Here is a 56,495-nt window from a genome sequence, read left to right as displayed (position 1 = left end):
TCGTGCCCAGCCCGAGCGGGGTGACGCACCACCTGTTCTGGCGAAGGTGACGCGAGGACCCACCCGGGTCAAGGCCGCGACGGCGAGGGGGGCGTCCGCCCGGCGGACGCCCTTCACCTCCGCCGCCTCGGCCCCGGCGGCTGGGGCGCCACCCGTACCGGGAATCAGGCGGCGATGAGTTCCTTCTCGTGGTCCGGCGTCGTGACCTTGGGCTTCTTGTTCGGCAGCGAGAGCCGGAAGACCTTGTGCCACGCGGAGAACACCTGCTTGGGCAGCGGCCCGGTGACGTACTCCAGCTCATACTTCTCGAACAGCGCGCGTACCTTCACCGCGACCTCGGCGTACCGGTTGCTCGGCAGGTCCGGGAACAGGTGGTGCTCGATCTGGTGCGACAGGTTGCCGGTCATGAAGTGCATGGCCTTGCTGCCGCTGATGTTCGCCGAACCCATCATCTGGCGCAGGTACCACTGGCCGCGCGTCTCGCCCTTGATCGACCGGCGCTCGAAGACCTGCACACCCTCGGGGAAGTGCCCGCACATGATCACCGAGTGGGACCAGAGGTTGCGGACCAGGTTCGCGGTGAACGTGGCGGCGAGGGTGGTGAGGAACGACGGGCCCGACAGCAGCGGGTGGATCACGTAGTCCTTGAGCACCTGCTTGCGGATCTTGCGGCCCACGGCCCTGGCCCGCGCGCGGAACTCCGGGTTCTTGCGGCGGCGCTTGTGCAGGTTCTTGCCGAGTTCCAGGTCGTACGCGGCGATGCCGTACTCGAAGAAGCAGGCGTTGATGAAGTTCCACAGCGGCTGGCCGAGGTGGAACGGGTGCCACTTCTGGTCCTCGTCGACGCGCATGATGCCGTAGCCGAGGTCGTTGTCCTTGCCGATCACGTTGGTGTACGTGTGGTGCAGCTCGTTGTGCGAGTGCTTCCACTGGTCGGCCGGTGAGACGTGATCCCATTCCCAGGTGGTGGAGTGGATCTTCGGGTCCCGCATCCAGTCCCACTGGCCGTGCAGGATGTTGTGGCCGATCTCCATGTTGTCCATGATCTTCGCCACGGACAGGCCGGCGGTGCCGATGATCCACGCGGGCGGGAAGAACGAGAACAGCAGCACACCCCGGCTGACCAGCTCCAGCTTGCGCTGCGCCGAGATGACCTTGCGGATGTAGGCGGCGTCCTTCTCTCCGCGGCTGGCGATCACCTCGTCGCGGATCGCGTCCAGCTCGCGGCCGAGCTCCTCGATCTGCTCCGCGGTCAGGTGGGCGGTGGGGTCGATGGCGGTCAAGGTGCTCCTACCGTTCGATGTCGCAGGGGCCCGCCGCGGCGGACACGCAGGTCTGGATGAGGACGCCCGGCTCGGCCTCGGTGATCTCGCCGGTGCGCAGGTCGCGGACGGCGCCCGCCTTGAGCGGCGTGACGCAGCCGAAGCAGATGCCCATGCGGCACCCGGACGGCATGAGCACGCCGGCCTCCTCGCCGATGTCCAGCAACGGTGTGGCGCCGTCCGCGTCGACCGTCTTGCCGGTGGCGCTGAACGTGACCTCGCCGCCTTCGCCGGCGACGACGATGCCGGAGCGGAAGCGTTCGGTGTGCAGGCGTTCTCGCACGCCGTGCCCGGTCCAGTGCCTTTCGGCGGCGTCGAGCAGGCCTGCGGGTCCGCAGGCCCAGGTCTCGCGCTCGGCCCAGTCCGGCACGAGTTCGTCGAGACGGGCGATGTCGAGCATGCCGTCGGTGTCGGTGTGCAGCTCGGTGAGACGCAGCCTGCCGTTCGCGACGAGGTCGTGCAGCTCGTCACGGAAGATCACGTCGTGGGGCCGTGGCGCGGAGTGGACCATCACGACGTCGTCGAGCTCCGTGTCGCGCAGCATGCCCATCACGGGCGTGATGCCGCTGCCCGCCGTCAGGTAGAGCACCTTGGCGGGCTTGGCACGCGGCAGCACGAAGTCACCGGTCGCCTGGTCGAGCTGGATCAGCGTGCCCGGTTCCGCCCGCCGGACCAGGTGGTTGCTGACCTTGCCGTCCTCGATCGCCTTCACGGTGATCGTGATGCGCCCGTCCTGGCGGCTCGTCGGCGAGGTGAGCGAGTAGGCACGCCACAGGCGCACTCCGTCGACGTCGACCCCGATCCGCACGTACTGACCGGCCGTGTGGCCGCGCCAGCCCCGTCCCGGCCTGATCACGATGGTCGCGGCGTCACCCGTCTCGGGGTGCACGGCCTCGATGCGCCCACGCAGGTCGGCGCCCGCACGCAGCGGGCTGACCAGGTCGAGGTAGTCCGACGGCAGCAGCGGCGTCGTGACCATCTCCAGCAGTTTCCACGCCCTGCTGCGGAGGGCTGTACTCGTCATGACTCCAGCTTGCTGCGCCTCAGGGCGTAAAGTCCTGACCGCAGGATGTGAATCTGGTCGGATGAATTGTTCGCAGGGAACAAAACGTGAGCCATGCAATCCAGAGGGCCAGCGAACTGGCCCTGGACGAGACGACGGTCACCGCGCTTCGGGCCGCGCTGAGGACCACCGCCGACGAGGTCGTCCAGGCGATCATCGACGAGGTCCCTCCCTACGCCAACGCCCTCTCGGGCAGCATGGGCGGCACCATCCGCCGAGCCGTCCGCACCGCCCTGGGGCACTACCTGGACCTCGCGAGCGGGAAGGCCACGGGCGGCGACGCCGGGGACGCGGCCTACGAGCTGGGCCGCGGCGAGGTCCGCGACGGCCGTTCGATGGACGCTCTGCTCAGCGCCTACCGCGTCGGCGCCCGCGTCGCCTGGCGATGCCTGGCAGCGGGTGCCGTACCCGCAGGGCTGCCCGCCGCCGAGGTCGCCAAGTTCGCCGAGCTGACCTTCGCCTACATCGACGAGCTCTCCGCCGCGAGCGCCGCGGGCCACGCCGACGAACTGGCCGCCCGGGGCCGTGCCCAGGAGCGCCACCTGGAACACCTGGCCCGCGACCTCCTCGCCGACGCGAGCCCGGACGTGCTGATGGCCTCCGTCCAACGGGCCGGGTGGCAGCCCCCGGTCTCGCTGACCGCGGTCCTGCTGCCCGCCGCCCAGGCCCGGCCTGCCTACCGCGTGCTCGACCCGAGCACCCTCGTCCTCGACGATCTGCCGGACGCCACCGGTGTGCTGCTCGTTCCCGATGCCGACCGACCACGTCTGCTGAGGCAGCTGAACGGCCGCACCGCCGTGGTCGGCCCGGCCCGGCCATGGACTCGTGCGTCCGCCTCGTACGCACGGGCCGTACGCGCGCGCACCCTCTCCTCCGACATTCGCGACACCGAGGACCACCTGCCCGAGCTGGTGCTGAGCGCCGACATGGACGCGCTCGCCGACCTGCGGGCCCGAGCCCTCGCACCGTTGCGGACCCTGCCTGAGGCGACCGCGCGGCGGCTGGAGGAGACGTTGCGGGCATGGCTGCTGCACCAGGGCAGGCGCGACGAGGTGGCGGCGGCGTTGTTCGTCCACCCCCAGACGGTCCGGTACCGGATGTCGCAACTGCGGGAGCTGTTCCCGGATCTCGCATCACCACACGGGGTCCTCGAACTGACGCTGGCGGTCGGTCTTCGGGCCGGCTGACGAGTACGTCGACCGTCCACGACCGCGTCCGCGAGCGGTCCGGACACCGTGCCTCGTTGTGCGCAACCGCTTGCTCCGGACCCCTTGGCCGGATCGCTGCTATCGTGGCGTGCACCTGCCAGCAATGTGCTGGCGTTTCGCCATTTCGGCGCCCATATCGCAACGTTTCAACGGGGGTTGAACACGTGAAGTCCCGACACATCCGTGCCGTCGCCGTCTTCGGTATCGCCGTCATCGCCCTCACCGGAGCCCGCGGCTCCGGCGGCGGAGGGTGCTCGGGCGGCTCGTCCTCGTCCAGCTCCTCCAGCTCCAGCGGCGGCTCCAGCAGCTCCGGCGGCTCCGACAGCGGCTCCTCGACCACCTCGGGCGGCAGCAGCACCGTGGGGACCGGCGGCTCGTCGAGCTCCAAGCGCGGCGCCGCGAGGGACCTGAAGATCGAGACCTGCACCTACGACAACGGCCTCGTCTCCCGCGTCCGCGCCACCAACAGCAGCTCCACCAGCACCTACTCCTACGAGTTCGACCTGGAGTTCACGGACGCGAGCGGCACTGTGCTGTACACCGCCGAGGACAACAGCATCCCCTCGGTGCCGCCGGGCGAGTCCGCCACCGTCGACGTGAAGGCGCCCGCCGGCACGGCCGACGGCGGCGCGAGCGGCGGCAGCTGCAAGCTGACCGATCTGGAGCGCTCCTCCTTCTGAGGGGTCCTCGGTGAAGGACCCCCGAGCCCCGCGCCGGGGCTCACCGCACCCGGAACCCGCCCGGCCGGCGTCCCGCGAACAGCTCGGACTGCCGGTCGGCCGGGAGGTTGCCCAGCGAGATCAGGTGCGGCGCGTGCGCCAGGGCGTGCGTCCGCGCCGCCTCCCGCGCCGCCCAGCAGGCCCGCACCGTGCCCTGCACGGCCTCCGTCGGATACCCCGCGACGACCTCCGCGCACCGTACGGCCGCCGCCACCGCCTCTCCCGGTTCCGTCACCTCCGACACCAGCCCCACCTCGTACGCCCGCCGGGCCGACATCCGCTCGGCGGTGCCCATCAGCGCCATACGGGCCGCCTCCCCGTAGGGCATCCGCTGGGCCATGAGGATCGACTCGAAGGCGCTCACCATGCCGTACGTGGTGTGCGGGTCGAAGAAGGTCGCCGTCGAGTCCGCGACCACGAACTCCGCCTCGCCCAGCAGATAGAACGCGCCGCCGCAGGCCATGCCGCCCACGGCCGCGATCACCGGTTTCCAGAGGTCGTTGGCCTTCGGGCCGATCGCGATCAGCGGATCGTCGACCGAGTAGGGGGAGCCGGGCTGGGGCACGCGGGCCGCCATGTCGCGGTCGACTCCTGTGCAGAACGCCCGCCCGCCCGCACCGGTGACCACCACGGCCCGCACGGTGTCGTCGAACCGCAACTCCCGCCAAACACGGCCCAGTCGCTCGGCCATGTCCGCGTCGATCGCGTTGAGCTTCTCCGGGCGGTCCAGGGTCAACAGCGCGACGCCCGTGCCCTGGTCGGTGGTGAGACGCAGGGTCACGAGCGCTCCAGTACCCACTGGGGCAGGCCCTCCGGGGTGAACACGACCTGGACGCGCGCCCCGATCCGGATGCGGTCGGCGGGCACGGAGTCGAGGCGGGCCCCCGCCCCGCTCACCAGGTTGCCGACGAGCCGGACGCGCGGGGCGTCGGCCAGCTCGACGAGGATCACGTGGTACGGGGCCTGCTCCGCGTAGTCCGGCAGCAGCGGCGGGTGCGGGACCACGTACGACCAGATGCGGCCCCGGCCGCTCAGGGGCCGCCACTCGCTGTCGAAGGACCGGCAGTGCGGGCAGCAGGGCCGGGGCGGGAAGCGCGGCTCGCCGCAGTCGGCGCAGGCCTGGACCCGCAGTTCGCCCCGGGCCGCGTACTCCCAGAAGGGGGCGCCGTCGACGTCCACGACCGGTGTCAGCATGCCTTCGACTCCCTCACTCGTCCTGCGTCCTTCACCCGTCCTGCGTCCTTCACCCGTCCTGCGTCCCTCACTCGTCCTGCGTCCCTCACCCGTCCTGCGTCCGCGCGCTCAGTTGCGCAGCAGCAGGGCCGAGGTCGGTACGCCCTCGCCCGCCGTCACCAGGCAGGTCGCCGCGCCGGGCACCTGCGCGGTGCTCGTGCCGCGCAGCTGCCGTACGCCCTCGGTGATCAGGTTGAACCCGTGCACATAGGCCTCGCTGAGGCCACCCCCCGAGGTGTTCAGGGGCAGCCGGCCGCCGATCTCCAGGGCGCCGCCCTCCGTGAAGGCGCCGCCCTCGCCGCGGGCGCAGAAGCCGTAGCCCTCCAGGGAGAGGGGGATGAGGGCGGTGAAGGCGTCGTAGATCTGGGCGACGTCGATGTCGTCCGGGGTGAGGTCCGCGTGCTTCCACAGATGCCGGGCGGCGGTCCAGGCGGGGCCGGTCAGCGGGTCGTCGTTCCAGTAGTTGACCATGCCGTGGTGCTGGGCGGGCAGGCCCTGGGCGGCGGAGTGGACGTAGACCGGGGTCCGGCGGCAGTCCCGGGCGCGCTCGGCCGAGACGACGACACACGCCAACGCGCCGTCCGTCTCCAGGCAGTTGTCGAACAGGCACAGAGGCTCGCTGATCCACCGGGAGGTCATGTACATCTCGCGGGTGAGCGGGCGGTCGTACATGATCGCGGCGGGGTTCTGGTTGGCCCGGTTCCGGCAGGCCAGGGCGACGTTGAAGAGATGGTCGCGGGTGGTGCCGTACTCGTGCATGTGGCGGCGGGCCAGCATGGCTATCTCGTCGGCGGGCCGCAGCAGCCCGAAGGGTCTCGTCCACTGGGCGGGGGTGGGCAGTTGGACCGTGGTGTTCTTCCACGGGCGGGGACCCGAGCCGCGTTTGCGGGACCGCCAGGCGACGCCGACCGTGGCCTGGCCGGTGGCGATCGCGGCGGCCAGATGCGCGACCGTGGCGCACGAACCGCCGCCGCCGTAGCCGACCTTGCTGAAGAAGGTGAGGTCCCCCAGACCCAGGGCCTTGGCCACCTCCACCTCGTCCGTCTCCTCCATCGTGTACGAGGCGAGCGCGTCGACCTCGTCCGGAGCGATGCCAGCGTCGTCGAGCGCAGCGAGGATCGCCCGGCACGCCAACGCCCGCTCGCTCTCCGGCAGCTGCTTGGCGAAGGGGGTCTGGCCGATGCCGACGATCGCTGTCGCGTCCTTGAGCACGGCCATGGGAGCCATGGGGCACACCTCCGCACCGGGGGTCGCTGGCTGCTGACAGTGCGTCAGCGTACAGCTAATCTGACGGGTAGTCAGCTAGTGCGACTCGGGTACGGAGGCCGGCTGTGTGCGGTGACTCGGCAGAACACGGTGACGCGGAGGTACGCGGTGACCTGGAGTGGGGGACCATCCCGGGGCTGGTCCGCGCCGCGGCCGACCGGTACGGCGAGACCGAGGCGGTCGTCGAGGGGCGTACCCGGGTGTCGTACGCCGAACTCGGCGCACGCGTCGAGCGGGCGGCGGCCGCGTGCGTCGCGGCCGGGGTAAGGGCCGGCGACCGCGTCGCCATCTGGGCGCCCAACTCCCTCGACTGGATCACCGCCGCACTCGGTGCCGTCTCCGCCGGGGCGGTCCTCGTCCCGCTCAACACCCGCTTCAAGGGCACCGAGGCCGCGGACGTGCTGGCCCGCAGCCGGGCGAAACTCCTCTTCGTCACCGGCACGTTCCTCGGCACTTCGTACGTGGCGTCGCTGCGGCGGGCGGCCGGTCAGGGGCTGCTGCGGCGGGCGGCGGGCCCGGCCGTGGTGGGCGGCGGGCCACTGCCCGGCCTCCCGCACCTGGAACAGGTCGTCGTCCTCGCCGACGACGCCCCCGCCGACTTCCGCACCTGGAAGGACTTCCTCGCGGGCGGCGACGGGGTCGCGGCCGCGACGGTACGGGCGCGGGCGGCGGCACTGAACGGCGACTCACCGTCCGACATCATCTTCACCTCCGGTACCACCGGCCGCCCCAAGGGCGCCGTCATCACACACGCCCAGACCCTGCGCGCGTACGAGGTGTGGTGCCGGCTGGCCGGCCTCCGCCGGGGCGACCGCTACCTCATCGTCAACCCGTTCTTCCACACCTTCGGCTACAAGGCCGGAGTGATCGCCTGCCTGATGCGGGGCGCCACGATGATCCCGCAGCCGGTGTTCAACGTGCAGACGGCCATGGCCAACGTGGCCGCCGAGCGCGTCTCGGTCCTCCCCGGCCCGCCGACCCTGCACCAGTCCCTCCTGGACCACCCCGACCGCGACGACTACGACCTCTCCGCCCTGCGCCTGGTCGTCACCGGCGCGGCGGTGGTCCCGCTCCGACTGGTCGAACGCCTGCGGACGGAGCTGCGCGTCGACACCGTCCTCACCGCGTACGGGCTGTCCGAGGCCGGCGGCATCGTCACGATGTGCCGGCGCGGCGACGATCCCTCGGTGATCGCCTCGACCTCCGGGCGGGCGATCCCCGGCACCGAGATCCGGGTCGTGGACGCCTCGGGCGCCCCGCTGCCGCCCGGTTCCCCCGGAGAGGTCCTGGTCCGCGGCTTCAACGTCATGCGCGGCTACTTCGAGGACCCCGACGAGACCGCCCGCACCGTCACGGACGACGGCTGGCTGCGCACCGGCGACGTCGGCGTCCTCGACGACGCGGGCAACCTCCGTATCACCGACCGCATCAAGGACATGTTCATCGTCGGCGGGTTCAACGCCTACCCTGCCGAGATAGAGCAGCTCCTCGGCCTCCACCCGGACGTCGCCGACGTCGCGGTCATCGGCGTCCCCGACCCCCGCCTCGGCGAGGTCGGCAAGGCCTTCGTCGTCCGCCGCCCCGGCTCCCTCGTCACCGCCGACGACCTCATCGCCTGGGCCCGCCGCGAGATGGCCAACTACAAGGTCCCGCGGACGGTCGACTTCGTCGGCGAACTGCCGCGGAACGCCGGCGGCAAGGTGGTGAAGGGGGAACTGCGGGGCCGGGCCGGGGCCATCTGAACGGCCCGCCCGCCCGACCGCCACTGACCCCGCCCGCCCGCCCGACCGCCACTGACCCCGCCCGCCCGCCCGACCGCCACTGACCCCGCCCGCCCGCCCGGCCGGCCGGCCGGCCGGGCGGGGTCAGTGGCGGGGGCGGCGCGTGGGCCCTTGGCCGCCCCCCTGGGCCTGCCGGGCCGAGGCGTCGGCGAGGGCGGCGCGGATCTCCCGGATCATCCACGTCGGACGGTGGAAGACGTCCTGCGCGGTGACCCGGAGGACGTTGCGGACGCCCGGGCACCTGAGGACCTCGTTGAAGCGGGCGACGTCCCGCCGGTGGGCGTCGCGGGAACCGTGGTACGCGTACCCCTCGACCTCGACCGCCAGCCCCTCCCGCCGGAAGAGGAAGTCGAGCCGGACCCGGCGGCCGCTGCCCGTCACGAGCTCGACCTGGCTCTCGGGCCGGAGCCCGGCGTCATGCATCCGCAGCCGGGCCACGGTCTCGGCCGGCGACCCGGCGCCCGGGTCGCACAGGCGCAGCCAGGCACGCGCCCGGGAGCCGCCCCGCGCGGGCGCGTCCAGAGCGGCGGCGATCGCGTCGCGGCGGACGAGCGGAGCCCTGCGCAGGCCCGCGACCCGGCGGTACGCGAGGGCCGAGTCCACGGCCACCACCGCGTCGTCCCTCGGCCCGGCCCGGAGCAGGTCGGCGAGGGTGCGCGCCGGGGACGTCACCCGAAGACCCCGCCGCTCCCTCACCTCGGCCTCGCCGAGGGGCATGCGGTGCACCCGTACGCCTTCCCCGGGCTCCCTCCGGAGGGTGAGCCCGGGGTCGATGAACTCCATGGGGCGGTCGGCGGTGTCGCCGAGCATCTCGATCAGCCAGAGGGCTGCCGCCGAGCCGTGGCTCACCACGAGCCGGGGCTTCAGTATCTGCACGGCCCGGTGCCGGGTGAGGTTCCCGGGTTCCTGCCCCGGTTCGCCCCAGGCCCCCGCCCTGAGGCGAACCCAGCCCCCGTCCCGCAGGGCCCGCCCCAGACTCCGCCGAGGCCAGCCCGAGTCAAGGGCCCGCGAGGTGAGCAACACCCCGCCCTCCACCAACTCCCCCAACGCCTTCCGCTCCACCCCCCCAAGATCCCACCCCCACCCCCAACCCCCCCGCCCCCTGTGGATAACCCCCCACTGCAAACAGCGATCGGCGGAAACGGGCCAGAAAGGCGCCCTTTTTGCGGTGATATACCCGATTTCACCTGGCCCGGGCTTGCCAATCATCCCTTCCCCGAGGGGCCGCGGTGGCTTCCCCTCCGTGTCAGCGCGGGTGTGCCTCGGGGGAGGTGGGGGGTGGGGGGTGGGGGGTGGGTTACTTGCCGCCGAGGTTCAGGGACGGTGGGGCGGGGGTGTGCTGGTCGAGGGTGGTGATCTCCGGGTCGGCCGGCGGGGCCGGGGTGTGCTGGTCCAGCTTCTTGGGCTTCGGGTCGATGCTCGGCGGGACCGGGGTGTGCTGGTCCAGCGTGACGATCTCCGGGTCCTGCTTCTTCTCTTCGCTCATGGCTCGAACTCCCCACACGTGAAAGCTGCTTTGGGTGGAACACCCGTCCGGCGGCTCCCCCGATATCGGTCGCCGAACGAGCGTTCCAGGCGGCCTCAGGGTAGCCATGCGGCAGCCATGAGGCCGGAGAGACCCGTCTGCCCCCCGACACGACGGATCGACAAGGTTCAGACTGGCAGGGGGCCATAAACGTTCGATGAACGGCCGCAGCCCGGCGGCGGGCCGAGGGCCCGGGGTCCGGTCCTGTTCGGGGGTCAGGCCGCTGCCAGGGGGTGGAGGAGGCCGCGTACCTCGGCGGCCTCGGGGGAGCCGGACTGTTCGTAGAGGCCGAGGGCGTCGTACCAGCAGGCGCGGGCGCGGTCCGTCTGGCCGAGGGCCAGGAGGGCCTTGCCCAGGAGGGTGAGGGCGTTGGCCCGCATCCAGTCGCCGCCGATACAGCCGGTGGCGAGGGCCTGTTCGGCGTGCTGGGCGGCCTGCGCGGGACGGCATGCGGCGAGGTGCGCCTGGGCGATACGGAAGTGGGTCGTGCCCTCCCAGAGGCGCTGACGGCTCTCGGTGAAGAGCCTGAGGGCCTCGTCGAGCTGCTCCAGGGCCTCGTGGAGGCGGCCGGCCTGGGTGAGTACGGTCCCCGAGGCGTAGCGGGCGTTCGCGAGGCGTACGGAGAGGCCGAGCTCGTCGTAGATCTCCACGCCCCGCTGGGCCAGTTCGACGGCCTGGTCGGTGCGGCCCATCGAGGCGAGGGACCGGGAGAGGTTGCAGACCGCGCTGGCCTCGCCGGGCTTGTTGCTGTCGGCCCGGAACGCTTCGATGGCCCTGAGCAGGAAGGCTTCGGCGTCCGGGAAGCGGGCGGTGCAGTTGGCGATGATGCCCAGCTGGTTGGGGGCGGTGCCGCTCGTCCAGGGGTCGCCGGCGGTCTCGTTGACGACGTCGGCGCGCCGGGCCTCGCGTTCCGCCTCGTCGAAGCGGCCTGCCTGGCTGAGGACCTGGGCCAGGGTGATGCGGGCCCTGGTCTCGGCGTGCGCGTCGCCGAGCCGTGCGGCGGCGTCGCGGGCGGCGAGGGTCGTCAGCTCGTAGCGGCGGGAGCCGGCCCCGGACTCCGCCAGGTCGATGGTGGCCAGCAGCAGGTCGACGGCGCGGCGGAGGGTGGCCGGGCCGAGGGACTGCTGGACGCAGGCGAGGAGGGGTTCCGCCTCCGCGTGCAGCCAGTCCAACGCGTCCGACGCGGAGGTGAACTCCCGGCCCGCGTAGCGGCTCTTCTCCAGGTGGGCGACCGTGCGGTCCCCCGGCCGTTCGATGGCGTACACCTCCGCCGCCGTGGCCAGGTAGAAGTCCAGCAGCCGGGACATGGCGGCGTCCCGCTCGCTCGGCGGTTGCTCGTCCCGTTCGGCGCACGCGCGCGCGTAGAGGCGGACGAGGTCGTGGAAGCGGTAGCGGCCGGGGGCGGCGGACTCCAGGAGGGAGGTGTCGACGAGGATCTCCAGGAGGTCCTCGGTGTCCTCCGGCGGGAGGTCCAGTACGGCGGCCGCGGCGGCGAGGGAGATGTCCGGGCCGTCGGCGAGGCCGAGGAGGCGGAAGGCGCGGGCCTGGGCCGGTTCGAGCTGGCCGTAGCCCAGCTCGAAGGTGGCCTTCACGGCCAGGTCGCCGGCCTGGAGCTCGTCCAGCCGCCGGCGTTCGTCGGCGAGTTTGGCCGCGAGGACGGACACGGTCCAGGTTCTGCGCGCGGCGAGGCGGGACGCGGCGATACGGATGGCGAGGGGCAGGAAGCCGCAGGCGGCGACGACGTCGAGGGCGGCGTCCCGCTCGGCGGCGACCCGTTCCTCGCCGACGATCCGGGTGAAGAGCTGGAGTGCCTCGTCCGGGGACATGACGTCGAGGTCGACGAGGTGCGCCCCGGCCAGGTCGACCATGCGCACCCGGGCGGTCACGAGGGCCGCGCAGCCGGCGGTGCCGGGCAGCAGGGGCCGGACCTGGGCGGCGTCGCGGGCGTTGTCGAGGAGGACCAGGACCCGGCGGCCGTCCAGGACGGAGCGGTAGAGCGCGGCCCTTTCCTCCAGGGAGTCGGGGATCGCCGAGTCGGCGGTGCCGAGGGCGCGCAGGAACGAGCCGAGGACGGTCTCCGGGTCGGCGGGCCGGGCGCCGGCGCCCTGGAGGTCGACGTACAGCTGTCCGTCGGGGAAGGCGGGCCGGGCCTGGTGGGCGACGTGCACGGCGAGGGTGGTCTTGCCGACGCCGCCGATGCCGGCGAGTGCAGAGACGGCCATGACCTGGCCCTCGGCGGCGGACGCGGCCGACAGCACCTCGCTCAGCTCGGAGACGAAGGCGGACCGGCCGGTGAAGTCCGGGACGGTGGCGGGGAGCTGGGCGGGGCGTACGGCGGTGGCGGCGGGCTCGGCGGCGAGCGGGGCGGAGGGTTCGGCGAGGGTCGGGTCGGCCCGCAGGATGCGCTGCTGGAGCTCGCGCAGGCCGGGTCTCGGGTCCACGCCGAGCTCGTCGGCGAGGAGGCGGCGGGTGTCGGCGTAGACGGCGAGGGCCTCGGCCTGCCGGCCGCTGCGGTACAGGGCGAGCATGAGGAGTTCGCGCAGCCGCTCCCGCAGGGGGTGTGCGGCGGTGAGGGCGGTCAGCTCGGACACGGCCTCGGCGTGGCAGCCCTGCTCCAGGTCCATGTCGAGGCGGGACTCGACGAGTTGGAGCCGCCATTCGTCGAGGCGGGCCCGCTGGGTCTCCGCGTACGGGCCGGGGACGCTCGCCAGGACCTCGCCGTCCCACAGGCCGAGCGCCTTGTTCAGCAGCAGGCGGGCCTGGCACAGGTCGCCGGAGCTCTTCGCCTTCTCGGCGTCCGCGGCGAGGTCCTGGGCGACGGCGAGGTCCAGCGCGCCGCCCGACAGGGAGCGGATCGCGTAGCCGCCGGACTCGCTGACGAGGACGTCGGGGGAGAGGGCCTTGCGCAGCCGGGAGGCGTAGGTGCGGACGGCGGCCAGTGCCTGGGAGGGCGGGTCGTCGCCCCAGAGCGCGTCGATGAGTTCGCTCGCGGTGGCGGTACGGCCCTCGCGGAGCAGCAGTGCGGCCAGTAGGGCGCGTTGCTGGGGCGAGCCGGTGGTGAGGGGCTCGGTGCCGCGCCAGGCGCGTACGGGTCCGAGCACGCTGAACCGGAGCCGGGCGGCGGTCCGGGCCTCCGGCTCCGGGGTCGCGGGGTCTTCCGGATCCGGGTCCGTCGGTCCGGGCGCCGGCATCGGAATCCGTCCTTCCACGGAACCCCGCTGTTCCGGCACCCGCGGCTCTCCAGCCTCCGGCACTCGCGACTCACCGCCCATCGATGCCCCCCAAGGCCTCTGTTATCCCGGCCAGTTTGCCTTGTTCATGGCAGATACGTCAGCCGTGCGAGACCCCGATCACAGGGTGCCGTGCGGGATGTCACCAGGTCCACACAACCTCTCCTCGACTTGCCGGGGCCCTGACGCGGCGTGGTCCGCCGGCCGTCCGGCGGGTGGGCCGGGGGTGCGGCAATGACCGACACGAGAGCTGACGATCCGTCAGATCGGCGCTACCGTGGCGCACATGGAGACAATGGAGAGCGACACGGCATTCCCGAAGATCATCTCCGTCGACGACCACACGGTGGAGCCGCCGGACGTCTGGCAGGACCGGCTCCCGAAGAAGTACCGGGACATCGGCCCCCGGATAGTCCGCGCGCCGCTGAAGGAGATGACCTTCCTCGGCGGCCGTTTCAGGCCCGTCATGGGCGCCCCCGGTGACGACGGCCCGATCGGCGACTGGTGGGTGTACGAGGATCTGCACCGCCCCCTGACCCGCCTCGACACCGCCGTCGGCTACTCCAGGGACGAGATCAAGCTGGAGATCATCACCTACGAGCAGATGCGCCCCGGCTCGTACGACGTGGAGCAGCGCCTCGCCGACATGGACGTCAACCACGTCCAGTCCGCCGTCTGCTTCCCGACCTTCCCCCGCTTCTGCGGCCAGACCTTCACCGAGGCCGCGGACCACGAGCTGGGTCTGCTGGGGGTGCGGGCGTACAACGACTGGATGGTGGAGGAGTGGTGCGGGCCGAAGGCGCGGGGCCGGCTCATCCCGCTCACCCTCATCCCCCTCTGGGACGCCGAACTGGCCGCCGCCGAGGTCCGCCGCAACGCGGCGCGCGGGGTGCGGGCCGTCGCGTTCTCCGAGATCCCGCCGTACCTGGGCCTGCCCTCCGTGCACACCGACGACTGGGACCCCTTCTTCGCCGCCTGCGACGAGACGGGCACGGTCATCGCGATGCACATCGGCTCCAGCAGCCGTATGCCGTCCACGTCCGCCGACGCGCCGCCCGCCGTCGGCTCCACGATCACCTTCGCCAACTGCTGCTTCTCGATGGTCGACTGGCTGATGAGCGGCAAGTTCGAGCAGTTCCCGAACCTCAAAGTCATGTACGCCGAGGGCCAGATCGGGTGGATCCCGTACATCCTGGAGCGGGCGGACGTGGTGTGGGAGGAGAACCGCGGCTGGGGCGGTGTCGCGGACAAGGTCCACCGGCCGCCGTCCGAGCTGTTCGCCGAGCATGTCTTCGGCTGCTTCTTCGACGACGCGTTCGGGCTCCGCAACCTCGACGCCATCGGGGTGGGCAACGTCCTGTACGAGACGGACTACCCGCACTCCGACTCCACCTGGCCCAAGTCGAGGGAGGTCGGCGAGTCCCAGATGGGGCACCTCGCCCCCGATGTCGTCGACCGGATCGTGCGGCGCAACGCCATCGACCTGCTGGGGCTGACGGACGACGGGCTGTGGCCGGGGCCGGGGAGCGCCCGTTGACCGGGGCCGGGCCGGCGAGCGGGGCGGAGCGGTGAGCGGGGGCGGAGCGGTGCTCCGCTACGGGATGCAGCTTCCCGTGCAGTCGCAGAGCACCCTCTACGCCGAGCCGTGGGAGGCGGAAGCCGGGCCCGAGGATCTCGTCGAGATCGCGCGGGCAGCCGACCGGGCCGGGTTCGCGTATGTCGCGGTCTGCGACCACGTGGCCATACCGCGCCGCCTCGCGCCCGCGATGAGCACGGTCTGGTACGACCCGGTCGCCACGCTCGCCTTCCTCGCCGGGGTCACCCAGCGGGTCCGGCTGCTCAGCCATGTCGCCGTCGTCGGCCTGCGCCACCCCCTCCTTACGGCCAAGCAGTACGCCACCCTCGACCACCTCTCCGGGGGCCGGCTGATCCTCGGGGTGGGCGCCGGTCACGTACCGGAGGAGTTCGAGTCGCTCGGCGTCGACTTCGAGCGCAGGGGGGCCGTCCTGGACGAATGCGTGGACGCGCTGAGGGCCGCGCTCGGCCCCGACGAGTTCCCTTCCCATCACGGCAAGCTGTACGACTTCGAGGACCTGGGCCAGCGGCCCCGCCCGGCGCAGGCACGGGTGCCGCTGTGGGTCGGCGGATCGTCCCCGGCGGCCGTCCGCCGGGCCGCCGTCCGCGGTGACGGCTGGCTGCCTCAGGGCGACCCGCGCGACCGGCTGCCGGGGCAGATCGCCCGGCTGCGGAGGCTGCGGGAGGAGGCGGGGGCCACCGGGCCCTTCACGGTCGGCGCGATCGCCGAGCCGCTGTACGTCGGGGAGCCGGCGTGGGAGGTCGGCCGCCGGACGCTCAGCGGCCCTCCGGAGGCGCTCGCGGAGTCGCTCCGGGCGTACGCGGCGATGGGTGTGGACCAGGTGCAGGTGCGGTTCCGCAGTCGCAGTCGGTCCGAACTCACGGAGCAGATCGAGGAGTTCGGGGAGCGGGTGGCTCCGCTGCTGTAGTCGGGCGGTGGGATGGGGGCCTGTCCGGCAGGCAGACGATCGCTTATTGAAACTTCGAACAACTGACGTCCGAGTCACGTATGTACGTACGTCATGGCCTCGGCGGAAGGACACGCGAAGTGCGAGCCCCCCGGCACGTCCTTACTACCCGGCAGGTCGGCACCACCGCTTCCGCGGCCCGGAGGCGGGGGCCGACCGTCGCGATCGCCTGTGCCGAGGGCGAGTGGCCGCACGGCGACTGGCCGGCCCCGGACGACCCGTACGTGAGCGGTGCGCTGCTCGTCCCGCCGCCCTACCACGCGCTGCGGGAGACCGAGGTGGACGTCGTGGTCCTGCGCTGCGAGGACCCGTCGGTCTCCTTCGCGGGATTGCTGAGGGCCATGGGCTCCGTGAGCGCGCCGGTGATCGTCGTCAGCCCCCGGCGGGACCCGGAAGTGGTCGTGGAGGTGTTCCGGGGCGGCGCGGGCTATCTGGTCGAGGGCGACTACTGCACCTGCATGCTTTCCTCGGCGGTCATGGCCGCCACAGTCGGCCACACCTACCTCTCGCCCATCGCCTGTGTCGGCCTGCGCGACACGGCCCGGCGGATGCCCGGTGAGAAGACGGCACGGGAACGGCTGGGCTCCCGGCTCTCCCCTCGCGAACGGCAGATCATGGAGCTTCTCTCCACCGGCCTCGGAGCCCACGAGATCGGACTGCGGCTGCGGCTCAGCGAGAAGACCGTCCGGAACAACCTCAGCAACATCTACGCCAAGCTCGACGTCCGGGGAGGCACGGAAGCGGTTCTGCGGTGGCTGGGGGCGACGACTCCGGGAGTTCGCGTTTGAGAACGAGTCTGTGAACGGTTTCGGGATCCGCTTCGAGAGCTGCTCCGAGAGCGGTCGCGAGACGGGAAATGGGCCAGTCGCGAAGAAACTCTGATCAGTCATGGAAGAACCCCCGCGCATCAGCGCGGGGGCACTCTTGTCTTCCCCTGCGTCTACTCCACCGAGATGTCCGTGAGCGCGACCTCCGCGTCCGTCACGTTCGTTCCGCCCTCACCGAATCCGGGTTCCGCGCGCACGCTTCCCTCGCTGTTGATGATTCCGTTGGCCTGAGGAGTGCCGCACTTCACGTTCCGGAGCCAGAGACGGCCGTCGGGCGTTCCGTTGGAGAGAAGCTGCGGATAGAAGGCGTGGATGGTGGTGGCGTTCTCGCTGGGGGAGAAGAACACCTTCTGGCCGTCCTGGGCCTCCTTGTACGTGGCGCGCAGGAAGCCGCTGACGTCGGTGCGCTTGTGGGACCACATGAAGAAGGCGATGTGGTCGGGCTTCACCACGTCGCTCCGCTTGAAGGTGAACGACGACGACGATTCGTCGGTCTTGACGTTGAAGTCCGTGACGTTGAACGTGACGCCGACCTCGAAGAACGAGTTCCCGAGCTTCGTGTCGCCGCTGACGCTGGAACCGTCCTCCAGCTGGATGACCCGGGCCACCGTCGCGGTGCCGCTGAACTCCTTCTTCGCCTCGGTGTCGATGCCGCAGTTGTCGGTGACGCTGGTGACCCGTTCGTTGGGACCGAAGCTGTTGCGCTTGTTCTGGACGGGCACGAACTGGCAGTTCTCCAGCTTGTCCGAGTCCGTACGGCAGTCGGTGGCCACCTCGTCGGGTGTGGCGGCGCCGGCGCTGTACATCAGCGGGACGGCCAGCCCGAGGGCCACGACCGGTGCCAGGGCGAGGGTGATGCGCTTCTTCTTGCTCCGGTGGTTGCCGCTGCGGCCGGTGCGTGACATGCGTGTCTCCAGTGCGGGGAAGTCGGGGGAAGCCTTTGACGGATGTGGTGGGCGATGCGGGGAAACGGGGAGGTGGGGGACGGGCGGAGGCGTGGAGCGGGATCGCGCCGGCTTCAGCAGTCGGTCAGGACCGCCTTGGACGTGCCGTCCACCAGCCCGGGGCCGCCCGCCGCACCCGGCCGGATGACGGGTCCCTCGACGACGTCCGGGGCCACGAAGTTCTGCTCGGGAGAGGGGTTCACGGCGAATGACCCGGGGTCGGCGTCGATCCGTACCCGCCATTCGCCGGTCATCCGCTGCATCTTCGGCGTGAACGTGACGTGCAGGACCTTGCCGACGGGGACTTGCCGCTGTTCCGACTCGGTGGCGGTCGCCGACTTGGTGGTCATGTCGAGCGTGCCCTTGTGCTTGGTCCAGGCAAGGCCGATGGCACCGAACAGACCGCCGAGAGCGCCCTGCTGGGTGGCCGTGTACCTGCCCTGGCCCTGGCCGACCGTCTTGGAGAACTCGGTGGTGACCTCGGCCGGCTCGGTGGCGTTCGGCTCGCAGTTGGGGAAGTCGACGGTCACCTTCTCCGCGGGACCGTCGAACACCTCGAACTTCGTCTCCACGAAATCACAGTTGTCGGCGGCGAAGCCGTCGCCGAGTCCGCCCCCGAAATCGCTGGTCGACTGTTGTTTCCCGTTGAGGACGGCCGCCCTCTGGCACATGGCCACGATCTGTTCGGGGGTCTTCTCCTCGGCCGCGTTCGCCGACGGAAGCAGCACGGTGACGGCGGCGGCCCCGGTCGCCAGGGAGGCGCCGATCGCGACGTAACGGACCTTCTTGTTCTTGAAGCGCCTCTTGGCCATGACCGTTTTCTCCTTGGGGTGCCTTTACCTTTCGACGGGGAATTATTGAGGCTTCATCAAACTCTGGGCAGGGTCAAACATCCCTACTCCCGAGTCATCTGGAGTTGCATAAGTGATTTGCTGCACATGATCTGACGCTATGTCAGATATGGCGGTACCCTGACCTCGGCCAACGCCGCGCGAAGGGAGTCCGCATGGGCAAGCTCGACGGACGTGTCGTCCTCGTCACAGGTGCCGCACGGGGCCAGGGGGAGCAGGAGGCCCGGCTGTTCCGGGAGGAGGGGGCCGAGGTCGTGGTCGCCGATGTCCTCGACGGCCAGGGGGAGTCGCTCGCGAAGGAGATCGGCGGGCTCTACGTCCACCTGGACGTGAGCCGCGAGGACGACTGGCGGAACGCCGCGGCGGCGGCCAGGGAGGCGTACGGCCGGGTCGACGGGCTCGTCAACAACGCCGGCATCCTGCGCTTCAACTCCCTCGTCGACACCCCTCTCGACGAGTTCATGCAGGTCGTGCGGGTCAACCAGACCGGTGTCTTCCTCGGCATCAGGACCCTCGCCCCCGAGATCGAGGCGGCCGGCGGCGGCACGATCGTGAACACCGCGTCGTACACGGGAATGACCGGCATGGCGTACGTGGGCGCGTACGCCGCGACCAAGCACGCGATCGTCGGCCTCACCCGGGTCGCCGCGCTGGAGCTGGCGCGCAAGGGAATCCGGGTCAACGCGGTCTGCCCCGGCGCCGTCGACACCGCGATGACCGACCCGGGCGACGAGGTGTCCGCCGAGGCCGTCGCCAAGCTCTACCGCAAGCGGATTCCGCTCGGCCGGATCGGCCGCCCGGACGAGGTCGCCCGTCTCGCCCTCTTCCTGTCCTGCGAGGACTCCTCCTACATCACCGGGCAGCCCTTCGTGATCGACGGAGGCTGGCTGGCCGGGGTGAGCCTGTGACCGCACGGCGGGAATCCCGTCATCTGACGGCAGGTCAGCTATTGACGCTCCACGGGGCCGGTGGAACAGTCGGCCCTGTCGAGATCTGACGTAGTGTCAGAAACTGCCCGCCGGGCAGCATGGCTGAGGACGGTGAACCTCCTTGGAATTCGGGCTCTTTGTACAGGGATACGTGGGCAAGCGGGCCGAGACCGACCCGCTCGCGGAGCACAAGGCGCTGATGGAGGAGACCGAGTACGTCATCCAGGCGGACCGGTCCGGCTTCAAGTACGCCTGGGCCTCCGAGCACCATTTCCTGGAGGAGTACTCGCACCTCTCCGCCAACGACGTCTTCCTCGGCTATCTCGCGCACGCCACCGAGCGGATCCACCTCGGCTCCGGCATCTTCAACCCGCTCGCCCAGGTCAACCACCCGGTGAAGGTCGCCGAGAAGGTCGCCATGCTCGACCATCTCTCCGAGGGCCGCTTCGAGTTCGGCAGCGGCCGGGGCGCCGGCTCCCACGAGATCCTCGGGTTCATCCCCGGGGTGACCGACATGAACTTCACCAAGGAGATCTGGGAAGAGACCATCGCGGAGTTCCCCAGGATGTGGCTCCAGGACGAGTACCCCGGCTTCCAGGGCAAGCACTGGTCGCTGCCGCCGCGCAAGGTCCTGCCCAAGCCGTACGGGAAGTCCCACCCCGCGATGTGGTACGCCGCCGGGTCGCCGCCCTCGTACGCCATGGCCGCGCGCAAGGGGCTCGGCGTGCTCGGCTTCAGCGTGCAGAAGGTCTCCGACATGGAGTGGGTGCTGGAGCAGTACAAGACCGCGATCGTGGACGCCGAGCCCGTCGGGGACTTCGTCAACGACAACGTCATGGTGACGACCACGGCGATCTGCGCGCCGACGCACGAGGAGGCCGTACGGGTCGCGGTGAACGGCGGGCTGCACTATCTGCCGTCGCTCGTGTTCCGGTACCACGACACGTTCCCCCGGCCCGAGGGGTTCCCGGTGTGGCCGGAGACGCTGCCGCCGTACGACGAGGAGTTCATCGAGCTGCTCATCGCCGAGGAGCTGCTGATCTGCGGGGACCCGGACGAGGTGCTCACACAGTGCAAGCGGTGGGAGCAGGCCGGGGCGGACCAGCTGAGCTTCGGGCTGCCGGTGGGCGTGCCCAAGGAGCAGACGCTGCAGACGATCCGGCTGGTCGGGGAGCACGTCATCCCGAAGATCGACACGGACCCCGTGCACCGGACGTCGCGGTTCAGGGCGGCAGGGTGAGGTGCCCCTGAGGGCACGGCGGCACCCCCATCGTCACCAGTCACCCGGAAGGAGCGAGGCATGCTCGACCATGTCATCAAAGGTGTGACCGTCGTCGACGGGACCGGCGCGCCCGCGTACACCGCCGACGTGGGGACACGTGACGGGCGTATCGCCGTCGTCGGGAACGTCACCGAACAGGCCCGTACGTCCGAGGACGCGGCCGGCCTCGTCCTCGCCCCAGGGTTCGTCGACCCCCACACCCACTACGACGCCCAGCTGTTCTGGGACCCGTACGCGACCCCCTCCCTCAACCACGGGGTGACCACGGTCGCCGGCGGGAACTGCGGGTTCACGCTGGCCCCGCTCAACCCCGCCCGGCCCGAGGACGCCGACTACACCCGGCGGATGATGTCCAAGGTCGAGGGGATGTCGCTGGTCGCGCTGGAGCAGGGGGCACCCTGGAACTGGCACGGGTTCGGCGAGTACCTCGACGCCCTCGACGGGCGGATCGCGGTGAACGCCGGGTTCATGGTGGGGCACTGCGCGCTGCGGCGGTATGTGATGGGGCCGGACGCGATCGGCGGGCAGCCCACCGAGGCGCAGCTGGCCGACATGGTCCGGCTGCTGCACGAGGCGATGGAGGCGGGCGCCTGGGGGCTGTCGACCACCCAGTCGTCCTCGCACAGCGACGGTGACGGCCGGCCGGTGGCGTCCCGGCACGCCCGGCCGGCCGAGCTGATCGCTCTGTCGCGGGCCGTGGGCGAGCACGAGGGCACCCAGATCGAGGCGATCGTGGCAGGCTGCCTCAACCAGTTCAGCGACGAGGAGATCGACCTCTTCGTGGAGATGAGCTCGGTCGCGGGACGCCCGCTGAACTGGAACGTCCTCACGATCGACGCGGCCGTCCCCGAGCGGGTGCCCAGGCAGCTGGAGGCGAGCGAGCGGGCCCGGAAGGCCGGCGGCAGGGTGGTGGCCCTGACCATGCCGATCCTCACCCCGATGAACATGTCGCTGGGCACCTTCTGCGCGCTCAACCTGATCCCCGGGTGGGGCCCGGTCCTGGGTCTGCCCGTGCCCGAGCGGATCGAGCGGCTGCGCGACCCGGAGGTCCGCGCCGAACTGCTGCGGCGCGCCGACAGCAAGGAGGCGGGCGTCTTCCGGCGGCTGGCGAACTTCGGCCGGTACGTCATCGGGGACACCTACAGCGCCGCGAACGAGGGCCTCACCGGGCGGGTCGTGCAGGACATCGCGGCGGAACGCGGCCAGGACCCCTTCCACTGCCTGGTGGAGATCTGCGCCGCCGACGGCCTGCGCACGGTGCTGTGGCCCATGCCCACCGACAACGACCCCGCTTCCTGGGCGCTGCGCGCCGAGACCTGGCGGCACGAGGACGTCCTCCTCGGCGGCTCCGACGCGGGCGCCCACCTGGACCGCATGTGCGGTGCCCCGTACACCACCCGGTTCCTCGGGGACTGTCTGCGCGGCCGGCAACTCGTCGGCCTGGAACAGGCGGTCAAGATGCTGACCGACGACCCGGCGCGGCTCTTCGGGCTCCGCGAACGCGGGCGGATCGCGGAGGGCTGGCATGCCGACCTCGTCCTCTTCGACCCGGAGCGGGTCGACGCCGGCAAGGCCACCCTGGTGCACGACCTGCCGGGTGACAGCCCGCGCCTGGACTCCAGGGCCATCGGCGTACGGGCGGTCTGGGTCAACGGCGTCGAGGTGATCCGCGACGACGTGGTGACCGGGGCGGTGCCCGGCAAGGTGCTGCGGTCGGGGCGCGACACCCGCACGGTGAGTACGAGGTGAGCGCCTCCGCGGGCTCCCCGGAGCGGCAGCGGTTGTTCATCGGCGGCTCCTGGGTGGAGCCCGACGGCGGGCACTACGAGGTGATCGACCCGGCTACCGAGGCGGTCGTCGGGCTGGCCCCGGAGGCCTCGCGGGAACAGGTCCACGCGGCCGCCGCCGCGGCCCGCGAGGCCTTCGGGGCGTGGTCGCGCACCTCCCCCGGCGAACGGGCCGCCGTGCTCGCCCGCACGGCCGAGCTGATCCGGGCCCGGCTGGTCCCGTACGCCGAACTCGCCGGGGCCGAGTCCGGGGCGACGACCGGTACCGCGCGGGGCATGCAGGTCTCGGTGGCCGCCGCCCGCTTCCAGCGGTACGCCAGGCCGGAGCCGGTCGAGGAGCCGATCGCCCCCCAGGTCAACGAGGCCGGGCCCTTCGGCAGGGCGGCGGTGATGGGCGCCCTGGCCGTACGGCAGCCGGTGGGCGTCGTCACCTGCATCACCTCGTACAACAACCCGTGGGCGAACCCGGCGGGCAAGGTCGCCCCCGCCCTGGCCATGGGCAACACGGTCGTCGTGAAGCCCGCCCCCCAGGACCCCCTGTCGGTGTACCGCATGGCCGAGGCCATGGAGGAGGCCGGCGCCCCGCCGGGCGTGGTGAACGTGGTCGGCGGCGCAGGCCCGGGGGCCGGTGAGGCGGCCGTGGACTCGCCCGACGTCGACATGGTCAGCTTCACCGGCTCCACGGCGGTCGGCCGGCGGATCGCGGAGGTCTGCGGACGCGACATGAAGCGCCAGCTGATGGAGCTGGGCGGCAAGGGCGCGGCGATCGTCTTCGACGACGCGGACGTGCCGTCTGCGGTGGCCGGCATCGGCACGACCTTCTCCTTCTACAGCGGGCAGATCTGCACCGCGCCGACCAGGGTCCTCGCACAGCGGGGCGTCTACGACCGGGTGGTGACGGGACTCGCCGTGTACGCGCGCCGGTTGCCGGTCGGCGACCCCCGCGCTCGGGGCACGGTCGTCGGCCCGGTGATCTCGGCGGCCCACCGCGACCGCGTCGAGTCGTACGTCGAACTGGGCCGCAAGGAGGGCGCCCGGGTGGTCACCGGCGGCGAACGCCCGCCGCTCGACCGGGGTTTCTACGTCGCCCCCACCCTCCTCGCGGACTGCACCCCCGACATGCGGGTCGTGCGGGAGGAGATCTTCGGCCCGGTCGTGGTCGTCCTCCCCTTCGACGACGAGGAGGACGCGGTGACGCTCGCCGACGCCACCGACTACGGCCTCATCGACTACGTCTGGTCCGGCGACGTGGCCCGGGCCTTCCGCGTGGCCCGGCGCCTGCGCGCGGGCGGCGTCGGCGTGAACACGGTCGGCCGCAACATGGAGGCGCCGTTCGGCGGCTTCAAGAAGAGCGGGGTGGGGCGCGACGTGGGCTCGTACGCCCTGCACGCCTACAGCGAGCTGCAGGCGATCGTCTGGGCGGGGTGAGGGAGCGGGCCGAACAGTGGTGACGATGCGTCAACTCCGCCCTCCTCCTTCCTCTTCCTTTCGACTTGCCCTGAACGCAATGATGCTCGAATGCAGCGAGTGTCGAAGGCATGGCGTTGGCCGGTCGGCGGGCTGGTCGCGGCCGGGGTGGGCGCCCTGTTCGTGCCGATCGGCGGGCTGATCCGGGTCCACCTGCTCGTTTCCCTGGGCGCGTTCGTCGTGCTGGTACGGCTGGCGCACCGGGAGGTGCCGTTCCCGGTGGCGCTCGCGCAGTTGCGGCTCGGCGGCGACGATCCGGCGGTGCTGCGCGCCCGCGCCGTGTCGGCGGCGATGTGCCTGCGGCGGGGACGGCCCCACCTCGCTCTGTACCGGCTGGACTCCGTCCTGCCGGACCTGACCCGCGTCCTCGGACCGGACCACCCCGACACCCTCTCGGCGCGGCTGCTGAGCCTCCAGATCCGGGGCGAGACGGGCGACCTGCCGGACCGCCTCACCGCGATACGCGCACTGATCGACGAGATCACCCCCGTCCTCGGCCCCGGCCACCCCGACACCCTGGCCGCCCGGCAGTGCCTCGCGGAGTGGCTCGGCCAGGACGGCCGCACCGAGGAGGCCGAGGCGGCGTACGAGGACGTCGTCGCCGCCGGCACCGAGCACCTGGGCGCCGACCACAACCTCGTGCTGATCGCCCGGAGTTCCCTCACGATCCTGCGCTACGACCGCACACGCCCCGACAACGCGGCGGCCGTCGCCGACATGACCGAGATCGTCGCCGCCATGGAACGCACCCTCGGCCCCGCCCACCCCACCGCCGCCTCCACCCGGCGACTGCTCACCCAGTGGCAGAACGCGCAGGCGAGCAGCGGGGCGTAGCGCGCGGCGGCGAATGCAGGGCGAGGTGACTACGGCTTGAGGTCCGTGGTCGCCGGGGCGGCCCGGCCGACCGTCAGGGACCAGCGGACGGAGCCGGAGGAGGCGGTCACGGCCACGGTGCCCGCGTCGCGCGCGCGGGATACGGCGAACTGGTGGTAGACGCTGCTGACTTCACCGGCACGGCACGTCACGGGGAAGTCGGCGGAGGCGGGCCGCAGGCGGACGGTGAGCCGCCCCTTGCCGTGGCACTGCACGGCGATGACCAGGGCGTCGCCGTCCCCCTTCCCGGCCTCGGGGAACTCCAGAGCCCGGCTTTCATACGTCCCGTTCTGACGGACGAGGACCTTGCCGCTGTCCAGACCCGGCGCCCGCTCCACGGACCCCACCGGCTGCGCGGAGTCCCCGGCTGCGTCACGCCCGTTCGCGGAGTCCGTCGCCGTCACCTGGCGCTGCTCGGACGACCGTACGGGTGGTTTCGTCGCCGTGGCCTCGGACGAGGTGGCGGTGCCCGCTGAGCACGCGGCGGTGGTGGCCAGGAGCGCGGCCGCCGCCAGCAGGGTGAGGGCGGAGCGGGTGCGGTGTGACATGGAACGACCCCCGTGAGTCGGGTCCGCGGGTGGCGGACGAGACGGTGATCGTGACACCGCGGCCCGGCAAGTAGCCAGGCAGACAAGCGAGTTCAGAGGAGAATCTGAGGTTGTAGGGGGCGGGGGAAGGTCTGGACGTGGCGCCTACGGGGCGGCGGGGCAGGCTCACCGCGCGACGGTGAGACGGGCGATCCTCCCGGTCTCCAGGGCGGTCCACAGGGAGCCGTCCGGGGCGGCGGTGATGCCGTGCGGTTCGCAGGACGGGGTGGGGAGGTCGTACTCCTCGATCCTGCCGTCGGGGGTGATCCGGCCGACTCGGTTGGCGCCCCACTCGGTGAACCAGCAGGCGTTGTCCGGCGTGTCTGCGGAGGTGATGGCGTGCGGGCGTGCCGCGCGGTCCGGGAGCGGGAACTCGTCGATCTTCCCGTCGGGCGTGATCCGGCCGATCTGCCCGGCCCCGATCTCCACGAACCACAGCGCCCCGTCACCGCCCGTGGTGATCCCGACGGGCGCGCCGCCCGGCGTGGGCAGCGGATGGACGGTGACGTCACCGGCTGGCCCGATGGCGCCGATCGCGTTCGCTCGGTTCAGCGTGAACCACAGCCGGTCGTCGCCTTCCGGCCCGGCGGCGATGGCCGACGGGAAGGCACCGGTCAGCGGCAGAGGGAACTCGGTGACCTCCCCGTCCGGTGTGATCCGCCCGATCCGGTCGGCGCCCGCCTCGGTGAACCACAGCGCGCCGTCCCGTCCGGCCGTGATCCCGAACGGGCCCGCCTCCGGCGTGGGCAGCGCGAACGAGGCGATCTCACCGGCCGTGGTGATCCGCCCGATCCGGTGCCCCCGGAACTCCGTGAACCACAGCGTGTCCCCCTCCGGCCCCGGAGTGATCAGCGAGGGGCCGCCCGTGGCGGGGTCGAGCGGGTACGAGGTGCTCTCACCGCCGGGCGTCAGCCGACCGATCCGCCCGTCGTGCACCAGCGTGAACCACAGCGCGCCGTCCGGCCCGGCGGTGATCCCATAGGGCCCAGCATCGGGCCCGGAGACGACGAACTCCGTGACGGAGACGGACGTGACGTGCTCAGACATGGCGGGGGCTTCCTTGGTGGGGGGCGGTGGTCAGCGGGCGGTGGGCAGTGGTCGGTGGGTTGGCGAATCAGCGTCCCCGAGGCCAGGTGGCCCGGTGGCCCGGTCGCCTTGTGGTCCCGCCGTCTTGCCGCCTTGCGGCTCTGCTTCAAGGCGACCCGGTGACCCGGCGAGCCCGTGAGCCCGTGAGCCCGCGAGCCCGCGAGCCCGCGAGCCCGCGAGCCCGCGAGCCCGCGAGCCCGCGAGCCAGGATTTCAAAGCCGGGCCGTGGTGTCGCGTGAATTCGGCTCGCCGGGTGGGCAGTTGTCAGCCCATGTCCGACGAGATCTTCAACGACCCGCGCCTGGCCGGGATCTACGACGCGCTCGACCCCGACCGCAGTGACCTGGACGCCTATGTGCGGCTCGCCGAGGAGTCGGGCGCGCGGACGGTGCTGGACATCGGCTGCGGAACGGGCGTGTTCGCGCTGCTGCTGGCGGAGCGGGGTGTGGAGGTGGTGGGGGTCGACCCCGCGCTCGCCTCCCTGGAGGTGGCGCGGGCGAAGCCGGGCGGTGACCGGGTCCGGTGGATTCACGGTGACGCCACCGCACTGCCGCCGCTCCGGGTCGACCTCGCGGTGATGACGGCCAACGCGGCACAGGAGATCGTCGACGCGGACGTCTGGAGCGGGACGCTCCGGGGTGCGTTCGAGGCGCTGCGACCGGGCGGAGCGTTCGTCTTCGAGACCCGCGACCCGGCCGCGCGGGCGTGGGAGGGGTGGAACCGGGCGGACTCGTACGGGGTGACGGACGTTCCGGGGGTGGGCGCGGTGGAGAGCTGGGTGGAGCTGACCGGGGTGGACGGGCCCCTGGTGACGTTCCGCCGGCACTACGTCTTCCGGGCGGACGGGCAGAAGCTGACCTCCGATTCCACGCTGAGGTTCCGCGAGAGGGAGGAGGTCGAGGCGGACCTGGCGGCACAGGGGCTTGTGCTGCGGGAGGTACGGGACGCCCCGGACCGCCCCGGCAGGGAGTTCGTGTTCGTCGCCGACCGGTGAGCGCTTCGGCGTGTGCCGGGCCGTCCTCGTCGGTCCCGGCAGGGGCTGGTACCCATGGGGTATGGCCGACGACGATTCAGACGCTTCAGATGAGTTCCGAGCGGGGCAGACGGGGCTCGTCGTCCGCGTGCCCGAAGCCGAGCCCGCCGTCCACGTGTGGCGGAACCGGCTGGACCCCTCGGCCAGGGCCGGCGTCCCCGCGCATGTCACCGTCCTCTTCCCGTTCCTCCACGAGACCCGCGTCGACAGCGGTACATGTGCCGCCCTCGCCGAGGTGATCGGGCGTCATCCGTCCTTCGGGACGCGGTTCGAGCGCTGCGGGCGGTTCCCCGGAATCCTGTATCTCGTCCCCCGGCCGGACGGGCCGTTCCGGCGGCTCACGGAGGCGATCGCCGAACGGTGGCCCGAAACACCGCCGTTCGGGGGGCGCTTCACGGAGGTGGTGCCTCATCTGACCGTCGCGCAGGGCCAGGACGACACCGTGCTGGACGAGGTCGAGGCCGATCTCCGGGGACGGCTTCCCTTCGGTGCCCGGGTGTCGTCGGTCGACCTGATGGTCCACGACGGGACACGCTGGCGGCGGCGGGCGTCGTTCGGGCTTCGTTGACACCGCTGCTCGGCGTCCCGGGCGACCCCGGCAACCCGGGCGACCCCGGCGTCCGGGGTGCACCCGGCGTCTCCGGTCGGCCCCGGTTCAGTCGTGCAGGTCGACGCGGACCGTCAGCAGGTCGCGCCCCAGGGCGCGTACGGCGGTGCTGTTCAGTCTGGGGAGGGCGCGGAGGCGGGCCACGGGGTCGTCGTCGGGGAGCAGATGGGCCGTGCCGTGGTGCCAGCGGCCGCGGAGGCGGACCCGCACGGCCGGGTGGGCCTTGATGTTGCGGATGTAGTGGGACTTCTCGCCGTACTCCGAGACCAGCCAGAACGTGTCGCCCGTGCGGCGGCCCCCGACGGGGGTGCGGCGGGGCAGACCGGAGACGCGGCCGGTCGTCTCCAGCACGGTCTGGAACGGTACGCGGCGCAGGACCGGGTTGGCGACGTGGCGCTGGAAGGCCGTGACGACACGCTGTTTCAGGTCGGGATCACGGGACATCGGCTTGGTTCTCCTCGTGCTGTGGGAGGTAGGGGGTACGGGGACACAGGATCGGGGCGGGGCGAGGCGGTGGGTGGCCGGTGCGGGTCGTGACGTGGAACGTGTGGTGGCGGTTCGGGCCCTGGCAGGAACGGCAGAAGGCGATTCTCGCCGTCCTGCGCGAACTGCGGCCTGACGTGGTCGGGTTGCAGGAGGTGTGGGAGCAGGACGGCGAGAACCTGGCCGAGTGGCTCGCCGGGGAACTGGGCCTGCGCTGGGCGTGGGGGTCGTACGGCGATCCCGAGGTGTGGCAGCGGCGGATCGGGGATTCGGGCGTCGGGATCGGCAACGCCGTGCTGAGTCGCTGGCCCGTGCGGGAGCAAGCGGCCATCGGGCTGCCCACGGGGGAGAACGGAAGCGGCAGGGGTGCGCTGTACGCGCTGCTCGACGCGCCGGGGGCGCCCGTGCCGTTCTTCACCACCCACCTCAGCTCCGCCACCGACGCCTCGGCCCTGCGCTGCCGCCAGGTCACCTCGCTCGTCGAGTTCGTCGCCCGGCACCGGGGCGAGGGCCCGTTCCCGCCCGTCGTCACCGGCGACTTCAACGCCTGGCCCGACTCCGACGAGGTCCGGCTGTTCGGCGGACACCGGACCGCGCCGGCCGTACCGGGCCAGGTCTTCTTCGACGCCTGGGAGTACGCCGACCCCGGCGCCCCCTCGGCCACCTGGGACAGGGCCAACCCCTACGTCGCCCGCACCTTCGGACCCAGCGTGCGCGTCGACTACATCCACGTCGCCCCGCCGGGCCGCGACGGCCTCGGCCGCGTGCGCGCCGTCCGCCGGGCGGGCGACACCGCGGTCGACGGCGTCTGGCCCTCCGACCACGCGGCCGTGGTGGCCGACCTGGGGGCGGAGAGGGTCACCTGAGGCGACGCGGAGCGGGCCGGCATCGAGGCGCCGGCCCCGCCCCCGTGACTTCTCCGTCCCCCGGGGCCTACGGCTTGCGGCCGACCCCGCCGTGCTGGCCGATCGGCTTCGGGTCGCCGGACTCGTCGTCCGGGTGCCACAGCGGCACCGAGACGATGCCCGGCTCGACCAGGTCCAGGCCCTCGAAGTAGCCCGCGATCTGCTCGACGGGGCGCAGGAAGTACGGAACGGCGCCCGTCTCGTTGTAGGCGTCCTGGGCGCGTTCGTAGTCCGGGTCGGTGCCCCGGGAGCCGTCGTTGATGTTGAGATAGCTGCCGGAGGGGAGTCCGGCGAGGAGACGGCGGACGATGTCGCGGGCCTCGTCGTAGTCGCCGACGTGGCCCAGGATGCCGCTGAGGATGAGGGCGGTGGGCCGGGACAGGTCCAGGGTCCGCGCGGCCGCCTCCAGGATCTTGTCCGGCTCGTAGAGGCTGGCGTCGACGTACGCCGTGGCCCCCTCCGGCGCGGAGTACAGCAGCGCACGGGCGTGGGCGAGGACCATCGGGTCGTTGTCGACGTAGACGATCCGCGCCTCCGGGGCGCTGCGCTGGGCGACCTGGTGGGTGTTGTCGGCGGTGGGCAGCCCCGTGCCGACGTCCAGGAACTGCCGGACGCCCTCCACCTCCACCAGGTACCGGATGCTGCGCCGCAGATACGCCCGGCTGCTGCGGGCGATCGTCACGATGCCGGGGAAGGCGCCCGCGTACGCGTCGCCCGCCGCCTCGTCCACCGCGTAGTTGTCCTTGCCGCCCAGCCAGTAGTTCCAGATCCGGGCGGAGGCGGGCACCGAAGTGTCGACCTTCTCCTTCGCCGCGGGTTCGGGCGTGGTCGCGTGATCGGTCATGGGCGCCGTCTCCTCCACCGAGCAGGTGCGTCACTCCTGCAGACGCACGGGTTGTGTCGAGCCAAACCTAAGGCCCAACACCGCTGCTTCGTACGAGGGTTCCCCCTGCCTTCCGGTGGCCGCTACCTCCGTCCGAGGAAGACCGGGTTGGTGAACGCCGCCATCGGGCCCGGGAATCCGGGCACCACCGGGGGATGACGGACCTCCGCGCGGACGTACGCCGCGTACGAGGCGGTCGTCCGCCACTGCGCCGAGCCCGTGCCGGAGTCCGGGAGCGCGGGCGACGTGAACAGGACACCCTGGTCGGTGACGAAGCGGATGACGCAGCCGGGGGCGCCCGTCGCCTCCAGGCGGACGGTGACCGGTGTGTCGCGGTCCACCTTCAGCCGTTCGCCGATCCCGGCGTGCTCCCCGCGGGCCCCCGACGCCGTGAACGACACCGACACGTCCTTCGACTCGGCGACGTACGAACGTCCGGCCCGCAGCCCCTCCAGGACGGCCTCCCGGGTCAGGTCGTCGGCGAGGACGACCGTCTGGGGGCGGCCCACCGGATCGGGGTCGCGGTGGGCGTCGCTGTTGCCCATCGCGGGAATCCAGCCGCGCCCCTCCCGCACCGACGCCACGAGCATGCCGTCCCAGTCGGCGAGGGCGACCTCGTCCTCCGGCGAGTAGCCGCCGTTCCACACCTCCACGACGTCCGCCGAGCCGAAGCCGAACTTCCAGTTGCAGCCGACGCAGGTGGCGTGCGGATGGGCCGGGACGACCAGGCCACCGGCGCGGCGGATCTGCCGCGCGTACGCGCCGAAGCGGTTGTCGCGGGCCCGGTAGCGCCAGTCGACGAACGTGCCGGGGTCCGTGCCGAGCGCGACCACATGGCCGTTGCGGGTGGTGACCTCCTCGCCCAGCAGGATCAGCAGGTCGTCGCCCGCGTGCTCGGCCCAATGGGCGTGCGCGGACGTGGTGTTGTGCTCGGAGCTGTTGATGAAGTCGAGCCCGGCGGCCCGCGCCAGCGCCGCGATCTCGGCGGGCGTACGGCGGCCGTCGGAGTACCAGGAGTGCAGATGGCAGTCGCCCCGGTACCAGGCGCGGCCCCGGCCCCCGGCCCGCTCCGGCGGATACACGGGCCTCGCCCGCTCGCCGGGCGGGCCGTATGTCAGGGTGATCGTGATCTCGTACGGCAGCCCCTGCGGCGCCACCGTGTACGGGCCCAGCGCGATGTGCCAGGTGCCGGGGCGGACCGGGCCGGGGAGATAGCCGGGGGTGGCGTCGTCCGCGCGGATGAAGAACTCCGTGCGCGCGCCGCCCGACCAGCCCCGGAAGCCGTTGCCGCCCAGGGCGGTGCCGCGATCGTCGAAGACGCCGATGTCGAGCGCGTTGCCGGTGGTGCCCGCCGGGACGGCCGGTCTGTCATAGGTGTAGGCGACCCGCAACTCGCGTACCCCGTCCGGTACTTCCACCGGCAGGTACACGAAGTCCGGGGAGCCGGCGGGGAGGGTGCCCCGGATCGTCCTGGTCTCCTGGTCGCCGTCCGCGGCCGCCGCGCCGCTGCTGCCGAAGGTCACGCTTCCCAACGTAAGCGCGGCCGCCGCCGACGTCACGAACAGCGCGCGCCTTCCCAGCCCGTTTCCTTCGCCCCTGTCGGCGCGGCCGTCGCCGTGGTGGTCGTCGCACATCTGCTGCTCCCCGGGTAGTCGTGTGTGACGTGGCGTGGATGGTGCAGTGGTGGTGCGGGACACCTTCGTATGCGGTGGTGAACTGCGGGGCAAGGGAGGGGAATCGCCAGTTTTCGATACGGCCCCGACGCTGTACGTTGATCGTTTTGCCTCGGCGGGGGCTCACCCGCCCACCCGAACGCATCGGACAGGAGAAGCGGATCGTGCGGACACCGAGCTGCCTGCTGGGCGGCGCCGGCATAGAAGACCGGGTCGCCCACGGACACGACCCGGACCGGTTCGTGGAGATCGGTTCGTTCACCAAGGTGCTCACGGGAACCGTCCTGGCCCGGCTCGTGGCGGAGGGGACCCTGGACTTCGACACCCCGCTGGAGGAGTGCCTGGAGGAGGTGCCGCGGGGGACCGGCGTGACGCTGCGGCACCTCGCCGCGCACACCTCGGGGCTGCCCCGCCTGCCCGCCGGGCCGACCGGGCCGCCGGACGACCCGTATCTCGACTTCACCGAGGCGGCCCTGCGGGACACGCTGCGCGAGATGGACCGGCTCACGGCCGGCCGGCTGGGGACGGAGGAGTACTCCAACCTCGGCTACGCCGTGCTCGGGCACGCGCTCACCGCCGTCACCGGGCGCCCCTACCAGCAACTGGTGGACACCCACGTCCTGTTGCCGCTGGGTCTGGAGGCGGGCGCGGCGACGGGACGTCCGCCGGAGGACCGGCGCCTCGTGCCGCGCCATCTGTTCGGCCGTCCGCGTCCCCTGTGGACGCTGACCGGGGCGATCCTGCCGGCCGGCGGCATGTGGGCCACCTGCCGGACGCTGGCACATGTCCTGGTCGCGCTGGTCATCGAGCGCAGGCTCGGGGAACCGGCACCCTCGTGGCGGCGGAGCCCGTCCGTCTGGTGGCACAACGGTGCCACCCGGGGCTCCTCCGTGGTGGCCGCCGCGCACGACGACGGTCCGTGGATGGTCCTCCACCGCCTTGGCGGCACGGCCCGCACGGACCGTCTCGCGCGGAAGATCCTCCTTGCGGCAGCCCCGCCGACGGGCGCGTAGACGGGCGCGTAGACGCGGCGCGGCGGACCCGATCGGTGCCGACCGGTCGGTATGGACAAGTGGGTCGCGCGGCGGTAGAGATGACCCATGCGCATCGCCGTGACGATCTTCCTCACCGACGAGACGATCACTCCGACCAGGCTCGCCCGTGAGCTGGAGCAACGCGGTTTCGCGGGGCTCTATCTCCCCGAGCACACCCACATCCCCGTCGAGCGGACCACACCGTACCCGGCGGGCGGTGAGCTGCCGCGCGAGTACGGCCGCACACTGGACCCCTTCGTCGCGCTCGGCCAGGCCGCCGCCGTCACCGAGCGGCTCGGCCTCGGCACCGGCATCACGCTCGTCGCCCAGCACGACCCGATCGGCCTCGCGAAGCAGATCGCGACCGTCGACCACCTCTCCGGCGGCCGCCTCACCCTCGGCCTCGGCTACGGCTGGAACGTGGAAGAGGCCGCCGACCACGGCGTCGAGTGGCGCACCCGGCGCGACCTCGTACGGGACCGGATGGCCCTCATGCGGGCGCTGTGGGCGGAGGAGCCGACGGCGTACGAGGGGGAGTTCGGGAGCGTACGGGCCAGCCACGCGTACCCGAAGCCGGCGCAGAAGCAGCGGGGCCCGGTGGTGGGGCCGCGCACGCTCATCGGCGGCGCGGCCGGGCCCAAGCTGTTCGCGCACATCTGCGAGTACGCGGACGGCTGGCTGCCGATCGGCGGACGGGGCCTGAGCGAGGCCCTGCCCGTCCTGCGGGGCGCGTGGGCCGACGCGGGGAGGGACCCGGCGGCGTTGCAGGTCGTGCCGTACGCGGTGCACCCGAGCGCGGGGAAGCTGGCGTACTACGCGGAGCTGGGCATCGAGGAGGCGGTGGTGCAGTTGCCTCCGGCGGGGGAGGCGGAGGTGCTGCGGTTGCTGGACCGGTACGGGGAGTTCGTGGGCGGGTAGGCGGGTTCTCGTCCGCCGTGGGCGGCCGGTGGCAGGCCGCGGGTGGGTGCGGGTTGCCCGCGCCGACGCGGCGGAGCCGCGTGTGTCACCGCCCCGCGCCCTCCAGGGGGGCGGGGAACCGCGCGAGAGGCCACGACGCACCCGCACCCGCACGAGAAACCCGCACTCCCGAGCCGTCAGGCTTCCGCCCCCGCCCCGGGGCACCGCTGTCTCGCCTGATCCGCCCGCTCGTATGCTCGACGGATGACGACCTCCTCGACCCCCGGAACCGGCCCCACCCAGAACTCCATGCGTCGCGCCCTGAAACGCGCCCGGGACGGCGTGGCGCTGGACGTGGCCGAGGCGGCGGTGCTGCTGCAGGCGCGCGGCGCGGATCTGGAGGACCTCGCGGCGTCGGCGGCCCGTGTGCGGGACGCGGGGCTGGCGGAGGCCGGGCGGCCCGGTGTCATCACGTACTCCAGGAGCGTGTTCGTCCCGCTCACCCGGCTCTGCCGGGACAAGTGCCACTACTGCACCTTCGTCACCGTGCCCGGCAAGCTGCGCCGGGCCGGCCACGGGATGTTCATGTCGCCCGACGAGGTCCTCGACGTGGCCCGCAAGGGCGCCGCCCTCGGCTGCAAGGAAGCCCTGATCACCCTCGGCGACAAGCCGGAGGACCGCTGGCCCGAGGCGCGCGAGTGGCTCGACGCGCACGGCTACGACGACACCATCGCCTACGTCCGGGCGATCTCCATCCGCATCCTGGAGGAGACCGGGCTGCTGCCCCACCTCAACCCCGGGGTGATGAGCTGGACCGACTTCCAGCGGCTCAAGCCGGTCGCCCCCTCGATGGGCATGATGCTGGAGACCACCGCGACCCGTCTGTGGTCGGAGCCGGGCGGCCCCCACCACGGCTCCCCGGACAAGGAACCGGCCGTACGGCTGCGGGTCCTGGAGGACGCCGGGCGGTCGTCCGTCCCGTTCACCTCCGGCATCCTCATCGGCATCGGCGAGACCTACGAGGAGCGCGCCGAGTCCCTCTTCGCGCTGCGCAGGGTCGCCCGCGCCTACCACGGCATCCAGGAACTGATCATCCAGAACTTCCGCGCCAAGCCCGACACCGCGATGCGCGGCATGCCGGACGCGGAACTCGACGAGCTGGTCGCCGCCGTCGCCGTGGCCCGGCTCGTCATGGGCCCCTCGGGCTGCATCCAGGCCCCGCCCAACCTCGTCGACAGCGAGTACGAGCGACTCATCGCCGCCGGGATCGACGACTGGGGCGGGGTGTCGCCGCTCACCATCGACCATGTGAACCCCGAGCGCCCGTGGCCGCAGATCGAGGAACTCACCGAACGGTCCCGGGCCGCCGGGTTCGAGCTGCGGGAACGGCTGTGCGTCTACCCGGAGTTCGTGACCCGCGGCGAGCCCTGGCTGGACCCGCGGCTCCTCCCGCACGTCCGGGCGCTCGCCGACCCGGAGACCGGCCTCGCCCTTCCCGACGCGGTCGTCGAGGGGCACCCCTGGCAGGAGCCCGAGGAGGTCTTCGTCGCCGCCGGGCGCACGGACCTGCACACCTCCATCGACACCGAGGGCCGTACGTCCGACCGCCGGGACGACTTCGACGCGGTGTACGGCGACTGGGGCGCCCTGCGCGAGGCCGCCGCGCCCGGCATGGCACCCGAGCGCATCGACACCGACGTACGGGCCGCGCTGCGCACGGCCGCCGACGACCCGACGCGGCTCGGCGACGACGAGGCCCTCGCCCTGCTGCACGCGGACGGTCCCGCGCTGGACGCGCTGTGCCGGATCGCGGACGACGTGCGGAAGACGGCCGTCGGCGACGACGTCACGTACATCGTCACGCGGAACATCAACTTCACCAACGTCTGCTACACCGGCTGCCGTTTCTGCGCCTTCGCGCAGCGCCGCACCGACGCCGACGCCTTCACGCTGTCGCTGGAGCAGGTCGCCGACCGGGCGCGGCAGGCGTGGGACGTGGGCGCCGTCGAGGTCTGCATGCAGGGCGGCATCCACCCCGACCTGCCGGGCACGGCCTACTTCGACATCGCGAAGGCGGTGAAGGAGCGGGTGCCGGGGATGCATGTCCACGCGTTCTCGCCCATGGAGGTCGTGAACGGCGCCACCCGGACCGGGATGTCGATCCGGGAGTGGCTGACGGCCGCGAAGGAGGCCGGGCTGGACTCCATCCCCGGTACGGCGGCCGAGATCCTCGACGACGAGGTCCGCTGGGTGCTGACCAAGGGCAAGCTGCCCGCGGCGACCTGGATCGAGGTGGTGACCACCGCCCACGAGCTGGGCATCCGCTCCACCTCGACGATGATGTACGGCCATGTCGACCAGCCGCGGCACTGGCTGGGCCATCTGCGGACCCTGGCCGGTATCCAGCAACGCACCGGCGGATTCACGGAGTTCGTGACGCTGCCGTTCATCCACACCAACGCGCCCGTCTACCTGGCCGGCATCGCCCGCCCCGGCCCGACCATGCGCGACAACCGCGCCGTCACCGCCATGGCCCGCCTCCTGCTCCACCCGTGGATCCCCAACATCCAGACCAGCTGGGTGAAACTCGGCACGGAGGGCGCCGCCGAGATGCTCCGCTCCGGCGCCAACGACCTCGGCGGCACCCTCATGGAGGAGACGATCTCCCGCATGGCCGGCTCCTCGTACGGCTCGTACAAGTCCGTGCGGGACCTGGTCGCCGTCGCGGAGTCGGCGGGCCGCCCGGCACGGCCGCGCACCACCCTGTACGGCCCGGTGCCCGAGGAGCGGCAGCGGGCGGCCGCCGCGTCCGACGGCCATCTGCCGGAGCTGCTGCCGGTCCTGGACTGAAAACCCTTTCTGCGGTGTCCGTGACTCCTGTTAGTTTTCTCCGGCTCGTGCGATCCACGAGTACCAAGGGACTCTGGGGAGGGGACAGTTGGGGATGTCACGGAGATTCGGTGGCCGGGGGCTGCTGGCGGTGGGGTGCTCGGCGGCGGCGCTGGTCGCCGCCGTGCCCGGCGGAGCGCACGCCGCGGGCGGCACGCCGCCGAAGCAGCCGCTGGTGGCGGATCTGAGGACCGGCAGCAAGGCGTGTGCCGCGGGCGAGGGGGAGCGGCCGTACGTCAGGTCCGCCCCGCAGCTCGACGCCGTGCTGTACGACTCCGACGGCGGCTCCGTCGGCGCCGAGTTCGAGGTCTGGTGGACGGACACCGAAGGGGCCGACCAGCGCCTCACCTACACGACCGGCAGGAAGGCGTCGGGCAGCTCCTTCCGTGTGCAGCTCCCGACCTCCCTGCCGAAGGAGACCGTCGTCTCCTGGCGGGTCCGCGCCGAGGACGGCACGGCCGCCTCCCCCTGGAGTTCCGAGGGCGACGGCAGGGCCTGCGAGTTCAGCTACGACACCACCGCCCCGGACAAGGCCGTCGTCGGCTCCGCCGAGTACCCCGACAGCGGGGAGTGGACCGACGGCGTGGGCGTCTACGGCAGCTTCACCATGGACTCGCCTTCCGAGGACGTCGTGTCGTACCAGTACCAGTTCCTGGGCGAGCCCTCGCGGACGGTGCGCCCCCAGGAGCCCGGCGGTGCGGTGACGGTGCGGTATCTGCCGCGCGCCGCCGGCACGAACCGGTTCACCGTCCAGGCCTTCGACCGCGCCGGGAACGGCAGCGCCGAGAGCACCCACTTCTTCCGCGTCGGCTCGGGCCGCGCTCCCGTCGCCCACTGGAACCTCGCCGACCCCGCGGGCTCCACGACCGCGGCGGCCGAGACCGGCACCCCCGCAGTGGCGGGCAGCGGTGTCACCTTCGGCGGTGCGGCACCCTCCGGTACGGGGCTCGCCTCGGCGGCGGTCCTGGACGGCAGCAGCCACGGCCACCTCACCCCGGGCGGTCCGGCCGTGGCCGATCCCCGCAAGACGTTCGCGGTCAGCGGCTGGGCGCGGCCCGCGCAGACCGACCGGAACATGACCGTGGCCGCCCAGGACGCGGGCGACGACGCGGCCTTCGCCCTCGGTCTCGACGCCCGCGGGGAACGGCCGGTGTGGTCGTTCACCGTCGGCGGCGCCCGGGTGACGGGCGGCGCGCCCGAGACCGGGGAGTGGGCGCATCTGCTGGGCGTGTACGACGCGGAGACCGGCGAGGCCCGGCTGTACGTCAACGGCCGGGAGACCGGTGCGAAGGCGGCGGCGCCGGGCGGCACCGCCGGCGACTTCCAGATCGGGCGCGCCCGTGACGGCCGGGGACATCACGACCGCTGGCACGGCGGGCTCGCCGGCATCAGGGTCCACGACCGGGTCGTCGTCCCCTCCGAGGCCGCCGCACTGGCACACCGTAAGCCGCGCTCGCTGGGCCACTGGTCGCTGGAGAACGCGGCGGACGGGGCGAGCCCCGAGCAGGGTGGCCGTACGCCGCTCAAGCTCGGGCCGGGTGCGGCGATCCACCGCGTCCCCGACGGCTCCTGCCTCCCGGATTTCGACCCCGACTGCCCGGCGGTGCCGGACGCGCTGGTGGGCGACGGGCACCTCACGCTGGACGGCGAGACGGGGTACGCGGCCACCGGGGGTCCCGTCGTGGACACCTCGGACAGCTTCTCGATCGGCGTGGTCGTACGCCTGGCGGACGCGGAGCCGTCCCGCCCGATGACCGTGCTGTCCCAGGGTGGCACGCACACCGACGCGTTCAAGGTGCGCTACGAGCCGTCGGCGCACGCCTGGCAGCTGGTGATGCCGAAGGCGGACGAGGAGGGCGCCGCGGAGGTCGTGGTGGCCCAGCTGGCCACGGCCGACGGCGGCGAGGGAGTGGGCCGGCGGCTCGCGGTCGTCTACGACGACGCCGCAGACCGGATCACGCTCCACCTCGACGGCTGGACCAACGCCCAGGCCACCGCCGACTTCCCGGACGGCTGGGAGAGTTCGGGCCCGCTCCAGGTCGGCCGCGCCCGGGTCGGTGACGGCTGGGGCGAGTACCTGCGCGGTGACGTCGACGAGGTCCACGCCTTCGCCGGCGCCCTCGACGACACGGCCGTGCGCCAACTCGGCTCGGGTGTGGAGCCCTGCCTCTGCTGACGGGCCGCCCGGCAGCCGTGACCCCCGCCGGTCCGTACGACGGCGGGGGTCACGGCTGTCAGGGGCGGACCCCCGCCCGAGCGGCGGTCGTGGACGCCCGTGGTCCGGCCACGGGACAACCCTCAGCCCTTCGCCGGTTCGTCCAGGGGGAGGTGGGTGACCAGCAGCACCACGGCGCTCAGCAGGAACACCCGCAGGGCCGCGTCGAGGCCGTTCCAGGTGTCGGACTGCCACATGACGAACCACTCGCCGCCTATGGCCATGAAGCCGGCGCCGAAGAGGAGAAGGACCATGAGCAGGCCGAGGGTGCTGTAGCGGCGGGCGGTGTGGAAGGCGCGTGAGCGCAGGGCAGCGGCCCAGAAGTACGTGGCCGCGATGAGGAGCAGCGCGGAGACCGTCTCCCAGACGATGATGGCGACGTACGCCGTGTCCTGGAGGCCCTTCGACTTGATCGCCCGCCACATGAGGTCCTCGTCCTTGAACGTGGTGTCCATGGCGAGAACGTGCCGTACGAACTGCTGGTTGGTGCCGAAGTCGGTGATGTTGCTGAAGGCGACGAGCGCCATGTAGAGGGCGACGGTGCCGACGAGGAGCGTCGAGGCGAGGGGGAGGAGGGACGAACGGGGTCTGAGATCTGCGGACATGGATCAACTATGTCCCGCGTGATCGACCCAACCCCAGGTGATTTTCGGCGCGTTGGGCCGGAACCAGCGGCTGCGGACTGGCCGGAACCGTACGGGTGGCAGCGCCCCGGCCGGAGGTCCCCGGAGGAACCGCACGGCCGGGCCGCCGAGGCGGTGACCCGGCCGGTGCCGGAGGGGTGGTCGCCCTACTCGGCGAAGCCCAGCCCGAAGAGGGCCCCGTTCTCCGGTGCCTTGAGGGCGGCCGGGCCGAACGACGTGATGTTCGTCGTGACGAGGCCGTTCCTGGAGCCGCGGAACAGCCAGGCGGCTCCGGAGTCCTTGTGGGCGCCCTTCTTCGTCGGCGCCCCGACGGCGAGGTCGGCGCGGTTGGATGCCGGTTGTTCACATCCGATCGTTTGACCCTCGGGGGTGCGAAACAGTTGCTTTCCCGTGGTGGAACGCGCTCGTCGGGACCCCTGAATCGACTATTCCTGTTCGATTACAGTGCTGGACTGTCGAGCCGTACGGGCGTACGGATGTACTTACGTACTGACGTACGGGTAGGGCCGTGAGGAGGCCGGGGTGGGTGCGACAGCCGGTGCGGTCTGGGGGCGGGCCGAACAGCAGGACTTCCGCAGCCGGGTGCGCGGAACGCTGCTCGGCGCGGCCGTCGGCGACGCCCTGGGCGCGCCCGTCGAGTCGCTGCCCCTGTCCGGCATCCGCGAGACGTACGGCCCGGAGGGCCTGCCCGACCTGGCGCCCGCCTACGGCAGACGCGGGGCCATCACCGACCTCACCCAGCTGACCCTGTTCACCGTCGACGGCCTGATCCGCGCCCAGGTCCGCCGCGACACCGGCGCCTGGCACCCGCCGACCGATCTGCACCGCGCCTACCTCCGCTGGGCGGCGACACAGCGGGACTGGGGCCCCGACGAGCGCCGCAAGGACGACGGCTGGCTCGCCCGCGAGGAGTGGCTGTACGCCCGGCGCGACCCGTCCCGGGTCTGCCTGCTCGGCTTCGCCGACGACACCATGGGCACGCTCGACGCCCCCAAGAACCCCGGCGAGGCGGGCGCCGAGGCCGCCGCCCGCTCGGCCCCCTTCGGTCTCCTCGTCGGCTGGGAGCCGCAGCTCGTCTTCCAGCTCGCCGTCGAGTGCGCGGCCCAGACCCACGGGCACCCCACCGCGTACCTCGCGGCCGGCTCGTACGCCGTCCTCGTGCACGCCCTGGCCCGGGGGGAGAGCATGGACGCCGCCGCGCAGAAGGCCCTGGTGCTGCTCGCCGCCCGCCCCGGCCACCAGCCCGTCACCGAGGCCCTCCAGCAGGCCCTCGCCGCCGTCCGCACCGGCCCGCCGTCCCCGGCGCTCGTGGAGGAACTGGCCGACCCCGGCACGGCCGACCGGCTGCTCGCGGTCGCCGTCTACTGCGCGCTCGTGGGCGAGGACATACGCCAGGGCCTGTGCCTCTCGGTCAACCACAGCGGCCCCTCGAAGGCGGCGGGCGCCCTGACCGGCGGACTCCTCGGCGCCCTGCACGGCGAGACGGCGCTCCCCCCGGCCTGGCTGGCCGAACTCGAAGGCCGCCCCACCCTCCTGGTCCTGGCCGACGACTTCGCCCTGGAGATGACCCAGGGCCCGGCCCTGCACAGCCCGAACGGCGCGGTACCGGGGTGGCTGGCGAGGTATCCCCGGGCCTGAGCGCCCGCCGTCCCACCCGACCGGGAGCGGAAGTGCTTCACTCCCGCGAGTGACCGGAACCAACCCACCTGCAACGTGAGGAACCCATGGCGGACTGGACCCTGCGCCGGGCCTCGGCGGCGGACGCGGAGTCGCTGGCGGAGCTGCGGGCCGTGGTGATGCGCCCGGACCTGGAGCGCCTCGGCCGCTTCGACGAGGACCGGGTCCGCCGGCGCTTCCGTGAGGGCTTCGACGCGGCCCACACCTGGATCATCGAGGTGGGCGGCGCACCCGTCGGCTGCGTGGCGCTCCGCCCCGCCGCCGACGCCCACCGGCCGGTGCCACGACAGGCCGCGGTACTGGAGCACTTCTACCTGGCCCCGCACCTGCACGGCTCCGGCATCGGCACGGCGGTGCTGCGGGAACTGCTGGACCGCTGCGACCGGGACGCCACCGTGGTCCGCCTGAACGTGCTGCGGGGCAGCCCGGCCCGCCGACTCTACGAACGGCACGGCTTCACCACGGAGTCCGAGGACCCGGTGGACGTGTTGATGGTGCGCCCCCCGCGGCCACCCGCGTCCGTGCGGTTACGGTGACGCCATGAGCACCAGGATGATCATCCTCAACGGCGGTTCCAGTTCGGGGAAGTCCGCGATCGCGCGCGGTCTGCAGGCCGTACTGCCGGACCCCTGGCTGGCGTTCAGTGTCGACACCCTGGTGGACGCGATGCCCGAGCGGATGCGGTCCTCGGACGAGGGCATCGACTTCGCGGAGGACGGCGCGGTGAGCACCGGCGCCGACTTCCAGGTGCTGGACGCGGCCTGGGCGGCGGGTATCGCGGCCATGGTCCGCGCGGGCGCCCGTGTCGTCGTCGACGACGTCTTCCTGGGCGGTGCCGCCTCCCAGCGACGCTGGCGCGACGCCGTCGGCGACCTCCCCGTCCTGTGGGTCGGCGTCCACTGCGACAGCGCGGTGGCCGCGGCCCGCGAGGCCGCCCGCGGCGACCGCCCCCACGGCATGGCCGCCCTCCAGGCCACCCTGGTCCACGAGGGCGTCACCTACGACCTGGAGATCGACACCACCCACACCGCCGCCCTCGTCTGCGCCCACACCATCGCGGCCCGCCTGGACTGAGGGTCGCTCCGCCGGGGCTCGGGCGCCCCCATGTCACAAACGGCCGCCCCGTCTCGTCTCGTTGGCGGACCCCGCCGCGGTGGCCGGGTCCGCCGACGAGCGACGGGAGTGAACTGCCATGGACCTCGCCCTCTGGATCGGTGCGGGACTGCTGGCCGCGGTGGCGCTGACCGGCGGTATGACGAAGACGTTCGTGCCGAGGGAGAAGCTGGCCGCGGCGCCGGGCGGGGGATGGACCGCGGGGATCGAGCCGGGCCTCATCAAGGCCCTCGGCGTGCTGGAACTCCTGGCCGCCCTCGGCCTGGTCCTGCCCGCCGCACTCGGGGTCGCGCCGGTCCTGGTGCCGGTGACGGCCGTGTGCTGGGTGCTGCTGATGATCGGCGCGATGATCACCCACGGCCGGCTCGGCGAGTTCCGGTTCGTGGCGCTGAATGTCGTCTATCTCGCGCTCGCGGCTTTCATCGCCTGGGGCCGCTTCGGTCCCGAGTCGTTCGCCGCCTGACCTGGCGGAAAACGGTGGTCCGCGTGCGGGCCGGGCTCTAGGGTCCTCGCTTGTGACTGGACTCCCCTCGCATCTCGGTACGACCGCGGCCGCGTACGACGACATCGCCGTCCTCTACGCCCAACTCGTCAGGGACGAGTTCGACTCCCTTCCGCTGGACCGGGCGATGCTCGCCGCGTTCGCCGACTCCGTGCGGGCCGTCGACGGCGGGCCGGTCGCCGAGCTGGGGTGCGGCCCCGGCCGCGTGACGGCGTATCTGCGGGACCTCGGGCTCGACGTGCTCGGGATCGATCTGTCACCGGTGATGATCCGGCTGGCCCGGGAGTCCTACCCCGACCTGCGGTTCGAGGTCGGCTCCATGCACGCGCTCGACCTGGCCGACGACGAGCTGGACGGCATCGTCTCCTGGTACTCGGTCATCCACGCCCCGCCGCGCGACGTGTCCTCGTACGTCGCCGAGTTCCGCCGTGTCCTCGCGCCCGGCGGCCATCTCGTACTCGGCTTCTTCGAGTCGGAGGGCGGCCCGGTCACCGAGTTCGACCACAAGGTGACGACGGCTTACCGCTGGCCGATCGACGAACTCGCCGCGCTGACCGCGGAGTTCGGCTTCACCGAGATCGGCCGCATGCTCCGCGAGCCCCGCGAGGGGGAGCGGTTCCGGCGGGGACACCTGCTGATGCGCCTGGACAAGTAGCCCGCCGCACGCTGGAGGGCCGCCCCAGGATCCCCCGCCCGGAGCGGCCCCCTGCATACGAAGCGCGCCGTCCTAGACCCCCGTCGGGCTGGCCGCGTCCTTCCCCGAACCCGGTCCCGGAGCCGGTACCGCCGCCGAGGTTCCCGCGCCGCCGAGACCGTCGCCGTCCGTGTTGATCTGCTCGATGACGGCGAGCCGCTCCGGTGTGTCCTCCGGCTTGACGAAGCCGATGACGATGTACAGCACCAGCGACACCGCCAGCGGGACGGACACCTGGTACTGGAGCGGGACGCCGCCCTCGACGTTCCAGTGGATCGGGTAGTTCACCAGCCAGAAGGCGAACAGCCCGCACGCCCAGCTGGTGAGCGCGGCCGTCGGCCCGGAGCGGCGGAACGGCCGCAGCAGCCCCAGCATCATCGGGATGGCCATCGGTCCCATCAGACCGGCGACCCACTTGATGACGACGGTGATGATGTCCTTGAACGCCGGGGAGTTGACCTGTGTGGCCGCCGCCATGGACAGGCCGAGGAACACGACGGTCGCGATCCGGGCGACCCGCAGCCCCTGCCCCTCGCTCCAGGCCCGCGCCCGGCGCCAGATCACCGGCGCGCAGTCGCGGGTGAAGACGGCCGCGATGGCGTTGGCGTCGGAGGAGCACATGGCCATGGTGTGGGAGAAGAAGCCGACGATGACGAGGCCCAGCAGACCGTGCGGCAGCAGCTGTTCGGTCATCAGGGCGTAGGTGTCGGAGCCGTCGCCCTTCTCCGAGGTCACCAGCAGCGGCGACATCCACATGGGGAAGAACAGCACCAGCGGCCAGACCAGCCACAGGACCGCCGACAGCCGGGCGGAGCGCTCGGCCTCGTACGGGGTGGCCGTGGCCATGTAGCGCTGGGCCTGGTTGAGCATGCCGCCGTTGTACTCGAAGAGCTTGATGAAGAGGAACGCGAGGAGGAAGACCGTGCCGTACGGGCCGACGAGGGGTTCGCCGTGGCCCGCCAGCTCGGGACGGTCCCACACGCCGAAGAAGCCGCCGTAGTCGTCGAGTCTCACGAAGACGGCCACGAACATCGCGATGCCGGCGAGGAGTTGGATGACGAACTGGCCCAGCTCCGTCAGCGCGTCCGCCCACAGTCCGCCGATCGTGCAGTAGACGGCGGTGATGCTGCCGGTGATGAGGATGCCCTGGTTCAGGGACACCCCCGTGAACACGGACAGAAGGGTCGCGATCGCGGCCCACTTCGCCCCCACGTCCACGATCTTCAGCAACATCCCGGACCAGGCCAACGCCTGCTGGGTCTGCAGGTTGTAGCGGTTCTTCAGGTACTCCAGCGGGGACGCCACATGCAGACGCGACCGCAGCCGGTTGATGCGCGGCGCGAACAGCTTGGAGCCGATGGCGATACCGAGGGCGATGGGAAAGGACCACGTCACGAAGGACGTCACGCCGTACGTGTACGCGATGCCGGCGTACCCGGTGAACATCACCGCGCTGTAGCCCGACATGTGGTGCGAGATGCCGGACAGCCACCACGGCATCCTGCCGCCGGCGGTGAAGAAGTCGCTGACGTTGTCCACCCGCTTGTGCGACCAGACGCCGATCGCGACCATCACACCGAAGTAGCCGATGAGCACGGCCCAGTCGAGACTGTTCATGGGCCCCCTTCCAGGGTCCGCCGCCAGGGTCAGGCATGTGAACGGTCAGGCATGTGAACTCTGGGTTCCGTGGCATGGTCACGGCAAGGAAGGGGTAGGTCAAGAGGGGGTAAAAAAGTTCTGCGCGATGACCCAGGTTCATGTACATGAACGACCGGGTGGCTGAAAACGATCAGCCCCGCATCACCGGGGACCGGCTCAGCGCATCAACTCCCCGGCGTTGACGAGCAGCGACTGACCGGTGATCGCCCGCGCCCGGTCGGACGCCAGGAAGACCACCGCGTCCGCGACATCCCCGTCCGTGGCCAGCTCCGGCAGTGCCATGCGCTCGGTGAGCCGCGCCAGCACCTCCGCCTCCGGGACCCCCTCGCCGTGCGCCGCGAACCGGACGTACGCCTCCACCGGCGGCCCCCACATCCACCCCGGCAGTACCGTGTTGACCCGTATCCGATGGGGCCCCAGCTCCCGTGCCAGCGAGTACATCGCGCTCGTCAGCGCCCCCTTCGACGCCGCGTACGCGGCCTGCCGCACCTGCGAGGGCGCGGCGACCGCGGACTGCGTCCCGATGATGACGACGGACCCCCCGCCCGCCTCCTTCAGGGCCGGCAGGCAGGCCCGGGTCATCCGCAGCGTGCCCAGCAGGTTCACGTCGAGGACCGCCTGCCAGGTGGCGAAGTCGGCGTCCTCCAGGCCCCCGAAGCAGCTGTCCCAGGCGGCCACGTGCACCACCGCGTCCACACCGCCGAACCGCTCCCGCGCCAGCGCCGCGAGCGCGTCGCACTGCGCCTCGTCGGTGATGTCCGTCGCCCGGTACGCCGTGTGCGCGCCGTCCGGGTCCAGCTCCGCCGCGGCCTTGGCGAGGTTGGCCTCCGTGCGCGCCCCCAGCACGGCGTTCCCCCCGTCCCGTACGACCGCCGCGGCCACCCGGTGCCCCAGCCCCGCACCGACGCCCGACACGACGACGGTCTTGCCGCTCAGCAGTGGCGGTTGCAGTGGCAGGGGCATCGCTACCTCCAGGGTGGGGCACTTCATCTGACGAGGCGTCAGAGTATGGCCGTCCGGGAGAGGAGGGAAGGGAAGCACCGATGTCCGACTGCCCCCGATCGCCATGGCCGAGGCGCACCTGGGCCACGAGTAGGCGTACAACAGCCGGTAGTTCCGGAGCACTTCTGGTGGAGGGCCCGAAAGCCGGGCACATCGGCACGCTCATCGGCCGGGCCCGCGCCTGACGGTCGCGTCACGGCCCCGGCCGACGTACTTCCCAACCGGCCGGGGGTGCTTGGTGGTCCGCAGATCGGTCGCAACTGACGCCCTTGGCGGCGCGCTCTTACTGGGATTGTTCGGGGAGTTCGCTGACGAAGGTGCCTACACCAGGGTGCATCTGTGCGAGGCCCGCAGTTCGCAGCTCTGTCAACACGCGTCGTGCGGTCATCTGTGCGATGCCGAACTCGCCTTGGATGGCCAGAACGCCAGGCAGTTGTGACCCGGGCGGATAGGTCCCGTCCTCGATCCGCCCCTCGATGACCGCATAGACCTGCTTCCAGCGTGGTACGTCCGGCTCCCATTCCATGCCTTGGACGCTAGGCGGCCCTATCAAGATGAGCGAGACGAGTTCGCCAATATCGACTAGCTACCCTAGCTAGCTAGGTCTACTCTGTGCAGAGAAGACCCCGGCGGCCTTGCAGGGCCCCGGGGCATGGCCACCAGCCTCTGAGGAGCTGATGACAGTGAGCATTATCCACGCCTTCGCGCGGTGGATCCTGGGCGTACTCGCCCCCGGTACCGGCAGGCGCAGGGCGGGCACACGCCCCGCCGGGCAGACCCTCGCGCATATGCCGGAGGCGCCTGGCGCGGCTGCGCCGTGGCCCCCGGTGCTGCGGTCGCCGTACGGTGTCGAAGAGCCGTTGCCCGGTGAGGCGACGGCCGTGGTCCGGCCGTATGTCGTTCTCGCCGAGCGGGAGCGGGCGCTGGAGTGTGAGCGGGCGCGGCAGCGGCGGCGCCGTGTCGCGATGGTTCTCGCGGCGGACTTCGGTGTCGACCTCGACCTGCATGTGGTGGGCGCCGAGGCGGTGGCCGGATGAGTGGGTCGGGTGAGCGAGGCGAGCGCCCAGGGGCTGTCCCGGGTGGGACGCGGGTGCCGGTGCGTATGTGTGTCCGATGCTGTGCGATCACCGATGCGCCGGTCGTCGTCTCGGTGGTGCACCAGGGTTCCGGTCCCGGCTTCACGGTGTACGCGTGCCGGGACTGCGCCCCGCACTTCCCGCGCGTGCCGGATGTGCTGTCGCTGCCGCCGGAGGCCGGCCGCGGCGAGGGCGAGAGGTGAGCGGCGGGCCCAGGGCCGGGGTGCCGACCTTCGACCGCGCTCCAGGGCACGGCCCGGTGCGGCAGGCGTGTCGTCGGAGCCGCGAGATGCCGCTGCCCGGGACGGCCGTTTTGCTGCCGGTGCGGAGCTGCCCGTGCTCCTCCCGCACGCACAGGCCGGGGGATGACCGGTGAACGCCGGAACGCCTCCCGAGCCGGGCGCGTCACGCCTGACCCTCAGCGTCTACCGCCTCGACGGAGACGGACGCCGGGTCGGCGTGGTGGGGCCGACCGCATACGCACCCGGTGCGGCTGCGCTCCCGCCGGTGTCCCTCGGGTGGCCCCCGTGCCGCTGCCCGCGCTGCCGCACCGGCCACGGCCCACGCGGCCGGTAGCGGAAGCGGAAGCGGAAGCGGCGTACCTCGGCCTCACCCAGGGGCGGGTCTCGGCCATCGAGAAGGGTGCGCTCAGCCGCTCCGAGGTCGACACGCTTGCCGCCTACGTCGAAGCCCTCGGTGGAAAGCTCAAGCTCGTGGCCGGCTTCGGCGACGAATCGCTTGTGCTGGGGTAAGGCTGTGGACTTGAAGGTTTTCGTCCGGGCCTGGGCGCGAGGCATACCTTGCGCTCAGGGCGCGTAGAGGCGGCAGTTGAGGAGTAGGAGTGTCGTGTCCGAGCCCCGGATGGTGAGGGAGCGGGAACTCGAACCCGAGGTGGATTTCCACGGGATGTGCCTACAGGATGCGGAGTCCGCGTCGGTTGCGTATCCAGGTGGCCGCGTCATGGACGAGGGCGTGTTCGTAACTGCTCACCCTGGGCGGGTCGATATCGAGAGTGCCGGTCATACTCACACGCCGACGATGACCGCTCAGGTGTGGGACGGTGAACCGCCCGTGGACACCAGTCGCGTGTGGGACCAGCGAGCCGACACCGCCGTGCGGTCCGCGACGGGAACCCTGGAGGTGTGGGCGGTGGCGTACGGTCCGATTGAGGATGTGATCGAACTGGGGGCTTCCGACCGGGCCTGGCATGTGCGGGTCTACTGCTCGGGGCGAGATGAGGTGGCCCGCGTCATCGAGGAGGAAGGCATCGCCGAGGGCGTCGAGCGCTACCTCGTGCAGTTCTGGCCCCAGCAGACGTGAGAGTCGGCCCTGTGGGCATACGCACCCAGGGCCGACGGGCATGCAACTCCTCTTCCGCACTGACCAGGGATCACGGCGAGGACTACCGCCCGGTACCAGTTCCGCGGGACGCAGCATGACCGCGGGGCGTGGCGACCGCGCCGCACCGCCGGCGCCGGAGGGCCACTGGGAGGTCCGGTTCGCCGACGCGGCCTCGGCCAAGGGCTGGGAGAGCCTCGCCCGGCAGGCCGGGGAGAACACCTACCGCGCCTCTGGATCACTATGCGCACCGCCCCCGGACCGGCCACCGAGACTCCCCGGCATCACCGCCTCGAGGGCAGTCTGGCGCGCACCGGATGCACCGCGGGCGGACCTGTGAGTAGTGGCAGATCGCGGTGACCGCGGCGGCCGCATCCGGTACCTCCTCGACACCGCCCGGGAGACCTGCTGGATCACCTTCGCCGGTACGGGGGCACCCACGAGCCACAGTCCGGGGCTGGCCCCGGGCAGAGCTGGGGTGAACGCGACGGCGGGAATCGGGAATCGGGGGCGTGCGCGTCGGCCCTGGGGCCTGATGGTTCACCGCAGCTCGTCCACGTACCGGTCCGTCCCGGGCACCGTCGGTATGAACGGTGCGACGAGCTGCACCTCGCCCAGCCCGGAGGCGGCCACCTGCGTGTCCAGGTCCGCGAAGTGCTCGTGCCAGGCGGCGCGGGGATCCTGCTGGAGGAACCACAGCAGGGTCAGCCGGGTTCCGACGCCCTCGACCTGTTTGACGTAGGTCATCCGGTCCAGCGGCAGGGGTGTCGGCGTGAAGACGGCCGTCATGGCGGCGGGCGAGCCCGCCAGCCGTTGCGGGAGGTGGTCGTCGCGTAGCCAGGCGAGCAGTTCCGCACGCCTGGCGGGGGAGTCGCTGTCGATGACCTGGACGACGAGTCCGGAGTAGGGGTGGTCGAGGGCGTGGATGTCGCGAGGGCCCCCGCCGCCGTCGCGGTAGACGGTCGCCGCGTGGTCCTGGAAGGCGGTGAAGACGTGCGTACGGTCCTGGAAGACGCGGTCGTCGCGGTTGAGGCGCTTGTTGATGCCGACAGTCCACCGCATGTGGTCGGCGTAGCGGCCGGCGGTCATCCAGTAGACGGATATGTAGCACCCGGCCGTCACCGGCTGTGCGACGGCGGACTTCTCCGGATATCGCAGGAGTTGCAGGTCCCGGGTGGCGACCCAGCGGCGCCCCGCGTACATCCAGGGCATGGCCATCGCGCCGGCGATGAAGTGGTCGTCCTCGTACCAGCGGTTGTATTCGCGCTCCCGGCCCGGGTGCGGTTCGACCATGGTGATGAGCGCGTGCCCGAGGTCGGCTCCGTAGGGGCCGACGGCGGCCAGTTCGGCGTACAGATGGCTGCGGGTCTCGCCGGCTTTCGGAGTGTCATCTGTCATGGGACCGGTTTAGCTGACGGATCGTCAGATGTGGAGAGGTGGGCCCGCTCGACTTCGCCCGAAGTGCAGCGATGGTGCTTCGGGTGGCGACCGCACATGGGTCGGGTGGGCGCGGAGCCGGTGGGTACGGCGGGCGGGCAAGGCCGAGCCCCCTCGGCCAGGACGGCGGGCCGGTCGAGAGGGCTCTGTCAGTTGGTCTGTCTGCAGTTGGGTTCCTGGTGGGGGTGAACCATGGTCACGCGAGGTCGAAGGCTCCCCGGTTGACCCCGGTGACGAACGCGTTCCACGAGTCGGCGGGGAACGCCAGGGTCGGACCGTCGGAAACCTTGGAGTCACGCACGGAGAGTGCCGCGACGACAGGGGACTTGACCTCGACGCACGCGCCGTTGCCCGTGGAGTACGAGGACTTGACCCACGTGTCCGTGGCGCCTTGCTGAATTGCCATTTCTGCTCCGCTAGCCGGTTGGTCGTTGAGTTGCTGTCGCCGAACCGTGGGAACGCGCCCGTTCCCGGACCCCACAGTTCGGTTTCCGCCAAGGTCATTGATTTCCTTGACGTGATCGACGCTACTCGCCAACATCCGGCGACGAAGCGACTATTCACTCGTGCGAGTGGCATATTCCCCTTGAGTCTTCCCCCTCGAGGGTGCCGAGGTGTATCTTCCGTCCCTTTCAACCCGTCGGGGGTCTGATCAGGACTGCGCAGGGGCTACAACCGCGCATACTCCTTCGCGATGTCCGCGATGAACTGGCGGGATTGATCCACATTCAGGGCCTGCGCCCTCAAGTGCTCGTACATCACGCTGTACTTCTGGACGTCGGCGGGCTTCTCCAGATACAGATCGCTGGTGACGCCCTCGATGTAGACGACACTGGAATCCGAGGCGTCCGGGAACTCCAGGATCGCGTACTGGCCGTTGAGACCCGGATGCGCTCCCATGTCGAAGGGGATCACCTGCACCGTGACATGCGGGAGTCGGGACTGCTCGACCAGGTACTCCAGCTGTTCGCGCATGAGGGAGCGGTTGCCGACCACCCGGCGCAGCGCGGCCTCGTCGAGGACGGTCCACAGCCGCAGCGGGCTCTCCGGCGCGGAGATGCGTTCCTGTCGCCTCATCCGCACCTGGACCCGCTTGTCGATGTCGCCGGGCGTCGTCTCCGGCAGCGCGCCCGCGATGAGGGCCTCGGCGTACGGACGGGTCTGGAGTAGGCCGGGGACGACCTGAGGGTCGTACACGCGCAGGCTCGCCGCGTCGGTCTCCAGACCGATGTAGACGCTGTACGGGACATCGCCGAACGCATGCCACCAGCCCTGCTGGCGCGAGTCCTTGGCCATCTGCATCAGCGAGTCGACGACCCGCTGGTCCTCGACCTCGTAGACCCCGCAGAGGTCGCGGACGTCGCGCTGGCTGATGCTGCGGCGGCCGTTCTCCAGACGGCTGATCTTCGACTGGGAGACCAGCAGCCGCTCGGCCACTTCCTCGGCGGTCATGCCCTTGAGCTCACGGAGCCGGCGCAGCTCCTGGCCCAACCGGCGTCGCCTGACAGTGGGATTGACATTGGACGCCACGGGACGTGCACCTCCGGCTGCGGGCCTCTACCTTGCGTATCTGCTGTTGAGCAGATTGCCACCAAGGCGCCGAGTACCGCTGGAAAACAGCGGATATGCGCTGCACACGCGCCGTTTCCGCCGTGGTTTTTCCGCCGTGCGGGGTTCTCCGCCGAAATGTGCGGCCGGCACCGGGACATGCGGCCGCGCGGGGCGGCGAGGCCCTGTCGTACGGACCGGCCCGACCGGTCGACGGATCGACCGGTCGGGCATGTCCGTACGGCCTCGCACGCCCCGCGCGATCCAGCGGCTCCCGAACCGGGTCCCGGTGTCCCGTGAGGCGGTTCGGTCCGGCGCTGAAGGTGCGAGTGTGCGCACGGTGCGCCCTGTGGTGCGGGTGGTGCGGTAGTGCGGTGGTGCGCGTCGTGCCGTGGAACGGGTGGAACAGACGGTGCGGCCGTGCGTGGTCTTGCGCGGCGCGGGTGGCACGGGCGGTGCCGCGGGTCGCGGCTCCGGTTCCGGTGTCTCACCCGGTGTGCTGCGTCGGTGCGTTGCTGCGTCGGTGCGTGGCTGCGCCGGTCGGTGGTGCGCCGGTGCGTGGACGCGCCGTGCGGTGTCGTGCGTGGGTCGGTCAGTGCGCCACGACGCGTGCCATGGAGCCACGGCGCGGCTGCATCGGAACGCCGCGGGCGGGTTCCGGTGCGGGTGGCCTGGCGCCGGGTGCGGCCTGGCGGCCGGCCGGTGCCGGGCTGCGGCGCGGCTGTGCGGCCACGCCGTTCTGCACGTCCATGACGGCGTGGGCCACCAGGCCCCCCATGGGGTCGTGCCGGATGAGGTCCCTGAGCCGGGAGCGGGACGAGCGTCCCTCGTTCCCCGGGTACAGGTGCTTGCCGAGGCCCACGGCGTGGGCCAGTGCGGCGAGCGCGGCCGTCCGCGGGTCCGGCGGTACGCCGGTGCGGATCGCGGAATCCAGCCGGGCCCTGATCTCCCGGCTGATGGCCGTGTCCGTCGCCTGGTAGCGCGTCGTCGGCAGCACCCCGCACATCTGGCCCGCGACGGCGTGCACCATGCCGCAGCGCTCCAGGTGTGACAGGTAGGTCTGGCGCAGCCCCAGCCGGGGCCCGCCGATCCAGTGCACCGCACGGACCGGAGCGCCACGCCTTCGCAGCAACTCCAACGCGCAGTCCAGTGTTGGATCTCCAGTCGGCCGTGGGGACACCACGGCGATACGATCCCCGTCTGGGGCTATCCGTCCGGCCAGCGCCAGCTCCACTAGCTGCGCTCCGGCCAGACCAAGGTCGAGCGACTGCGGCTGCGCAGTGGTACCCGTGGCCGGGTCCAATGCCAGCAGCAGAAGCTCCTCCGGAAGTGTTCTGCGGCTCCTGCCCATCCATGCCTCCCCGCGTGGATGAATGACAGGGTGACCCCTCTCACATTGGTCTGTCGAGGGTGCGTGACCGGAATGTAGTGGAACCGGTAGGTATGTCGTTCTCGTCTACCGCAGGGGTTAAGCCCGCACACAGGACACTGGTACATGGTTCGGACAGCGGCGCGGCGCGGTGGTGCGTGTGGTGGTTAGTGTCCGGGCGGTGGGTTTCACGGATCGGTAGGGCGCGCGTCCCGAGGGTGGGCGGCGCGCGGGAGGAGGCATCGGTGGCGGGCACGTCCCCCGACAGGTCGAAGCGGTACGAGTCGTCGGCATCGTCGGCGTCGGGGAGCGAACCGCCGATCCCGGAGGCCCCGGGTTCCGGCCCCTCCACCCCCTCCCCGGACCCGCGCCTCTCCCTCTCCCGGCCGACGCCGCCGGACCCCGCCCCGAAGCCGGACCAGGTGACGGCGGTCTTCTCCCGCCGCGCACTGCTGGAGCCGGCGGAAGGCGAGGGCGAGGCCGACAAGGCCGACACGGCGAAGGCCGACTCGGACGCGGAGGCTGCCGGGAGCGCCGGGAGCGCCGGGTCGGGGAGCGACTCCGACGCCGCCGACGGGACTTCGGCTGCGGCCGGGGCGGACGAGGCCGAGTCGACCGCCGCTGACGAGGACTCCGCCGGGTCGGACGGCGACGGGTCGGGTACGACCGGTGCCGGCGACGGGGAGCGGGACGAGGTGGATGCGGCCGTCACCGCCGTCACCGTCGACGCCGACGACGCCGACGACGCCGACGACGCCGACGACGCCGACGGTGACGGCGGTGACGGTGACGCCGCGGTGAGCGCGGAGCCGAAGGGCGACGCGGCGGCTGAGGCGGGTGACGCAGCCCCGGAGGACGGGGAGGCGGAGCGCTCGGACGCTGGGGCGTCTGCCCCGGAGGCCGCCGCCCCGGAGGCCGCCGCCGAGGCCGATGGCGGATCGCCGCGCGACGGCGACAGCGGTGCAGCGGAGCGCGCGGGCGCCGGGTCCGACGCGGCTGCCCACGCTCCGCGTGACCGCGGACCCGAGCCTGGCCCCGAAGCCGAAGCCGAAGCCGAAGCCGAAGCCGAAGCCGAAGCCGAGACCGAAGCCGGTGACGTGGACGCGGGTGGCGACGGCGCCGAGGTCGGAGACGAGGGCTCCGCCGAAGGCGGGAAGGTCGACTCCCGGACCGCGGTGTTCCGCGTCGGCCCGGGCACACGGCCCGCCTCCAAGGCCGGTTCCGTTGCCGCGGCGTCCGAGACCACCCCCGGCATCCCCACGGCCGACGCCGACTCCCGTACCCCGGCGGCGCCCAAGGGCGGCTCCGGTGTCCAGTTCGCCAAGAGCGGCTCTCGCGCCCGAGCCGAGGCCGAAGCCGAAGCCGATGCCGAAGCCGATGCCGAGCCGCCCGTGGACCAGGCGACCGCCGTCTTCCGCGCGCCGCGGCCCCCTGCGGTGGACCAGCCCACCACCATGCTCAAGCTGGGCGGGGCGGCCCCCAAGACCACCGGCGACGACACCACCGACGAAGCCGCGGAGGACGGCAAGGGCTCCCCCGGCAGCGAAGGCACCGTCCGTCTCGACGGCACCAGTGACGCCAAGGCCGCCCCCGAGGACGCCAAGGCCGCCCCCGAGGACCCCAAGGGTGCTCCCGGCCGTGACGGTGCCCCCAGCGAGCGGACCAGCAAGTTCGTGGCGCTCAAGTCGCTGGACGAAGCCGCCCCGTCCCGGCCCGCGCAGCCCTCGCCCGCCGAGGCCACCCGGACCGTCCCCCAGGTGGGCCCGGAGCGGACGACACAGCAGCCGCTGCCGCCGAAGCCCCCGCTGGACCTGCTGGCGGAGCTGACCAACACGCCGCCGCCCCCGCAGACCCCGCTCAGGACGGCCGTCCGCCGGGTCAAGATCTGGACCCCACTGGTCATCCTGCTCGTGATCGTCTTTGCGGTCGTACAGAACTTCCGCCCGCTCCCGGCCGCCGCGCTCGAACTGACCGCCAAGGAGTCGTACGCCTTCGAGGGCGACAAGGTCGCCCTGCCGTGGCCCAAGGAGGGCCAGGGCTGGATGGACGTCAACGGCATCGGCACCATGGACAGCTTCGGCGAGCAGAAGCCCGTGGCCATCGGCTCCGTCGCCAAGGCGATGACCGCGTACGTCATCCTCAAGGAACACCCGATGAAGCCGGGTGAGAAGGGTGCGACCATCCCGGTCGACGCGAAGGCGGAGACCGAGGGCGGCTACGACAAGGACGGCGAGTCCACGCTCAACACCGTCAAGGAGGGCGACAAGCTCTCCCAGTACGACGCCATCGCGGCCATCATGATTCCGTCCGCGAACAACATCGCGCGACTCCTCGCCCGCTGGGACGGCAACGGTTCCGAGGCTGCCTTCGTCAAGAAGATGAACGCCGCGGCCAAGGACCTCGGGATGAAGAACACGACGTACACCGACCCGTCCGGGCTGAAGGAGACGACGGTCTCCACCGCCGAGGACCAGGTCAAGCTCGGCAACGCGCTGGTGAAGATGAAGGCCCTGACGGACATCACCAAGCTGCCGGTCTGGTACGACCCCTCGGGCGCGAAGTGGGACAACTACAACCGTCTCGTCCCCTACAACAACGCCATCGGCATCAAGACCGGCTCCACCACGGCCGCCGGCGGCAACCTGCTCTTCGCGGGCACGAAGGAGGTCGGCGGAGAGACGGCGATCGTCGTCGGCGCGATCCTCGGCCAGCACACCCCGCCGATCATCGACACGGTCAACGCGGTCAGCAAGACGGCCATGCTGGCCGCCCAGGACGCGCTCACCTCCGACACGATCCTGAAGAAGGGCGACGTCGTCGGCTACGTCGACGACCGGCTCGGCGGGCGGACGCCCGTCGTCGCCACCAAGAACGTCTCGGCGGTCGGCTGGGCGGGCAAGACCGTCAAGCTGCGGCTGGACGCCGCCGAGACCCTCCCGCACGCGGCGAAGGCCGGCACCGTGGTCGGCTCGCTGACCATCGGCGACGGCACCGGCGACGGCGTCGAGGTCCCGGTGGCCCTCCAGAAGGACCTCACGGAACCCGGTTTCGTCCCGAGGCTCACCCGCGTGAGCTGACCCGCACGGCCCGCACGGCCGGCACAGGCGACACGGCCCGCACGGCCCGCACGGCCCGCACGGCCGGCACAGGCGACACGGCTCGCACGGCCGGCACGGCTCGCACGGCCGGCACAGGCGACACGGCTCGCACGGCCGGCACAGGCGACACGGCTCGCACGGCCGGCACAGGCGACACGGCTCGCACGGCCGGCACAGGCGACACGGCTCGCACGGC

General features: G+C 72.0%; 51 protein-coding genes and 1 pseudogene (1 of these 52 cut by a window edge). 29 read left to right on the top strand and 23 right to left on the bottom strand.

What is annotated here, in order from left to right; translation table 11 throughout:
• On the top strand, positions 1–50 hold the final stretch of the coding sequence (locus AC067N_RS12595; RefSeq protein WP_478678875.1) for a dihydrofolate reductase family protein. Its footprint begins 595 nt before the window's first position; 50 of the gene's 645 nt are visible here — the last part of the coding sequence; the start codon falls outside the window, past its left edge; its stop codon occupies positions 48–50.
• Between the two features lie 114 nt (positions 51–164).
• On the opposite strand, the gene AC067N_RS12590 is transcribed toward AC067N_RS12595, so the two are convergent.
• Both AC067N_RS12590 and AC067N_RS12585 read right to left on the bottom strand, forming a co-directional pair.
• Positions 165–1,283 (bottom strand): fatty acid desaturase family protein, encoded by a 1,119-nt coding sequence (locus tag AC067N_RS12590; RefSeq protein WP_478678874.1) that lies wholly within the window; start codon positions 1,281–1,283, stop codon positions 165–167.
• A 7-nt stretch (positions 1,284–1,290) separates the two neighbouring features.
• Positions 1,291–2,301 (bottom strand): ferredoxin reductase, encoded by a 1,011-nt coding sequence (locus AC067N_RS12585; protein WP_478679121.1) that lies wholly within the window; start codon positions 2,299–2,301, stop codon positions 1,291–1,293.
• A 131-nt stretch (positions 2,302–2,432) separates the two neighbouring features.
• On the opposite strand from AC067N_RS12585, the gene AC067N_RS12580 reads away from it, so the two are divergent.
• Positions 2,433–3,572: a PucR family transcriptional regulator gene (locus tag AC067N_RS12580; RefSeq protein WP_478678873.1), complete on the top strand. Its 1,140-nt coding sequence runs from the start codon at positions 2,433–2,435 to the stop codon at positions 3,570–3,572.
• A gap of 185 nt (positions 3,573–3,757) precedes the next feature.
• Positions 3,758–4,273, top strand: coding sequence for a hypothetical protein (locus tag AC067N_RS12575; RefSeq protein ID WP_478678872.1), 516 nt, complete (start codon positions 3,758–3,760; stop codon positions 4,271–4,273).
• Between the two features lie 40 nt (positions 4,274–4,313).
• Here the strand turns inward: AC067N_RS12575 and AC067N_RS12570 are convergent, their stop codons facing one another.
• From AC067N_RS12570 to AC067N_RS12560, 3 genes are all read right to left on the bottom strand, one after another.
• Positions 4,314–5,093, bottom strand: coding sequence for an enoyl-CoA hydratase/isomerase family protein (locus AC067N_RS12570; RefSeq protein WP_478678871.1), 780 nt, complete (start codon positions 5,091–5,093; stop codon positions 4,314–4,316).
• On the bottom strand, positions 5,090–5,506 hold the full coding sequence (locus tag AC067N_RS12565) for a Zn-ribbon domain-containing OB-fold protein (RefSeq protein WP_478678870.1): 417 nt from the start codon (positions 5,504–5,506) through the stop codon (positions 5,090–5,092). Before AC067N_RS12565 ends, AC067N_RS12570 begins: the two co-directional genes overlap by 4 nt.
• Positions 5,507–5,614: 108 nt before the next feature.
• Positions 5,615–6,763 (bottom strand): lipid-transfer protein, encoded by a 1,149-nt coding sequence (locus tag AC067N_RS12560; protein WP_478679120.1) that lies wholly within the window; start codon positions 6,761–6,763, stop codon positions 5,615–5,617.
• Between the two features lie 113 nt (positions 6,764–6,876).
• Between AC067N_RS12560 and AC067N_RS12555 the strand changes: the two genes are divergently transcribed.
• The gene (locus AC067N_RS12555; RefSeq protein ID WP_478678869.1) at positions 6,877–8,553 is read left to right on the top strand and encodes a FadD3 family acyl-CoA ligase; all 1,677 of its coding nucleotides are present in this window, start codon (positions 6,877–6,879) and stop codon (positions 8,551–8,553) included.
• 123 nt (positions 8,554–8,676) lie between these two features.
• Here AC067N_RS12555 and AC067N_RS12550 read toward each other — a convergent pair whose 3' ends face one another.
• The 3 genes from AC067N_RS12550 to afsR all read right to left on the bottom strand — a co-directional run bounded on the left by AC067N_RS12550 (position 8,677) and on the right by afsR (position 13,308).
• On the bottom strand, positions 8,677–9,468 hold the full coding sequence (locus AC067N_RS12550; protein ID WP_478678868.1) for a hypothetical protein: 792 nt from the start codon (positions 9,466–9,468) through the stop codon (positions 8,677–8,679).
• 421 nt (positions 9,469–9,889) lie between these two features.
• Positions 9,890–10,078: a sigma-like protein gene (locus tag AC067N_RS12545; RefSeq protein ID WP_478678867.1), complete on the bottom strand. Its 189-nt coding sequence runs from the start codon at positions 10,076–10,078 to the stop codon at positions 9,890–9,892.
• Positions 10,079–10,332: 254 nt separating this feature from the next.
• On the bottom strand, positions 10,333–13,308 hold the full coding sequence (afsR, locus tag AC067N_RS12540; protein WP_478678866.1) for an SARP-family global regulator AfsR: 2,976 nt from the start codon (positions 13,306–13,308) through the stop codon (positions 10,333–10,335).
• Positions 13,309–13,633: 325 nt separating this feature from the next.
• Between afsR and AC067N_RS12535 the strand changes: the two genes are divergently transcribed.
• The 3 genes from AC067N_RS12535 to AC067N_RS12525 all read left to right on the top strand — a co-directional run bounded on the left by AC067N_RS12535 (position 13,634) and on the right by AC067N_RS12525 (position 16,678).
• Positions 13,634–14,884 carry an amidohydrolase family protein gene (locus tag AC067N_RS12535; protein WP_478678865.1) on the top strand — a complete coding sequence of 417 codons (1,251 nt, stop codon included), beginning with the start codon at positions 13,634–13,636 and terminating at the stop codon, positions 14,882–14,884.
• 64 nt (positions 14,885–14,948) lie between these two features.
• Positions 14,949–15,851, top strand: a complete 903-nt coding sequence (locus tag AC067N_RS12530; RefSeq protein ID WP_478679119.1) for an LLM class F420-dependent oxidoreductase — start codon at positions 14,949–14,951, stop codon at positions 15,849–15,851.
• A gap of 263 nt (positions 15,852–16,114) precedes the next feature.
• Entirely contained in the window at positions 16,115–16,678 is a 564-nt protein-coding gene (locus AC067N_RS12525) for a LuxR C-terminal-related transcriptional regulator (RefSeq protein WP_478678864.1), read from the top strand.
• 152 nt (positions 16,679–16,830) lie between these two features.
• Here AC067N_RS12525 and AC067N_RS12520 read toward each other — a convergent pair whose 3' ends face one another.
• Positions 16,831–17,622: a hypothetical protein gene (locus AC067N_RS12520; RefSeq protein ID WP_478678863.1), complete on the bottom strand. Its 792-nt coding sequence runs from the start codon at positions 17,620–17,622 to the stop codon at positions 16,831–16,833.
• A 113-nt stretch (positions 17,623–17,735) separates the two neighbouring features.
• Positions 17,736–18,473, bottom strand: a complete 738-nt coding sequence (locus AC067N_RS12515; protein ID WP_478678862.1) for a hypothetical protein — start codon at positions 18,471–18,473, stop codon at positions 17,736–17,738.
• Between the two features lie 194 nt (positions 18,474–18,667).
• Between AC067N_RS12515 and AC067N_RS12510 the strand changes: the two genes are divergently transcribed.
• From AC067N_RS12510 to AC067N_RS12490, 5 genes are all read left to right on the top strand, one after another.
• Complete coding sequence (locus AC067N_RS12510) at positions 18,668–19,420, top strand: SDR family NAD(P)-dependent oxidoreductase (RefSeq protein WP_478678861.1); 753 nt, start codon at positions 18,668–18,670, stop codon at positions 19,418–19,420.
• 142 nt (positions 19,421–19,562) lie between these two features.
• The gene (locus tag AC067N_RS12505) at positions 19,563–20,681 is read left to right on the top strand and encodes an LLM class flavin-dependent oxidoreductase (protein ID WP_478678860.1); all 1,119 of its coding nucleotides are present in this window, start codon (positions 19,563–19,565) and stop codon (positions 20,679–20,681) included.
• A 60-nt stretch (positions 20,682–20,741) separates the two neighbouring features.
• Entirely contained in the window at positions 20,742–22,472 is a 1,731-nt protein-coding gene (locus AC067N_RS12500) for an N-acyl-D-amino-acid deacylase family protein (protein WP_478678859.1), read from the top strand.
• Complete coding sequence (locus tag AC067N_RS12495) at positions 22,469–23,938, top strand: aldehyde dehydrogenase family protein (protein WP_478678858.1); 1,470 nt, start codon at positions 22,469–22,471, stop codon at positions 23,936–23,938. Before AC067N_RS12500 ends, AC067N_RS12495 begins: the two co-directional genes overlap by 4 nt.
• Positions 23,939–24,028: 90 nt before the next feature.
• Positions 24,029–24,811 carry a tetratricopeptide repeat protein gene (locus tag AC067N_RS12490; protein ID WP_478678857.1) on the top strand — a complete coding sequence of 261 codons (783 nt, stop codon included), beginning with the start codon at positions 24,029–24,031 and terminating at the stop codon, positions 24,809–24,811.
• Between the two features lie 29 nt (positions 24,812–24,840).
• Here AC067N_RS12490 and AC067N_RS12485 read toward each other — a convergent pair whose 3' ends face one another.
• Both AC067N_RS12485 and AC067N_RS12480 read right to left on the bottom strand, forming a co-directional pair.
• The gene (locus tag AC067N_RS12485) at positions 24,841–25,398 is read right to left on the bottom strand and encodes a hypothetical protein (RefSeq protein ID WP_478678856.1); all 558 of its coding nucleotides are present in this window, start codon (positions 25,396–25,398) and stop codon (positions 24,841–24,843) included.
• 165 nt (positions 25,399–25,563) lie between these two features.
• Positions 25,564–26,484: a Vgb family protein gene (locus AC067N_RS12480; RefSeq protein ID WP_478678855.1), complete on the bottom strand. Its 921-nt coding sequence runs from the start codon at positions 26,482–26,484 to the stop codon at positions 25,564–25,566.
• Positions 26,485–26,794: 310 nt separating this feature from the next.
• On the opposite strand from AC067N_RS12480, the gene AC067N_RS12475 reads away from it, so the two are divergent.
• Together AC067N_RS12475 and AC067N_RS12470 are read left to right on the top strand one after the other, a co-directional pair.
• Positions 26,795–27,517, top strand: a complete 723-nt coding sequence (locus AC067N_RS12475) for a class I SAM-dependent methyltransferase (RefSeq protein ID WP_478678854.1) — start codon at positions 26,795–26,797, stop codon at positions 27,515–27,517.
• A 127-nt stretch (positions 27,518–27,644) separates the two neighbouring features.
• Positions 27,645–28,124, top strand: coding sequence for a 2'-5' RNA ligase family protein (locus AC067N_RS12470; protein WP_478678853.1), 480 nt, complete (start codon positions 27,645–27,647; stop codon positions 28,122–28,124).
• Positions 28,125–28,211: 87 nt separating this feature from the next.
• Here AC067N_RS12470 and AC067N_RS12465 read toward each other — a convergent pair whose 3' ends face one another.
• On the bottom strand, positions 28,212–28,607 hold the full coding sequence (locus AC067N_RS12465; RefSeq protein WP_478678852.1) for a nitroreductase/quinone reductase family protein: 396 nt from the start codon (positions 28,605–28,607) through the stop codon (positions 28,212–28,214).
• Positions 28,608–28,687: 80 nt separating this feature from the next.
• On the opposite strand from AC067N_RS12465, the gene AC067N_RS12460 reads away from it, so the two are divergent.
• A complete protein-coding gene (locus AC067N_RS12460; protein WP_478678851.1) occupies positions 28,688–29,512 on the top strand; it encodes an endonuclease/exonuclease/phosphatase family protein in 825 nt (274 codons plus the stop codon).
• Positions 29,513–29,579: 67 nt separating this feature from the next.
• Here the strand turns inward: AC067N_RS12460 and AC067N_RS12455 are convergent, their stop codons facing one another.
• Positions 29,580–30,395: an SAM-dependent methyltransferase gene (locus AC067N_RS12455; protein ID WP_478678850.1), complete on the bottom strand. Its 816-nt coding sequence runs from the start codon at positions 30,393–30,395 to the stop codon at positions 29,580–29,582.
• A gap of 122 nt (positions 30,396–30,517) precedes the next feature.
• Positions 30,518–32,068, bottom strand: a complete 1,551-nt coding sequence (locus AC067N_RS12450) for a CehA/McbA family metallohydrolase (protein WP_478678849.1) — start codon at positions 32,066–32,068, stop codon at positions 30,518–30,520.
• Positions 32,069–32,271: 203 nt separating this feature from the next.
• Here AC067N_RS12450 and AC067N_RS12445 point away from each other — a divergent pair, with 203 nt between their 5' ends.
• From AC067N_RS12445 to AC067N_RS12430, 4 genes are all read left to right on the top strand, one after another.
• Entirely contained in the window at positions 32,272–33,120 is an 849-nt protein-coding gene (locus AC067N_RS12445) for a serine hydrolase domain-containing protein (protein WP_478678848.1), read from the top strand.
• Positions 33,121–33,207: 87 nt separating this feature from the next.
• A complete protein-coding gene (locus AC067N_RS12440; protein WP_478678847.1) occupies positions 33,208–34,059 on the top strand; it encodes an LLM class F420-dependent oxidoreductase in 852 nt (283 codons plus the stop codon).
• Between the two features lie 243 nt (positions 34,060–34,302).
• Positions 34,303–36,888 (top strand): bifunctional FO biosynthesis protein CofGH, encoded by a 2,586-nt coding sequence (locus tag AC067N_RS12435; RefSeq protein ID WP_478678846.1) that lies wholly within the window; start codon positions 34,303–34,305, stop codon positions 36,886–36,888.
• 94 nt (positions 36,889–36,982) lie between these two features.
• Complete coding sequence (locus AC067N_RS12430) at positions 36,983–39,103, top strand: laminin G domain-containing protein (protein WP_478678845.1); 2,121 nt, start codon at positions 36,983–36,985, stop codon at positions 39,101–39,103.
• 122 nt (positions 39,104–39,225) lie between these two features.
• Here AC067N_RS12430 and AC067N_RS12425 read toward each other — a convergent pair whose 3' ends face one another.
• Positions 39,226–39,747: a DUF2165 domain-containing protein gene (locus AC067N_RS12425; RefSeq protein ID WP_478678844.1), complete on the bottom strand. Its 522-nt coding sequence runs from the start codon at positions 39,745–39,747 to the stop codon at positions 39,226–39,228.
• A gap of 561 nt (positions 39,748–40,308) precedes the next feature.
• On the opposite strand from AC067N_RS12425, the gene AC067N_RS12420 reads away from it, so the two are divergent.
• The 5 genes from AC067N_RS12420 (at position 40,309) to AC067N_RS12400 (ending at position 43,733) form a co-directional block, all read left to right on the top strand.
• Entirely contained in the window at positions 40,309–41,424 is a 1,116-nt protein-coding gene (locus AC067N_RS12420; RefSeq protein WP_478678843.1) for an ADP-ribosylglycohydrolase family protein, read from the top strand.
• 86 nt (positions 41,425–41,510) lie between these two features.
• Positions 41,511–41,999: an N-acetyltransferase family protein gene (locus AC067N_RS12415; RefSeq protein WP_478678842.1), complete on the top strand. Its 489-nt coding sequence runs from the start codon at positions 41,511–41,513 to the stop codon at positions 41,997–41,999.
• A gap of 4 nt (positions 42,000–42,003) precedes the next feature.
• Positions 42,004–42,537 carry a chloramphenicol phosphotransferase CPT gene (cpt, locus tag AC067N_RS12410; RefSeq protein WP_478678841.1) on the top strand — a complete coding sequence of 178 codons (534 nt, stop codon included), beginning with the start codon at positions 42,004–42,006 and terminating at the stop codon, positions 42,535–42,537.
• Positions 42,538–42,655: 118 nt separating this feature from the next.
• Positions 42,656–43,039 (top strand): DoxX family protein, encoded by a 384-nt coding sequence (locus tag AC067N_RS12405; RefSeq protein ID WP_478678840.1) that lies wholly within the window; start codon positions 42,656–42,658, stop codon positions 43,037–43,039.
• 52 nt (positions 43,040–43,091) lie between these two features.
• Entirely contained in the window at positions 43,092–43,733 is a 642-nt protein-coding gene (locus AC067N_RS12400; protein WP_478678839.1) for a class I SAM-dependent methyltransferase, read from the top strand.
• Between the two features lie 72 nt (positions 43,734–43,805).
• On the opposite strand, the gene AC067N_RS12395 is transcribed toward AC067N_RS12400, so the two are convergent.
• From AC067N_RS12395 to AC067N_RS12385, 3 genes are all read right to left on the bottom strand, one after another.
• On the bottom strand, positions 43,806–45,389 hold the full coding sequence (locus AC067N_RS12395) for a sodium:solute symporter family protein (protein ID WP_478678838.1): 1,584 nt from the start codon (positions 45,387–45,389) through the stop codon (positions 43,806–43,808).
• Positions 45,390–45,587: 198 nt separating this feature from the next.
• On the bottom strand, positions 45,588–46,394 hold the full coding sequence (locus tag AC067N_RS12390) for an SDR family oxidoreductase (protein ID WP_478678837.1): 807 nt from the start codon (positions 46,392–46,394) through the stop codon (positions 45,588–45,590).
• Between the two features lie 322 nt (positions 46,395–46,716).
• Positions 46,717–46,959: a GntR family transcriptional regulator gene (locus AC067N_RS12385; protein WP_478678836.1), complete on the bottom strand. Its 243-nt coding sequence runs from the start codon at positions 46,957–46,959 to the stop codon at positions 46,717–46,719.
• Between the two features lie 151 nt (positions 46,960–47,110).
• Here AC067N_RS12385 and AC067N_RS12380 point away from each other — a divergent pair, with 151 nt between their 5' ends.
• The 4 genes and pseudogenes from AC067N_RS12380 to AC067N_RS12365 all read left to right on the top strand — a co-directional run bounded on the left by AC067N_RS12380 (position 47,111) and on the right by AC067N_RS12365 (position 48,829).
• The gene (locus AC067N_RS12380) at positions 47,111–47,470 is read left to right on the top strand and encodes a hypothetical protein (RefSeq protein WP_478678835.1); all 360 of its coding nucleotides are present in this window, start codon (positions 47,111–47,113) and stop codon (positions 47,468–47,470) included.
• Between the two features lie 65 nt (positions 47,471–47,535).
• Positions 47,536–47,712, top strand: coding sequence for a hypothetical protein (locus tag AC067N_RS12375; protein WP_478678834.1), 177 nt, complete (start codon positions 47,536–47,538; stop codon positions 47,710–47,712).
• 384 nt (positions 47,713–48,096) lie between these two features.
• Positions 48,097–48,261 (top strand): annotated as a pseudogene (locus AC067N_RS12370) (helix-turn-helix domain-containing protein); the annotation flags it as partial.
• Positions 48,262–48,547: 286 nt separating this feature from the next.
• Positions 48,548–48,829: a hypothetical protein gene (locus AC067N_RS12365; RefSeq protein WP_478678833.1), complete on the top strand. Its 282-nt coding sequence runs from the start codon at positions 48,548–48,550 to the stop codon at positions 48,827–48,829.
• 558 nt (positions 48,830–49,387) lie between these two features.
• Here the strand turns inward: AC067N_RS12365 and AC067N_RS12360 are convergent.
• The 4 genes from AC067N_RS12360 to AC067N_RS12345 all read right to left on the bottom strand — a co-directional run bounded on the left by AC067N_RS12360 (position 49,388) and on the right by AC067N_RS12345 (position 53,183).
• On the bottom strand, positions 49,388–50,245 hold the full coding sequence (locus tag AC067N_RS12360) for a hypothetical protein (RefSeq protein ID WP_478678832.1): 858 nt from the start codon (positions 50,243–50,245) through the stop codon (positions 49,388–49,390).
• Positions 50,246–50,480: 235 nt separating this feature from the next.
• Positions 50,481–50,690, bottom strand: coding sequence for a DUF397 domain-containing protein (locus tag AC067N_RS12355; RefSeq protein ID WP_055537993.1), 210 nt, complete (start codon positions 50,688–50,690; stop codon positions 50,481–50,483).
• Between the two features lie 263 nt (positions 50,691–50,953).
• Complete coding sequence (locus AC067N_RS12350) at positions 50,954–51,814, bottom strand: helix-turn-helix domain-containing protein (RefSeq protein WP_478678831.1); 861 nt, start codon at positions 51,812–51,814, stop codon at positions 50,954–50,956.
• A 610-nt stretch (positions 51,815–52,424) separates the two neighbouring features.
• Positions 52,425–53,183 (bottom strand): GOLPH3/VPS74 family protein, encoded by a 759-nt coding sequence (locus tag AC067N_RS12345; RefSeq protein WP_478678830.1) that lies wholly within the window; start codon positions 53,181–53,183, stop codon positions 52,425–52,427.
• Positions 53,184–53,446: 263 nt separating this feature from the next.
• On the opposite strand from AC067N_RS12345, the gene AC067N_RS12340 reads away from it, so the two are divergent.
• Positions 53,447–56,278 (top strand): D-alanyl-D-alanine carboxypeptidase, encoded by a 2,832-nt coding sequence (locus tag AC067N_RS12340; protein WP_478678829.1) that lies wholly within the window; start codon positions 53,447–53,449, stop codon positions 56,276–56,278.
• The last annotated feature ends 217 nt before the right edge of the window (positions 56,279–56,495 follow it).

Source organism: Streptomyces sp. NPDC042364 (genome assembly GCF_056437585.1).
Note: the sequence above shows the minus strand (reverse complement) of the source record. Positions and strands in the feature narration are given on the sequence as shown.

What these genes read in the sequence shown, in the direction of transcription:
- AC067N_RS12585 (WP_478679121.1), bottom strand. Translation starts at nt 2,301, where the DNA reads ATGGTCACGACGCCGCTGCTGCCGTCGGACTACCTCGACCTGGTCAGC.
- AC067N_RS12565 (WP_478678870.1), bottom strand. Translation starts at nt 5,506, where the DNA reads ATGCTGACACCGGTCGTGGACGTCGACGGCGCCCCCTTCTGGGAGTAC.
- AC067N_RS12560 (WP_478679120.1), bottom strand. Translation starts at nt 6,763, where the DNA reads ATGGCCGTGCTCAAGGACGCGACAGCGATCGTCGGCATCGGCCAGACC.
- AC067N_RS12545 (WP_478678867.1), bottom strand. Translation starts at nt 10,078, where the DNA reads ATGAGCGAAGAGAAGAAGCAGGACCCGGAGATCGTCACGCTGGACCAG.
- afsR (WP_478678866.1), bottom strand. Translation starts at nt 13,308, where the DNA reads ATGCCGGCGCCCGGACCGACGGACCCGGATCCGGAAGACCCCGCGACC.
- AC067N_RS12535 (WP_478678865.1), top strand. Translation starts at nt 13,634, where the DNA reads ATGGAGACAATGGAGAGCGACACGGCATTCCCGAAGATCATCTCCGTC.
- AC067N_RS12530 (WP_478679119.1), top strand. Translation starts at nt 14,949, where the DNA reads ATGCAGCTTCCCGTGCAGTCGCAGAGCACCCTCTACGCCGAGCCGTGG.
- AC067N_RS12520 (WP_478678863.1), bottom strand. Translation starts at nt 17,622, where the DNA reads ATGTCACGCACCGGCCGCAGCGGCAACCACCGGAGCAAGAAGAAGCGC.
- AC067N_RS12515 (WP_478678862.1), bottom strand. Translation starts at nt 18,473, where the DNA reads ATGGCCAAGAGGCGCTTCAAGAACAAGAAGGTCCGTTACGTCGCGATC.
- AC067N_RS12510 (WP_478678861.1), top strand. Translation starts at nt 18,668, where the DNA reads ATGGGCAAGCTCGACGGACGTGTCGTCCTCGTCACAGGTGCCGCACGG.
- AC067N_RS12500 (WP_478678859.1), top strand. Translation starts at nt 20,742, where the DNA reads ATGCTCGACCATGTCATCAAAGGTGTGACCGTCGTCGACGGGACCGGC.
- AC067N_RS12490 (WP_478678857.1), top strand. Translation starts at nt 24,029, where the DNA reads ATGCAGCGAGTGTCGAAGGCATGGCGTTGGCCGGTCGGCGGGCTGGTC.
- AC067N_RS12485 (WP_478678856.1), bottom strand. Translation starts at nt 25,398, where the DNA reads ATGTCACACCGCACCCGCTCCGCCCTCACCCTGCTGGCGGCGGCCGCG.
- AC067N_RS12480 (WP_478678855.1), bottom strand. Translation starts at nt 26,484, where the DNA reads ATGTCTGAGCACGTCACGTCCGTCTCCGTCACGGAGTTCGTCGTCTCC.
- AC067N_RS12475 (WP_478678854.1), top strand. Translation starts at nt 26,795, where the DNA reads ATGTCCGACGAGATCTTCAACGACCCGCGCCTGGCCGGGATCTACGAC.
- AC067N_RS12465 (WP_478678852.1), bottom strand. Translation starts at nt 28,607, where the DNA reads ATGTCCCGTGATCCCGACCTGAAACAGCGTGTCGTCACGGCCTTCCAG.
- AC067N_RS12455 (WP_478678850.1), bottom strand. Translation starts at nt 30,395, where the DNA reads ATGACCGATCACGCGACCACGCCCGAACCCGCGGCGAAGGAGAAGGTC.
- AC067N_RS12450 (WP_478678849.1), bottom strand. Translation starts at nt 32,068, where the DNA reads ATGTGCGACGACCACCACGGCGACGGCCGCGCCGACAGGGGCGAAGGA.
- AC067N_RS12440 (WP_478678847.1), top strand. Translation starts at nt 33,208, where the DNA reads ATGCGCATCGCCGTGACGATCTTCCTCACCGACGAGACGATCACTCCG.
- AC067N_RS12435 (WP_478678846.1), top strand. Translation starts at nt 34,303, where the DNA reads ATGACGACCTCCTCGACCCCCGGAACCGGCCCCACCCAGAACTCCATG.
- AC067N_RS12430 (WP_478678845.1), top strand. Translation starts at nt 36,983, where the DNA reads ATGTCACGGAGATTCGGTGGCCGGGGGCTGCTGGCGGTGGGGTGCTCG.
- AC067N_RS12425 (WP_478678844.1), bottom strand. Translation starts at nt 39,747, where the DNA reads ATGTCCGCAGATCTCAGACCCCGTTCGTCCCTCCTCCCCCTCGCCTCG.
- AC067N_RS12415 (WP_478678842.1), top strand. Translation starts at nt 41,511, where the DNA reads ATGGCGGACTGGACCCTGCGCCGGGCCTCGGCGGCGGACGCGGAGTCG.
- cpt (WP_478678841.1), top strand. Translation starts at nt 42,004, where the DNA reads ATGAGCACCAGGATGATCATCCTCAACGGCGGTTCCAGTTCGGGGAAG.
- AC067N_RS12405 (WP_478678840.1), top strand. Translation starts at nt 42,656, where the DNA reads ATGGACCTCGCCCTCTGGATCGGTGCGGGACTGCTGGCCGCGGTGGCG.
- AC067N_RS12395 (WP_478678838.1), bottom strand. Translation starts at nt 45,389, where the DNA reads ATGAACAGTCTCGACTGGGCCGTGCTCATCGGCTACTTCGGTGTGATG.
- AC067N_RS12390 (WP_478678837.1), bottom strand. Translation starts at nt 46,394, where the DNA reads ATGCCCCTGCCACTGCAACCGCCACTGCTGAGCGGCAAGACCGTCGTC.
- AC067N_RS12385 (WP_478678836.1), bottom strand. Translation starts at nt 46,959, where the DNA reads ATGGAATGGGAGCCGGACGTACCACGCTGGAAGCAGGTCTATGCGGTC.
- AC067N_RS12380 (WP_478678835.1), top strand. Translation starts at nt 47,111, where the DNA reads ATGACAGTGAGCATTATCCACGCCTTCGCGCGGTGGATCCTGGGCGTA.
- AC067N_RS12375 (WP_478678834.1), top strand. Translation starts at nt 47,536, where the DNA reads ATGTGTGTCCGATGCTGTGCGATCACCGATGCGCCGGTCGTCGTCTCG.
- AC067N_RS12365 (WP_478678833.1), top strand. Translation starts at nt 48,548, where the DNA reads ATGACCGCTCAGGTGTGGGACGGTGAACCGCCCGTGGACACCAGTCGC.
- AC067N_RS12360 (WP_478678832.1), bottom strand. Translation starts at nt 50,245, where the DNA reads ATGACAGATGACACTCCGAAAGCCGGCGAGACCCGCAGCCATCTGTAC.
- AC067N_RS12355 (WP_055537993.1), bottom strand. Translation starts at nt 50,690, where the DNA reads ATGGCAATTCAGCAAGGCGCCACGGACACGTGGGTCAAGTCCTCGTAC.
- AC067N_RS12345 (WP_478678830.1), bottom strand. Translation starts at nt 53,183, where the DNA reads ATGGGCAGGAGCCGCAGAACACTTCCGGAGGAGCTTCTGCTGCTGGCA.